We start from the raw sequence: 54951 nt of genomic DNA on the forward strand, positions 1-54951 counted from the left end.
CCGATCGCCGCCGCGCCGATGGCGGGTTCGGCATAGCGATCGTAAAGCTGGCGCACGAGGGCGCGGATCTCCGCCTCCACGCCCTGCTCGGCGATCACGTCGGGCAACCGCCCCTCGCCGCCATTGGCGATCTCGCTGGTGAGGTGCGCCTTGCTCGCCCAGCGGCGGTAGATGGAGACGCGGGAGATGCCGGTCGCCTGGGCCACTGCCTCGATGCTGAGCGCGTCGAAGCCGCGCGTGGCCAGGATGTGGCGCGCGGCCGCCAGGATCGCGGCATCCGTTTCCGGGTTGCGCGGACGGCCGCGGCGGGGCCGGCCGGGATCGGCGGCGGGGGAGGGCTGGCTCATCCGCCGCTCCCTATCGCCGCCGCCCGGCCGCCGCCACCTCGGCGCCGGTCCAGCCGGCGCTCAGGCCGCCTCGCCGGCGGTTTCGGCCGCATGCTGGGCGAACGCCTTCTGGTTTGCGGTCATGATTGTCTCGATGAAGTCGTCGCGCTTCTCGCGGCACCAGTCGAAGCTCCTGACCCGTGCCTGATTGTCGCCGTTGATTTCCGGCAGGACGTAGCGGGCGAACATCTCCAGCGACCGGCGGAGATGGTGCGGCGCGGACCAGTTCTTCTCCAGTAGCAGCAGGCAGCCGAAATCGGGCACCTTCTCCTCCAGCCGGCGGATCTGGGCGATGGCATCGTCCGGCGTGCCGACGACGATCTCCTGCCGCTCGATCAGGTCCTCCAGCGTCAGGTGCGCGGGCGAATCGGGAAGCTGCTCGGACTGGTTCTTGATATATTGCAGATAGCGTTCGTAACCGGCGCGGACCTGGTCCATCGCCTTGTCGCGGGTTTCGGCGATATGCATCTCCGTCGCGCAGCGGAGGCGCGAGGGGGACATGGTGCGGCCCAGCTTCGCCGAGCTTTCCTGCGCGATCTGCCAGTTGATCGATAGCGCGTCGAAGCCCTGATACATGGTGGAAGCGAGGCAGAGCATGCCCGCATCATATTTGGCGGCGAGCTTGCCGCCATTGGGCGAAAAGGTGCTCGCCACGCACAGCTCGAGGTCGCGATTATAGGGGAGAAGCTGGCAATGCGCGTCGCGCAGGTCATACCAGCTCGTCTTTTCCGTCACCCATTCGCCGGCCAGCAGGCGGGTGACGACGCTCAGCCCCTCGTCCAGCTTGCGGCGCGAGTCGGTGGCGTCGAGGCCCAGCATGTGCGCGTCCGACACCAGCAGGCCGGGGCCGGCGCCGAAGATCAGGCGGCCGAAGCTCAGATGATCGAGCTGGGCGATGCGGTTCGCCGTCATCAGCGGGTTGTGATAGGGCAGCGATATCACCCCGGTGCCCAGGCGGATGCGCTTGGTGCGCTGGGCCGCGGCGGCGATCATCAGCTCGGGCGAGGCCGAAAGCTCGTAGCCGCCGCTATGGTGCTCGCCATACCAGAATTCGTCGAAGCCGAGATTCTCGACATCCACCGCAAGCTGGAGGTCGCGTTCCAGCGCCAGCGTGGGATTTTCGTCCAGCGGATGGAAGGGCGCCAGGAAAATCCCCGCCCGCAGCTTCACCTTGCGCATCTCTCGTCCCCTCGATGATTCCTTTTGGTTCCTGTGGACGATATTAATTACGTTACACACTGTAAATATAATTTGCCGGCATGATCGGGATGTGAAAATCTGCCGGTCCGAGGAAGGCCGCCCGCAGAAGGCGGCGAGGGATGGAGAGAGCCCTTGAAGGCAGCCGATTTCACCGCGCCCGGCCATATCGGGATGCGGAGCGACGCGACCCCGCCCATGCCCGCGCCGGGCGAGGTGATCGTCGCGGTGGAGGCATGCGGCATCTGCGGATCGGATCTGCACATGTATCGCAACGACAGCTATCGCGACCGGCTGACCCGGCGGACGCCCGAAGGCTATACGGTGCCGGGCCACGAATTCGCCGGCCGCATCGCGGCGCTGGGCGAGGGCGTCGAGGGCTGGCAGCTCGGCCAGCGCGTGGTGGGCGTGACGGGGCTGGGCGGCGGCATGGCCGATCGGGTGGCGGTGCCGGCCAATCCCTATCAGCTCGTCGCCATGCCGGACGGCGTGAGCTTCGCCGAGGCCGCGACCACCGAGCCCATGGCCGATGGCCTGCAGATGGTGCGCAAGGCGGCGATCCGCGATGGCGAGAATGTCGCGGTGTTCGGCGTCGGCATCATCGGGCTGGGCGTGATCCAGGCGATCCGCGCGCGCGGCGTTCCGGTGGGGCGGATCGTCGCCATCGACGTGCAGCAGGCGCGGCTGGACAAGGCGCTGGAGATCGGCGCGACCGATATCGTCAACCCGCGCGACGGCGATGTCTTCGCCCAGGTCGCGGCGGTCTGCGGCACCGAGGAGGGGTATCGCGGCATTTCCGCCAATATCGGCGTGGTGTTCGACTGCGCCGGCTATATCGCCCACATGGCCGGCCCGCCGCCTCTGGAGACGGCGCTGCGCCTGATCGCGCTCCGGGACGGGCGGATCATCTGCTTCGGCGGATTCGAAGGGGCGATGACCATCGACATGGGGCCGATCATCCAGAAGGAGCCGGCGATCCTGGGATCGAACGGCTATGCGCCCGAGGAGCTGGTGGAGGCGCTGGAGCTGATGCGCAGCGGCGCCGTCGATCGCCGCACGCTGATATCGCACCGCCTGCCGCTGTCCGCGATCGGCGAGGCATTCGAAACGCAGTGCCGGCCGGATGCGGTGAAGGTGATGCTGGAGATCGGGCCGGAGGCGGCGGCGTGAGCGGGCCGGCCCCGCATTTTTCCGGCGGGCGGATGGTGGCGATCGCCTTCATCGCCCAGAATCTGGCGGTGGGGCCGACCTATGGCGCCTTCGGGCCGCTGCTCCACGAGTTCGAACGCACCTACGGCATGTCGCGGGCGATGGTCTCGCTGCCCTTGTCGCTGGTGGTGCTGGCGGGCGGGCTGATGGCGCCGATCATCGGCGCGCTGATCGGCCGGCTCACCATCCGCTACACGCTGATGCTGGGGGCGGTCCTGCTCGCCGCCGGCTATGTCGCGCTGGCGCTCGCGCCCTCGGGCATTGCCGTGCTGGCGATATACGGGCTGATGATCGGGCCGGGCATCGCCATGATGGGGATGCTGCCCAACGCCACCCTCGTCACCAACTGGTATGCCGAACGGCAGGGGGTGATGCTGGGCATCGTCAACATGCCGCTGATGGTGATGGCGGTGCCGCTCGCCACCGCCTGGGCGCTGCCTTATCTGGGCCTGAAGGGCGTGCTGATCGCGCTGGCGGCGCTGCACGCCGCGATCCTGCCGCTGCTGTGGCTGGTGATCGACCGGCCGGAAGCGATCGGCGAGCGCCCTTATGGCGCGGACGGGCCGATCGCCGCCGCGCAGGCCGCCGCCGCCCGGCCGGTGCCGATGCTGTCGCTGCTGGTGATGCCGGTATTCCTGCTGACGGTGGTGGGATCGGGCCTCGCGGTGGGCGCGGGCGTGACGAAGATGGTCCACCTCGTCCCCCTCGTCACCGAACGGGGTTGGACGCTGGAGCAGGCGGCGCTGCTTTCGGCCATATCCGGCGGCACGGGCATCGCCGGATCGCTGCTGTTCGGCTGGCTGGCGGATCGCTTCGGCGGCGGCGCGGCGCTGATCCTGAACTGCGTGGTGCAGGCGGCGGTGTGGATGATCCTGATCCTGCCGGTGGGCTATGGCGTGCTGATCCTCGACGCGGTCGTCATCGGCATGTGCGGCGGCGGCTTTATCACCGCCAAGTCGGTGCTGGTGAACCATCTGTTCGGCCGCGCCGCCTTCGCCCGCGTCATGGGCCTGTCCGGCCTGCTTACCGTGCCCTTCCTGTTCGGCATGGCGCCGCTGGCCGGCTGGCTGCGCGACGTGACGGGCAATTACGGCCTCGCCGTGGGCGCGCACATGGCTGGCTTCGCGATCGCCGCCGCCTGCTTCGCGCTCGCCGCCTTCGCCATCGGCCGCGAACGGCGCGGGGCGATGGCGGCGGAGGCCGTTTGAGGGGCGGGCAACGTCCCTTCGTCGGGCAGCCCCTCGCGCTGGTCGATGCGGAGGTTGCCCGTCCGGCGCGCCCTGGCCCCCAAAACCTCGTCATTCCCGCGAAGGCGGGAATGACGAAGAAGGGAACGAGGGGCCGCCGCCATCACCCCGCGCTTGCGCTTGCGGCCCCGGTTCCGCCCCTTACGCCTCCGCGATCATATAGCCGCCGCTGGCGACCAGGCATTCGCCGGTGATGAAGGCGGCGGCCGGGCTGGCGAGGAACAGGACCGGCCCCGCAATGTCCTGCGGATCGCCCCAGCGGCCAAGCGCCATGCGGGCGGCGGTGGCGGGGCCGTAGGCGGGGTCGTCCGCATAGCGTTCCGTCATCGGCGTGCGGACCGGGCCGGGGGCGACGGCGTTGATGCGGATGCGCCCGCCCCAGCCCTGCGCCAGCGATTTCGTCAGCAGCAGCAGTCCGGCCTTGGCGGCGCTGTAGCCGGGGAAGATCGAATTGCCGAACACCGCCATCATCGATGCGATCGACACCACCGCGCCGCCGCCGGGCATGTCGCTCGCCTCCAGCAGCGGGGCGAGGCCGGTGGTGAGGCGATGGACGCCGGTGAGGTTGGTCTGGACGGCGGCGGCGAAATCCTCGGGATGGCCGGTGACGCCGGCATTGTTGACGAGGATGTCGAGCCGGTCGATCGAGGCGATCAGCGCATCGGTGCTGGCGGCATCGCCCAGCAGGAAGCGGCGATATTCGCCGGGCGGCGGATCGGCATAATCGCCGGCCGAAGGGCGGGTGCCGGTGGCGATCACCTCGGCCCCCGCATCGGCGAAGGCCCGCGCGATCGCCGCGCCGATGCCGCTGGTGGCGCCGGTCACGAGCACGCGCCGGCAGGAAAAGTCGAAGCTGACGGCCGCCATCGCCCTTACCCCGCCGTCTGTCCGGCATCGACCGGCAGCGCGATGCCGGTGATCTTGCGCGCGTCGTCGGATGCGAGGAAGGCGACGGCCGCCGCCACGTCCTCCGGCTCGCACAGATCGCCCAGCTTGGGCGAATTGCGCATCACCAGCGCCATGTCGACGCCGTCGGGCAGGGCGACGCTGCCGTGCATCGCCGTCTTCACGCCGGTCGGGCAGATGGCGTTCACGCGCACGCCGGCGGCGGCGAATTCGATCGCCAGCGATTTGGTGAGCGCGACCACGCCGGCCTTCGCCGCGCAATAGGCCGTGGTGTAGGGGATGCCGACCAGGCCGGCGGCGGAGGACATGTTGACGATCGCCCCCCGGCTTTCGACCAGATGGGGCATGGCCGCGCGGCTCAGGTGCCACACGCCCGAAAGGTTGATGCGCAGCATCCGTTCCCAGCGATCGTCCTCGAAATCGGCCATCGGCCCCCAGTCCATGATGCCGGCGATGTTGGCGAGGATGTCGATCCGCCCGGCCGCCGCGATCGCCTGCGCCACGAGATCGCGGCAGGATTGCGCGTCGCCCGCGTCGAAGGCGATCGGGATGCCGCCGGTTTCGGCCGCCACCGGATCGAGCGCGGCGCGGTTGAGATCGGCGAGGATCAGGCTCGCGCCATCCTCCGCCAGCCGCACCGCCGTGGCCCGGCCGATCCCCGATGCCGCCCCGGTTACAAGCGCGACCTTGCCTGCAAGCCTTCCAGCCATGATCGATATCCTCCCTGTTCTTCAGATGTTGGCGGCGATTTCGGCGGCGTCCTGCATGGCGCCTTCGATATAGCCGATGCCGGTGCAGTCGCCGGCGGTGTGGACGGTGAAGCCGGTGGCGCGAAGATCGCCCGCCAGCGCGGTGTCCCCGGTGGCGCCCTTGGCGACGATCACCTGATCGGCGGCGATGGTGCGTTCCTGCCCGTTGGGATTGGCATAGCGCACGCGGCCTTCGAGGATGGCGATGTCATGCGCCTCGGGCAGCAGGGTGACGCCCAGCTCCTTCAGCTCGTCGAGCACGCGCCAGCGGCGGACGACCTGCAGGCCGGCGCCGAACTTGGCGGCGTCGTCCAGCACCGTCACCTTGCGGCCGCGCTTGGCGAGGAACTCCGCCAGCTCCAACCCGACAAGCTCGCCGCCGATGATGGCGATGCGTTCGCCGAACGGCATCCACCAGTTGCTGGCGGCGCGGATGAAGCCGGGCCGGGCGGTAAGGCCGGTCAGCGCGCCCAGCTTCATCGCGGTGCGCGTCGTCCGGTCGGTCTTGCCGGCCAGCGTGTCGAGGTCCTGCCCCAGCATCAGCCGCCGCATGTCGTCGCCGGAAAAGACGTGCGGCAGATCGGCGCCGGGGATGGCGGGCATGTCCCGCCGGGCGCCGGTGGCGACGATCACCTCCTCCACGCCCAGCGACCGCAGCAGCTCCGGCGTGGCGACGGTGTTGAGGCGGACCGTCACGGGCGATGCCGCCAGCTCATGCTTCAGCCAGGCGACGATGCGCTCGTTGGGGGCGTAGGCGATCGAGGCGAAGCGGGCGGTGCCGCCCAGCGTGGACGTCGCCTCGAACAGGGTCACGCGGTGGCCGCGCTTCGCCAGCCGGCGGGCGCTTTCCATGCCGGCCGGGCCGCCGCCGATCACGGCGATGTGGCGGGGGTTTTCCGCCGGCGTCAGCGCGCGTTCGCGTTCGAAGCCGGTTTCGGGGTTCACCGCGCACTTCACCGGGCGGCTGAAGAAGATCTGGCTGATGCAGGTGTAGCAATAGATGCAGGGGCGCACGCTCGCGGCCTTGCCGGCGGCCAGCTTGGCGGGGAGGTGCGGGTCCGCCAGCAGCTTGCGCCCCATGGTCACGAAATCGATCTTGCCTTCGACGATGAAGCGATCGGCGTCCGCGGGCTCGATCCGGCCGGGGCAGATCACCGGCACGCCGGCCGCGGCCCGGATGCGGGCGGCGGCGGGGACGAAGCCGTTGCGGATATCGGTGGCATGGCCGGTGGAATAAGTGGCGCCCCGGCCGGGATGGCCGTCGGCCGAAACATGGATCGCATCCGCGCCGGCGGCGGCGGCGAGGCGCGCGGTTTCGGCCGCGTCCTCCACGGTGATGCCGCCGTCGATCAGGAAATGCTGGCTGTCGATGCGCGGCCATACCGGCACGTCCGGCCCCACGGCGCGCTTCACGCCCCGGATGATATCGCAGAGCAGGCGGGCGCGGTTCTCGATCGATCCGCCATAATCATCGGTGCGGCGGTTGATCAGCGGGTTGAGGAAGGAGGAGATGAGATAGCCGTGGCCGGCATGCAGCTCGATCGCGTCCACGCCCGCCGATACCGCGCGAACGGCGGCGGCGGCGAACATCTGGACGAGTTCCTCGATATCCTGCGTGGTCATTACGCGATACCGTATCTCCCCCATCGCGGCCATCGGCGCGGTGAAGATGCGATATTCGTCCTCCAGGAAACCGTCCATCATGTCGCCGCTGTCCTTGCCGATCAGCGGCTCGGATGGCGTCCATAGCGGGCGGCCGTCGCGCATGTCGTTCATCGCGACGAGGCCGGCATGCTGCAGCTGCATGGCAAGCTTGGCGCCATGGGCGTGCAGCTCCTCCGCCAGCCTGGCCACGCCGGGGATGTGGCGATCGTGCGATATCGCCTCGTTGCGCCAGTTGCCCGAACCTTCGGGATAGCCGATCGATACCGATCCCATGGTGATCAGCGCCGCGCCGCCCTTGGCGCGCTCCACATAATAAGCGCGCAGGCGATCGCCGGTGATGCCGTCCTCGTCGGCCAGGTTGGAACCCATCGGCGTCATGAAGATGCGGTTGCGGAGCCGAAGCCCGCCGATCCGGCCGGGCTGGAGCAGATGGGGGAATGTTTGCGCCATAGCCGGCGATCCTCTCAGATTTTCTATTCTCTATTTTGTCGGGCGTCAGGCGGCGGGCGCGGCCTCGTCCCGCCATTGGGCGCCGGGGGCGAGCGTGCGGGCGATCACCTCCGGGTTCAGATATTCGCGCCAGCGGCTGATGCGCCCGCCCTCGAACCAGACGACCGCGACATAGGCGTTCTCATAAGGCCGGCCGGTCGGCAGATAGGTGCTGTGCGAGCTATACTCGGCGACGAGCCTGTCGGGATCGGCCATCTCGTGGATGGCGGCGATGCGATAGGCATAAGGCGCGAAATCGGCCCAGCTCGCCTCCAGATTCTCGCGGAACCAGCGGGCGCCGCGGGCCTCCGTCGGAAAACCGGCCATCGGCGGGAAGGGCCATTCCAGCAGCACGTCCTCGGCAAGGCAGGCCTGGAAGCCGTCGAAATCCTTGGTGCCGAGCGTTTCGAGCATCCGCACGAACAGCGCGCGGTTGGCGGGGCTTGTCATTCCTCTACTCCATCGGAAGGCGGGGGCGGGCCGAACAGGGCGGCCAGATGATCGTCGGCGGCGCGATCGGCCCAGTGGCGGCGCCCGGCCGGCGGCAGGCAGATGGCGCGCTCCACGATCGCGGCGGTGACGGCGACCCACAGGGCCGCATCGATCGCATCGACGCCATGGATGCCGCGCATCGCCAGCCAGCGTTCGGCCATGCCTTCGCGCAGGTGGCGGACGCTGTCGGCAAGGCCGCCGGGGCCGGCGCCGCCCAGGTCTGGATTGCGGACGAGCGCCGCGCCCACGGCGTGGATCAGCGCCAGCTCGGTGCGCAGGTCGCCCGAAGGGGTGAAGACGATCTCGCTCAGATAATGGCGGGGCGGGGCGGGGCCGAGGATCACCGCGTCGATGCCGCGCCAGCGCAGGTCGTCGAAGGCGTCGACGATCATCGCCTGCCTGTCGCCATAGGCGTTGCTCACGGTGCCCACAGCCACGCCCGCGCGCGCGGCGATGTTGCGATGGGTGAGGTTGCCGACGCCCGCCTCGCCGATCAGCGCGATCACCGCCTCGATGATGCGCTGGCGGCCGGGCGGATGATCGGGCCGGGCAGGCGGGGTGCGGGCGGGCGCGACGGCGGGGGCTGTGCGCAGCGGGCGGCGGGCGATCCTGTCGCCCGCGCGGGCGACGAGATCGACGATCAGCGCGTCGCGCACGATCGGGTCCACCTCCAGCGCGGCGATCGAGATCGCGCCCTCCAGGATCACGCTCCAGATCGGCCCCGTCTCGCCCGCGCCGTCGCCGGTGCCGGTCACGGCGGACCAGAAACGGACCACGCGGCTCCAGTCGGCCTCGCGGTCGCCCAGCGCCAGATCGCCGCGCAGTGCCGCGCGGTTCAGTTCCTGCAAGGCCACCAGCGCGGCGCGATGGTCGCGCAGGAAGGCGATGGCGATGGCGGCGGCCAGCGCTTCGGCCGAAAGGCCGTTGCCGCGCCCGTCGGCCGAAGCCGCGCGGGCATCCGCCATCCATTCCGCGATGGCCTCGGTCATCGCCGCATGGGCGGCGGCCAGCAGGCCCTCCCGATTGGCGAAATGGTAGATCACGGCGGAAGGGGCGACGCTGGCCGCCGCCGCCACGCCGCGCACGGTGACGCCGGCCGCGCCGGCCTCCGCGCAAAGGTTGGCGGCGGCGCGCGCGATGGCGCCGGCGGCATTGTGCCCCGCCGCCGTCATGGCCGGCCGGCCGGCCATCAGCGCAGGCCGGCCGTCGACAGGACCATGGCCGGCCGCGCGATCACCAGAAGGACCGCAGCGAGGCGATCCTGCCGCCCGGCGACGCCTTGTAGATGTTGATCGCGCGGGTGGCGTGGCGGCTGCCGTCCTTCATGGTGATGTGCAGGGTCAGCGACACCGCCGCCTCGTCGCCCCGCGCCACCAGGTGATGGATCTCGAAATCCAGCGATTCCTGCAGGCCCATGAACATGTCGTAGAAACGGGCGATCGCCTCGCGTCCCTTCTGTCCTTCGCCGGCCGGGTCCCAGTCGCAGGGGCCGACCGGGTCCTGCACCACGGCATCCTCCTCGAACAGGGCCAGCCAGCCCGCGCGATCCTGCGCCTTGACGGCCGAAAGCGATGCGATCGGCATATCCTCGACGTTCATGCTCTCTCTCCTACCATTGCGGCGCCCTCATTGCCCGGCCGGCGCCGACGCCGGCCGGGGGAACGGGAAGGATCAGGGCGCCATCCACTCGCCGCCGTTGATGTCGAGCACCGCGCCCGTCACCATGCGTGTATAGTCGGATACGAACATCAGCACCGAACGGGCGCATTCCTCCTCCGGCGGGATCACGCCCAGCGGGATGCGGGCGGCGACGCCCTTGACGATGTCCTCCTCCGAAATGCCCTGATGCTGGGCCATGCCCTTGATCGCGTTGCGCACCGGCTCGCCCCACAGCCAGCCCATGCGCGTGCTGTTCACCCGGATGTTGTGGCGGCCGTAATCCGCCGCGATCTGGCGGGTCAGCGTGGTGAGCGCGCCCTTGGCGACGGCGTAGGAGGGCGATCCGCCCGGCAGCGGCTTCAGGGACTGCATCGTCGCGACGTTGACGATCGCGCCGCCGCCCTGCGCCTTCATGTGCGGCAGCACCGCCTGCGCCATCCGCGCGCTGCCCATGCAGGCGACGTCGATCACCGACGCCCAGGATTCGAGGTCGCCGTCATCGAACAGGCCGTTCTCGCCCGCCGCATAGGCGCTGTTGACGAGGCCGTCGATCCTGCCGAAGGCGGCCGCCGCCGCATTGGCCAGCGCATCGCAATCGGCGCGCTTGGAAACGTCCGTCACCTGCGCCACGGCCTCGCCGCCGGCGGCGCGGATTTCCTTGGCGACCCCTTCCAGGAAGGCGCCGTTGCGCGCGCCGATCGCCACCTTCGCCCCTTCGGCGGCGGCGATGCGCGCCATCGCCTGGCCCATGCCCGGCCCCACGCCCGTGATGACGATCACCTTGTCCTTCAGCAGCATAGCCTCATCCTTTTTTCTGATCCTTGCGGAGCCGGTATGCCATCGCCCCGATTCCGCGATTAATTGAACATATGATCAGTCGATGGGCAAGCGGGCATGGCGGATGGAGCGGCGGTGCGGCCGCATGCGTGGCTCGATTTCGATAGTCCGCGCCAACGGCGCGCCGCGCGAGGTGAACGATTGATCGCTGCTCGCGGCCTGTGCCGGAGCGCGCGGCCTACGCGGGAAAGGTCAGAGCGCCTTCACCGGGATGATGCGCACGTCGCTCCACAGCGGAAGGCCCGAAAGGACATGCGCGCTCCGGCGGGCGGTGCCGAAATCGCCCGACCAGCGCAGCGCCTGCCACTTCCTGCGGCGCACCGTGCTCAGGTGGATCGGCGCCTCATCCACGTCGTTGGCGCAGCGCGGCAGGGCGCGCGCCGGCTTGCGATCCCCCGGCGAGGTGCCGTGCGGCATGGCGATGACGAGATAGGCATAGGAATGCCGCGTGCTGAACCGGCAGAATATCTGCTGATCGAACTTCGCGAGATTCGTATATGCCATTTCGCCTGTCACCATTTCCGTTTCGGTCGTGCGATGCACGATCCGGCGCCTCGCCTGGGCCTGCCCGAGCCTGCGGGAAGGCGGTGACCCGATGTCCCGTGCTTCCCGTCGCCGGAGCGAAAGCCGAAAAAGAGAGCGCCGCCGGGCGCTCCCAAGGGATCGCGTGTCCGATCGTGCCGGACGTGATCTCCTTAATCGATAAGGCGGATTTCGCTTAGTTAAATTGTGTAAAATCGATCGCGCGGAAGGTGATTTGAAAGGACATTATTCAGGAGAAGTGAAAAGCCTGTTTTATAGTTAACATGAAATCATGTGATTAATCCCGAAGTATCATCGCGATATGGTTCGCATTCGGGAAAATTCTATTTGCCGATCGTCAATCTTGGCAATGATCGGCCGCCTTCATCTTTATGTCCGGCCGGAAGTCAGCGGAGGCGCGCCCGCATCTGGCGGACGGTGCGGCCGTTAAGCGGGTGGCGCCAGCCGGGGGCCACCCGCAGCAGCGGATCGAGCACGAAGGCGCGGGCGGCGAAGGCGCGGTGCGGCACCGCCAGCCGGCCCGGTCCGGCCCGGCGCGGAAAGGGCGGCCAGCTGCCGCCAGACCAGAGGATGATGTCGAGGTCCAGCACGCGGGCGCCCCAGCGCCGGCCGGGGCGGCGGCCGAAGGCGCGCTCGATGCGCTTGAGCAGCGTCAGCAATGCGGGAGGGGCGAGGTCGCTCTCGACGATCGCGGCGGCATTGGCGAAGCCGCGCCCCGCCGGGCCGACCGCGGGGGTGGCGATGATGGGGGAGCGGGCGATCACGCGCACGCTGGCCTGCTCCAGCGCGTCGAGCGCGGCCGCGATCACGCGGGGCGGCGGCCCGTGGCGGCCGTGGCGGCGGTTCGATCCCAGGGCGATGGCATAGCTTGTGCGCGGCATCCGCCTGCGCCTATCGCAGCGCGATGACCAATCCCAGCCCAAACGAACCGCCGGCCGTGCCGGGGCATGATTGCCCGCTCTGCCCCCGCCTCGCCGCCTTCCGCGAAGCGCAGCGCGCCGAGCATCCCGACTGGTTCAACGCGCCGGTGCCGGATTTCGGCGACCGGGAAGGCCGGCTGGCCATCGTCGGGCTGGCGCCGGGCCTGTGGGGCGCCAACCGCACCGGCCGCCCCTTTACCGGCGATTATGCCGGCGGGCTGCTCTATGCGACGCTGGCGAAATATGGGCTGGCGGAGGGCGAGTTCGCCGGCCGCGCGGACGACGGGCTGGCGCTGAAGGGCGCCGTCATCGCCAACGCCGTGCGCTGCGTGCCGCCGGAAAACAAGCCGACGCCGGAGGAGATCAAGACCTGCCGGCGCTTCCTGGAACCGGACCTGAAGGCGCTACCCAACCTCCGGGTGGTGGTGGCGCTCGGCCAGATCGCCCACCAGTCCGCGATCAAGGCGCTGGGCGGCAAGCTGCCCAAATATCGTTTCGCCCACGGCGCGGAGCATCGCCTGCCGAGCGGCATGCTGCTGATCGATAGCTACCACTGCTCCCGCTACAACCAGAATACCGGGCGGCTGACGCCCGAGATGTTCGAGGCGGTGTTCGCGCGCGCGGTGGAACTGGCGGACGGCGGCGCACCGCAAACGCGCTGAAGGCGCATCCGCGGAACGCTCCAGGCCGCGCGGACGAATTCCGATGGTGATCGACTGTCGGGTTTCGGGAGGCGCCTAACGACCAGCGAATGGCAGAAAAGTCGGGGGAAGCGGACGTCAGCGCTTTTTCCTCCCCTCCCTGGAAGGGAGGGGTTGGGGGTGGGTTCCGCCGAGGCACTCGGCGGTTCTGGCGAGGATCGCCTCCACTACGCCGGCAGGATTGGCCAGCACCTCGCCATTCCAGAATCGCAGAACGACCCAGCCTTGATCCGCGAGAAACTGGTCACGTCGCGCGTCATAATCATGGGCGTCGAGATGCTGGCTGCCATCGCACTCGATCGCCAGCCCAGCCGACCGGCATGCAATATCCAGAATATAGGGTCCAACAACCAACTGCCGGGTGAAACGTGGGCGATAGCGCGACAGTCGCCGCCAGAGAAGGCGTTCAGGCTCCGTCTGGCTGTTGCGCAAGGCCCGTGCATTGGCCGTCATATGTTCGGGGACGCGCCGCATAACGCAACGTTATCGAGGCGCGCTGCGCGCGCCAACCCACCCCCAACCCCTCCCTTTCAGGGAGGGGAGGAAGGTCCGCAATGCCATCGCACCCTGACAGGCAGGATTTCGGCCGAATCCCCGGAAAGCTGCCGGTCAGGTATCGCAAGCTGAACGTGGGAAATGCGGCGGCTTTCAATGATGGCTCTGTCGAAGGAAACGGACGGCAATCAGAGCCCTCTCTCGCTTTCGCGAAAGGTTGGGCGAGGGGCTTTGCCGGCCTAATTCCCGCCAGTCCGAAATCGGGGTGTCGCCGCAGCCTAGGGAAGGACCGAAAAGTCGGGGGTTGCGGACGATATCTGGTGCGCGGCGCCGACATCATCTACCCTGCGGAAATGATCCAGAAGGCCCTCTCGGTTCGAGATGTAATCAGAGCCGCTTTTAAGGCGGGCGGAATTGGTGCAGCAATTGGAACGGCTTTGTTCACGGGCTACTTCGTGATCACCGGTTCCGGCGCCCTCCTGCTTATCGCGCCGCTGGTTTTTCTGATCGGTGCTGCTGTTACAGTGATGTGGTCAATCCTGATCACATTGCCGTCTTTGTGGATCGCGCGGAATGTTGAGCCACGCTATCCCGTCGCCACAGCATTGATAGTTGCAGTCTTCCTATACGCGGCTGGACACTTTTTCTTCACGAACCTATTTTTCGGCCCTGCGGACGGCGGTTTCGCGGGAAAGGGCATAGTCCCTATGTTCGGTCTTCCAACCGCAATCGCGTTGCCTTTTGCATTGTCGTGGGCACGTCAAACCGCTTAGTGCGGGACGTCGGCTTTGTCGGCGAGTCCCGACAGACAGCAATTGGATCGAAAACTCCAACAGCGGCCGTGATCCGAATCTGTCCGCGCCGCTTAGGCCGGGAATTCGAGCTTCAGGAACTGGTTGTGCGGGCTCGGCCGGTAATCGGCGAAGGCCTCGCAGGAAACGAAACCGGCGCTGCGGTAGAGCGCGACGGCGGGGGCGTGCAGGGGCGCCGTCCCGGTTTCCAGGCTGAGCCGGGTGTAGCCGCGTGCGCGCGCCTCGGCGATGATATGGTTCAGCATCGCGCGGCCGATGCCGGTGCCGCGCGCGGCAGGCGCGGCGCGCATCGACTTCACCTCGCCATGGGCGGCGTCGAGCTGCTTCAGTGCCCCGAAGCCGGCCAGCGCGTCGCCCCGCCAGGCGGTCCAGAAGGTGACGTCCGGCGCCGACAGGCCGGTCGCATCCAGCGCGAAGGCATGTTCGGCCATCACCCCGCGCAATTCCCGAAGATGGTGCGCCAGCAGGTCCGCGACGTGCGGCGCCGTCGGATCGTCCCGCCTGATCTCCATTGCGCCGCCGCCTGCCGCCTGCCGCCGCTCAGCGCGGGCGCTGGGTGGGGGGGCGGTGCCGTTCGGCGCGCTGGCGGATGACGCGCAGATAGGCGTCCACCAGATGCTGGTTCACCGCATCCCAGCCATAACGTTCGCTGGCGCCGCGCCCGGCGGCCCCGGCGGCCGCGCGGGCGGCGGCATCGGTGCAATAATGCTGGAGCGCATCGGCGAAGGCGGCGATCGCGCCGGGGCGGACGAGGCGGCCGGTCACGCCGTCCTCCACCAGGCTCTGGCTGCCGGTGGCGATGGCGGCGACGACCGGCAGGCCAGCGGCCATCGCCTCCAGCGTGACGTTGCCGAAGGTCTCGGTGACGGACGGGTTGAACAGCATGTCGCACGATGCCACCGCGCGGCCGAGGTCGGCGCCCTTCTGGAAGCCGACGAACACCGCCTGCGGCAGGCGCCGTTCGAACCATTCGCGCGCCGGGCCTTCGCCGATCACCAGCACGCGATGGCGCACGCCGCGCTGTTCCAGCGTGTCGATCGCATCGGAAAAGACGTCCAGCCCCTTTTCCATCACCAGCCGGCCGACGAAGCCGATCACGGGTTCGTCGTCGGCGATGCCCAGCGATCGGCGCCAGGCGGTATCGCGGACGTCGGGCGAGAAGATGTCGCGCTCCACCCCGCGCGACCATATGCCGACATCATAGTTCATCCGCTGGTCGCGCAGCAGTTGCGCCATCGATTCGGATGGCGCGAAGATCGCGTCGCAGCGGCGGTAGAAACGGCGCAGCGCGGCTTCGACCACCGGCTCCATGAAGGTGAGGCCGTAATAGCGCGGATAGGTTTCGAACCGGGTGTGCACCGATGCCACCACCGGCAGCCCCCGCCTGCGCGCCAGCGTCACGGCGCGGTGGCCGAGGATCTCGGGGCTGGCGACATGGAACAGGTTGGGCCGGAAATCGCGGATGTCGCGCTTCACGGACGGCGGGATCATGATCGGCGCGCGATATTCCGCGCGGCCGGGCAGCGGGATCGCCGGCACGCCGACCACCTTGCCCACCGACGGGAAGGCCGGGGTGTCGGTGCGCGGCGAATAGATGCGCACCGCGGCCCCCTGGCCCAGAAGATAGCCCACCAGCCGGTTGAGCGCCTGATTGGCCCCGTCGCGGACATAATTATAGTTGCCCGTGAACAGGGCGATGCGAAGATCGCTGGTTTGCATGGAGCGCGCCTTTAGTCGTTCGGCGGGCAAAGGCCAATGGCCGGCCGGCGCGGATCACGATAGGCGGACGAGTGTGGCCGCCGCGCCGCGCCCTGCCGGCGCGAAGGCGGGGGGGAGGGAGCTTGCGGCGCTTTTCCGGCCGCCGGTGATTCCACCCGGCCCGAAAATGCTCTAGCCCCCTTCCGCATCCCAGCCGGAGGCACATGATGGCGCGATCCGATTTCCGATTCTCCTACCCCAAGCGCGTCCGTTATTCGGAGATCGACGCCCAGGCGGTGGTCTTCAACGCGCGCTACCTGGATTATCTGGATATCGCGATGACCGAATATCTGCGCGCCGCCGGCGTGCCCGATCCGGGCGGGGCGGAGGGTCTGGCCCAGTTCGTGATCGCGCGCACCACGATCGACTACAAGGCGTCGATCCGGCTGGAGGAGGTGGTGGACCTGTGCGTGCGGCTGGTGCGCGCGGGGCGGACCTCGCTGACCTTCGCCTTCGAATTTCACGGCCATGGCAAGGGCGAGGACCTGCGCGCGCTGGGCGAGACGGTGCAGGTGCATATCGGCGCGGACCGGGCGCCCAGCCCGCTGCCCGACGATTATGTGGCGCTGTTCGAGCGCTACGAAGGCCGGTCGCTCCGCGCATGAGGATGGATCGGATAATCGGCCGCGCCCGCTGGCCCCGCTGGCTGGCGGCGCTGGCGCTGGGCGGGGTTTCGGCCACGGGCTTCGCGCCGCTGGGGCTGTGGCCGGTGACGTTGGCCGCCGTCGCCTTGTGGATGGCGCTGGTGCGGGCCGCGCCGGGCCTGCGCGCGGCGCTGGCGGTGGGCTGGTGGTTCGGCCTCGGCCATTTCATCATCGGCAATGACTGGATCGCCACCGCCTTCCATTATCAGGATGCGATGCCGGCCTGGCTGGGGTGGATCGCGGTCACGCTGCTCGCGCTCTATCTCGCTTTGTTTCCCGCGCTGGCGGCGGGGCTTGGCTGGGCGGGCGGGCGAAGGCGCGGCGATGCCTATCCGCTGATCCTCGCCGCCGCCTGGATATTCGCCGAATGGCTGCGGGCGACGCTGTTCACCGGCTTCGCCTGGAACCCGCTGGGGGTGATCTGGCTGGATGCGCTGGGCGTCGCCCGGCTGGCGCCCTTCATCGGCACCTACGGCCTTTCGGGCGTGGCGATCCTCGTCGCGGGCGGCCTGATGCTGCTGGGCGAGCGCCGCTGGAAGGCGGGCGCGGCGCTGGCGGCGGGGCCGATCGCGATCGGCGTCGCGCTGCTGCTGGCCGAAGGCGCGCCGGTGCCGGCCAGGGGCCATGCCGTCCGCATCGTCCAGCCCGATATCGGCCAGCAGGACAAGTGGCGCCAGGGCTTCGAGGACCGCAATTTCGCCCGTCTGGCGAGCCTGTCCGGCACGCCCGGCCCGGAACCGCGCCTGCTCCTCTGGCCCGAGGCGGCCGTGCCCGAATATCTGGAGGAAAGCCGGCCCGAGGATATCCGCGCCCGTGCGCGCATCGCCCGCCTGCTCGGCCCCAGGGATATCATGCTGACCGGCGGCACCGCGATCGAATGGGGCAAGGACAATTTCGCCGCCGGCGCGCGCAACAGCCTGTTCGCGATCGACGCGCGCGGCCGCATCCTCGCCCGCTACGACAAGGCGCATCTGGTGCCCTATGGCGAATATCTGCCGATGCGGCCGATATTGTCGGCGATCGGCCTGTCGCGGCTGGCGCCGGGCGATCTCGATTTCTGGCCGGGGCCGGGGCCGAGGAGCCTCGGCCTGCCGGGCTTCGGCAAGGTGGGCGTGCAGATCTGCTACGAGATGATCTTCTCCGGCCAGGTCGTCGATTCCGCGCACCGGCCCGATTTCATCTTCAACCCCTCCAACGATGCCTGGTTCGGCCCGTCCGGCCCGCCGCAGCATCTGGCGCAGGCGCGGCTCCGCGCGATCGAGGAAGGGCTGCCCGTCATCCGCGCGACGCCCACCGGCATCTCCGCCATCATCGATGCGCGCGGCAACCTCGCCGCCAGCCTGCCGTGGCGCACGGCGGGCGCGATCACCGGGCGGCTGCCGGCCGCCCTGCCGCCCACGCCCTTCGCCCGATACGGCAATATCCTGCCCATCCTGTTCGCGGGGCTGCTGGTGGCGCTGGCGATTGCGCACCGCCGCATCGCGCGCTAAGAGACATAAGGAATCCTTTATATCTGGCTTGCGACCGCGGGCCGGGAAACTCCGAAAGGGCATGTGTTCGATGCGCAGCGACTATCTCTTCACGTCCGAGTCGGTTTCCGAAGGCCATCCCGACAAGGTGGCGGACCAGATTTCGGACGCGGTGGTCGATCTGTTCCTTTCGCGCGATCCGGAAGCCCGCGTCGCCTGCGAAACGATGGTGACGACCCAGCGCATCGTGCTGGCGGGCGAGGTCCGCTGCCGCGAGGACGTGACGCCGAGCCAGGCGGAGATCGAGGAGGCGGTGCGCGCCACCGTGAAGCGCATCGGCTACGAACAGCATGGCTTCCACTGGCAATATGCCGATTTCGCCTGCCACCTGCACGGCCAGTCCGCCCATATCGCCATGGGCGTGGACGAAGCCGGCAACAAGGATGAGGGCGCGGGCGATCAGGGCATCATGTTCGGCTATGCGACGGATGAGACGCCCGATCTGCTGCCGGCGACCCTCTATTACTCGCACCGCATCCTGGAACGGCTGGCGCATGATCGCCACAACAACGTGGTCGATTTCCTCGAGCCCGACGCCAAGAGCCAGGTGACGCTGAAATATGAAGGCGGAAAGCCCGTGCGCGCCACCGCGCTGGTGGTCTCCACCCAGCATTCGCCGGCGCTCAGCAACGATGCCGGCCAGGCGAAGCTGCGCGATTATGTGAAGGGCGTGTTCAAGGATGTGCTGCCCGATGGCTGGATGCCGGGCGACGACGCCATCTACGTGAACCCGACCGGCCTGTTCGAGATCGGCGGCCCGGACGGCGACGCCGGCCTCACCGGCCGCAAGATCATCGTCGACACCTATGGCGGCGCGGCGCCCCATGGCGGCGGCGCGTTCAGCGGCAAGGACCCGACCAAGGTGGATCGCTCGGCCGCCTATGTCGCCCGCTACCTCGCCAAGAACGTGGTGGCGGCGGGCCTCGCCAAGCGCTGCACCATCCAGCTTTCCTACGCGATCGGCGTGGCCGAGCCGCTGTCCCTCTATGTCGACACGCACGGCACCGGCACGGTGGACGAGGCCCGGATCGAGGAGGTGCTGCCCACGCTGGTGCGCCTGACCCCCAAGGGCATCCGCACGCACCTGAAGCTGAACAAGCCGATCTACCAGCCGACCGCCGCCTACGGCCATTTCGGCCGCAAGCCGGAAGGCGATCTGTTCACCTGGGAAAAGACCGATCTGGTCGATCAGCTCAAGGCCGCCCTGGCCTGACCCCGAAAGGCCGGAACCTCGCTGGTCGGGCGAGGTTCCGGCGCGACGCCACGCGGAAGCTGGCGTCTTGCCGCCCTCCCCGGTAGAGGGCGGGCGCATGAACGACCCATCCACCATCCGCCGCCTCTATGGCCGCCGCCAGGGGCACAAGCTGCGCCAGGGCCAGGCCGCCCTTGTCGAGGATCTGCTGCCGCGCGTCGCGGTGCCGGAAGCCGGGCCGGTCGATGCCGCGACGCTGTTCGGCGATCCGGCGGGGCAGGGGCGCCCGCTGGAGCTGGAGATCGGCTTCGGCGCCGGCGAGCATCTGGCCGCGCAGGCGGCGATGCGGCCCGATCATGGCTTCATCGGCTGCGAGCCCTTCCTGAACGGCGTGGTCGGCGCGCTCGGCCATGTCGAGCGCGAGGGGCTGGAGAATGTGCGCATCCACATGGGCGATGCGCTGGACGTGCTGGAACGCCTGCCCGATGCCTCGCTGACGCGCGCCTGGCTGCTCCATCCCGATCCCTGGCCCAAGGCCCGCCATGCCAAGCGCCGTTTCATGAATCCCGGCCCGATCGCGCTGATCGCCCGCAAGATGAAGCCGGGCGGCGAATTCCGCTTCGGCACCGATCATCCCGTCTATTGCCGCTGGGGCATGATGGTGATGGGCCAGAGCCCCGATTTCGTCTGGCAGGCCGAAACCCCCCGCGATTTCCTGGAACGTCCCGCCGACTGGCCCGAAACCCGCTACGAGGCCAAGGCCCGCCGCATCGGCCACGAGGTCTGGTATTTCCGCTACATCCGCCGATAGGCGGCGGTCAGGACCCGGCTTCCGCCTGGGGCGGGGGGATGTCGGCGATCAGGCGCTTGCCCGTCGGGTCGATGCGGAAGGTCGTGCACAGAAGGTCCAGCGCCATCTCGGCCTCGCGTCCCTCGAGCGCGATCAGCGCATAGGCCGTTCCCTCGCCGGGCTGGGGGATCGGCACCGGCGCGGCGGAAATATTGTCGCGGTCGACGATCGACGCGGCGATGATGACGCCACGGGAATCGTGCACGGCATGCAGTTCCTTCGGCATTTCCGGTCTCCTGGGCCGATTTCGGGGCAGATGGCATCGTCATCCGGCCCCGGGATCGTGTTGAACAAGGGATCTGCCGGCCCTAGGCGCGCAGCGCGGCGAAGATGATCATCATGTCGTCCGACGCCCGCGTCTCCATCACCTCGGTCTGGCCGCTGCCGTCGACATAGGTGTAGAGCGTTTCCCAGCGGAGCGTGGCCGATCGCAGGACGACAGCGGGGCGCACCGTGAAGCCCCAATAGGCATCGCCGGTGCCGAGCTTCCAGAACCAGGCCACCTGGCTCGCGGCGCGCTGAAAGACCTGGGCGGTGATGAACGTAGCCATGTCTGGACTCCGTGCATGGGTGCGGGGAGAGCCTGGGCACGGCCGGGATTCATAGCACGGGCGCGCGCCATCCGATAGCGGTCGAGGCGCCCATGCCGCCACGGGGGAGGGCACCGAACCTGATCGCCGGCGATCGGCCGTGGCGAGCCATAGCTGCGACGGAAGGGCCGGCCGCGCCTTGCATCGGATCGCGAATTGCCATGCAATCCGGGGCATGAAGGCGGTTGCGCGGTTCCTCTGCATGGCGGCGCTGTTGCTCGCGCCGCTTGCCCCCGTCCCGGCGAGCGAGGGCGCGGCCCCGCCCGTCTACGAACTGCGCACCTATCGCATCCCGGCCGCCAACAAGGCGCATTTCCACGCCCGCTTCCGCGACCAGTGCATCCCGATCATGAAGAAATATGGGTTCGACATCGTCTTCACCGCCGATGGCGGAACCCCCGAAGCGCCCGAATTCGTCTATCTGCTGCGCTGGAAGGATGAAGGGACGAAGGCGGCAACATGGCGCGCCTTCCTCGCCGACCCCGACTGGATCAGGATCAAACGCGAAACGGCCGCCCGATACGGCACGCTGGTGGAGGATACCGCCAGCGAGGCGCTGGCGCTGACGGACTATTCGCCCCCGCTTCCCTGACGAACCGCACGACATGCCGGTCCGATGGCCTGTTCTCCGCATCGGCGCGCTCGACCGGACTCACGGAGCGGCGTGCCCGATGGGCCGGAATGCCAAGGAGAGCGGGCATTCCACCAGCCCCATCGTCATTCCTGCGAAGGTGGGAGCCGGAGGCCGACGCAGCTAATCCATTGTGCCGGGCGCCATCGACCCCATCGAGCCCGCCGCGCCCAAGGATGAGCCGCGCCGGCCTCCTGTGCCCCGCCTGTCGCGCGATGGACCTTGAAACAAGTCAGGGTGGCGGCCTCTCCGCCTGGCCGGAAACCCGTCGCCCTCGATGGTGATCCGTCCTAATCCCGCTCGGGCGGATCGATATGCACCCAGGCGGCGGGGTCGTCCGCGCGGCGGCCGTCGGGCAGGGGGACGTCGCCTTCCTCGTCCGGGCCTTGCCAGTCCTGTCCCGGCCGGCGGGGGCTTTCGCCGGGATAGGGCACGGCGCCGGTGCGGGCGCGCACGATCGGCAGGTGATCGCGGATCGCCGCCTCGCTCCGGCCCAGCCGGCGGGCGATCACGTCCGGCGCCATGCCGGCGGCGTCCATGCTTTGCATCAGATCGAGGTCGGTATCCGTCCATTCCAGATCGTCGCTGCCGGGCATGGCCGATCCCTCCATCCGCTTCATCGCAGGGTGCGATTGTGACGCCATGTTCCCATGACGCGCTTTGCGCTTCAACCGGGGACGATCAGGCTTTAAGGCAATGCCATGGGTCTCGCACGGGGAGACGGCCCGCGTCTTTTCGCGAGAGGCCGGCAATGATCATGCTCAGCCAGGGGGCGGCCGCGCTTGTCGCGGGGCTGGGCGCCGCCTGGCTGGCGGCGGCCGGCTGGGCCACCGTGGTCGGCCTGCGCCGCGCCGCGCGGGCGACGATCGCGGAGGCCGCGTGCGATCGCTATGCCGAGCTTGTCGCCGGGGCGCCCGCCGTTCCGGTGCTGGTGGAGCCCGATGGCCGGATCGATGCCGGCGAAAGGCTGGCCGACTGGCTGGGCCTTTCCGTGGTGCCGCGCACCGTGGAGGAATTTGGCGGCCCCGAAGGCGGGCTGGAGCCGGCCGATGCGGAGGCATTGGCGGAGGCGGTGCGGGCGACGCAGCGCAGCGGCGCGCCCTTCCACCGCACCTTCCGCGTCCGGGGATCGACCCGCGTGCTGGTGGCGCGCGGCCGGCCGGGCATGGCGGCCGGCCGGGTGGTGCTGTGGCTCTATGACAATACCGACAGCGAGGAGGAGATCGCCCGCCTGCGCGACGGCGCCGGCCGGCTGGCGCGCGCGCTGGAATCGCTTTCCGCGCTGATCGAGGCGGCGCCCTTCCCGATGTGGCATCGCGGGCCGGACCTCAGGCTGGCGCTGGTCAACGGCCGCTATGTGGAGGCGGTGGAGGGGCGCGACGCGGCCGAGGTGATATCGCGCGGGCTGGAGCTGGTGGAGGCGGCGAGCGACGGCATCGGCCCGATGGCGGCGGCGGCGGCGGCGCGCGACGGGGCCGAGCCCCGCGTGCGCACGGTGCCCGCCACCATCGCCGGCGAACGGCGGATGGTGCGCATCGTCGATGTGCCCCTGGGCGAGGCCGGGGTGGCCGGCTACGCCTTCGACGTGGGCGAGCTGGAGGAAGCGCGCGCGGACCTCGCCCGCTTCGCCCGCGCCCAGCGCGTGCTGCTGGATCATCTTTCCGCCGGTGTCGCCCGGTTCGGCGCGGACCGGCATCTGGCCTTCTGCAACCAGCCCTTCCAGCGCATGTTCGCGATGGAGCCGGAATGGCTGGCCGACCGGCCCGAATTCGATCGCGTGCTGGAACGGATGCGCGAGGCGAACCGCGCGCCGGAAAGCCGCGATTTCCCCGGCTGGAAGAAGGAACGGCGCGGCTGGTTCCAGGATGCGGGCGAGGCGGTGGAGGAAAGCTGGCTGCTGCCCGGCGGCGCCCATCTGCGCGTCGTCGCCCAGCCCATGCCCGATGGCGGCCTGCTGACCATCTTCGAGGACCGGACCGAGCAGATCCAGCTCGCCAGCGCGCGGGATACGCTGCTGCGGGTGCGCAGCGCGATGTTCGACAATCTGTTCGAGGCGATCGGCGTGTTCGCGGCGGACGGGCGGTTGCAGCTCTGGAACAACCGCTTCAAGGATGTGTGGCAGCTTTCGGAGGCGGAGCTGGCGCGCAACCCCAGGGTGGACGCGCTGGTGGAGGTCGTCGCCCGCCGGCTGGTCAACCCGGCGCGCGCCAGCCTGATCCGGGAACTGGTGCGCATCGCCACGGTGGAGCGCCAGCAGCGTTCCGGCAACGTCGCCTTCGCCGATGGCCGCAATTTCGAATTCGCCGCCGTGCCGCTGCCGGACGGCAATGCGCTGTTCACCATGCTGGACGTGACGGACAGCCGCCGCATCGAACGGATGCTGCGCGATCGCAACGAGGCGCTGGAGGAGGCGGACCGGCTGAAGAACGCCTTCGTCGCCAGCATGAGCTATGAGCTGCGCACGCCGCTGACGACGATCGGCGGCTTCGCCGAGATGCTGGCGGGCGGCTATGCCGGCGCGCTGGAGCCCGTGGCCCATGATTATGTGGCGGCGATCCTCGAATCGGTCGCGCGGCTGGGGGCGCTGATCGACGACGTGCTCGACCTCACCGATTTCGAGGCGGGCGGGCTGGAGATGGACGACGATCCCGTCGACCTCGAAGCCCTGCTGCGCGATGCCGCCGCCGCGATCGCCGATGCCGCGAAGGCGCGGCCGCTGGAATTTTCCGTGCAGGTCGATGCCGCCGTGGGCAGGGTGACGGGCGACAAGCGCCGGCTGCGGCAGGCGGTGGACCATCTGCTGCGCAACGCGGTGCTCTACACGCCGGCGGGCGGGCGCATCCTGCTGCAGGGCGGGGGCGACGCCACGAGCGCGCGGATCGTCGTTTCCGACAATGGCGAGGGGATCGCGGCCGAGGATCGCGACCGGATCTTCAGCCGCTTCCACCGCACGCCGGGCGAGCGGGCGGCGGAGGGGCGGCCGGCGGCTGGGCTGGGCCTGCCGCTCACCCGCCAGTTCGTGCAGTCCCATGGCGGCACGCTGGAGCTGGTGTCCGAACCCGGCGAGGGATCGACCTTCATCATCAACCTGCCGAGGGTGCAATGACGGGGCTGCCGCTTGCGGATGTCGCCGCCACCGAGGCGGCGGGCGCGGCGCTGGGCCGGCTGCTGCGCGCGGGCGACGTGGTGGCGCTGCACGGCGATCTCGGCGCGGGCAAGACCAGCCTCGCGCGCGGCGCGCTGGCGGCGCTGGGGCTGGCGGAGGAGGCGCCGTCGCCCAGCTTCGCGATCGTCCAGGCCTATGACCGGCCGGACGTCTCGCTGCCGGTGTGGCATGTCGATCTCTACCGGCTGGAGGATGCCGGGGAGGCGGCCGAGCTGGGGCTGGACGAGGCGCTGGAGGGCGGCGCGCTGCTGATCGAGTGGGCGGAGCGGCTGGGCGATCGCCTGTGGCCCGATACGCTCCACCTCACCCTGGAGACGACGCCGGACGGCGCGCGCCGCTTGACTTGGGCGGTGCCCGCGGCATGGGAGGGGCGTTGGCCCCCGAGCGAGTTTTCCGCCGCATGATCCCTCCCGCCGCCGCCCCCGATTTCCTCGCCCGCCATGGCTGGGGAGGGGCGGAAATCCTGCCGCTGGCCGGTGACGCCAGCTTCCGCCGCTATTTCCGCGTCGTGGCGCCGGGCCGCAGCGCGGTGCTGATGGACGCGCCGCCGGACAAGGAGGATATCGGCCCCTTCCTCGCGATCGCGACGGAGCTGGACGCGCGCGGCCTTTCCGCCCCCCAGGCGCTGGCGGTGGACCGCGATCGGGGCCTGCTGCTGCTGGAGGATTTCGGCGACCGGCTGGTCGGCCCCGTGCTCCGCGCCGATCCCGCGCCGGAGCGCGCCATCTATGCCGATGCGATCCGCGTGCTCGCGGCGCTGGCGGGGGATGCCGCGCCGGCTGGCCTGCCGGCCTATGACGCGGCGGTGATGACGCGCGAGGTGCGGCTGTTCACCGAATGGTATGCCCCCGCCGTGGGGCTGACGGTGGACGAGGCCGGCTTCGACGCCGCCTGGGAGGCGGCGTGGGGCGAGGTGCTGGTGGCGGTGGACGACGCCCCGGTGCTGGTGCTGCGCGATTATCATGCCGAAAATCTGCTGCTGCTCGATCGCCCCGGCCTGAAGCGGCTGGGCCTGCTCGATTTCCAGGACGCGCTGGCCGGCCACCCGGCCTATGATCTCGTCTCCCTCCTCCAGGATGCCCGGCGCGACGTTTCGCCCGCGCTGGAGGAGGCGATGCTGGCCGAATATCTCGCGGCCCGCCCCGGCATCGATCCCGAAGGTTTCCGCGCGCATTACGAGATATTGGGCGCGCAGCGGAACACCAAGATCCTCGGCATCTTCACCCGCCTGTGGCGGCGGGACGGCAAGGCCGGCTACCTGGCCTACCAGCCCCGCGTCTGGGGCTATCTGGAGCGCAACCTCGCCCATCCGGCGCTGGCGCCGGTGGCCCGCTGGTTCGATGCCAATGTGCCCGCGTCGGCGCGGGCGGCGCACTGGAAAGGCTGATCCATGGCCCTTTATGCCAAGCCCCTGTCGCTGCGCCCCAATGCGGGTGCCACGCATATCCGCACGGCGATGGTGATGGCCGCCGGCCTCGGCAAGCGGATGCGGCCGTTGACGGCCACCCGGCCGAAGCCGCTGGTGGAGGTGGCGGGCAAGCCGCTGCTGGATCATGTGCTGGATCATCTCCGCGCCGCCGGCATCCGGCGCGTGGTGGTGAACGTCCATTATCTCGCCGATGCGCTGGAGGCGCATCTCCGCCGCATGGCCGGCGACATGGAGATACTGATCTCCGACGAGCGGGGGCAGCTCCTCGAAACCGGCGGCGGCGTGGCAAAGGCGCTGCCCCTGATCGAGGACGATCATTTCCTGGTCGTCAACAGCGACAATCTCTGGGTGGATGGCCCGGTGGACGCGATCCGCCTGCTCGACCAGCGCTGGGATGACGCGGCGATGGACGCGCTGCTGCTGGTGGTGCCGCAGGCCCGCGCGCACTGCCATTCGGGGCTGGGCGATTTCCACATGGATGCGGCCGGGCGGCTGGCGCGGCGGCGGCCGGGCAAGGTGGCGCCCTTCGTGTTCACCGGCATCCAGCTCGTTTCCCGCCGCCTGTTCGCCGATGCGCCGGAAGGGCCTTTCTCCACCAACATCCTGTGGGATCGGGCGATCGCGGCCGGCCGCGCCTTCGGCGTCGTCCATCAGGGCCTGTGGTTCGATGTCGGCACGCCGGCCGCGATCGCGCGGACCGAAGCCCTGCTGGCGACGGGGTGAGCGGGGGCGCGATGAACGCGGGGCGGACGGGCATGGCGGCCGCGCCCGCCGTCTATACCATTCCGCCGCATCGCGCCTTCGCCGATGCGCTGGCGGCCGGGCTGATCGCCCGTTTCGGCGATAGCCCGCTGGGCCTGGCGCGCGGCATCGTGCTGCTGCCCAACAACCGCGCCGTCCGTGCCGTCACCGATGCTTTCGTGCGCCGTGCCGAAAAGGGGCTGCTGCTGCCCCGGCTGGTCGCCATCGGCGATCCGGAGCTGGACGAGCGGCTGGGCGGCCTGCTCGATCCCGCCGATGGCGATCCGCTGCCGCCGGCGGTCGATCCGCTCGATCGGCTGATGATCCTCGCCCGGCTGGTCGCCGATGCGCGCGCCGCCACGGGCGATCCCGCGCCGGCGGCCGAAGCGGTGCGGCTGGCGGCGGAGCTGGCCCGCACGCTGGATCAGCTTCTGGTCGAGGATAAGGAGCCGAAGCGGCTCGCCCGGCTGATCGATCCGGCGACCGAGCCCGATCTCGCCCACCACTGGCAGGCGGCGCTCGCCACGCTGGAGCTGGTGCTGGAACGCTGGCCGAGGGAGCTGGCCGCGCGCGGCCGGATCGACGCCGCCGATCGCCGCAACCGCCTGCTCGATCGCGCCGCGCGCCGCTGGGGGCAGGGGGTGCCGGCGGGCTTCGTCGTCGCGGCGGGCATCACCACCTCGGCTCCGGCGGTGGCGCGGCTGCTGCGCACGATCGCGCTGGCGCCCGAAGGCATGGTTGTGTTCCCCGGCCTCGATCTCGCCATGCCGGCGGACGCATGGGACATGCTCGGCCCGCACGATCCCGATCCCGAAACCGGGCGCCGGCGGCGCTCGATCGAAACCCATCCCCAATTCCATCTGAAGCTGCTGCTCGATCGCATGGGCGTGGGGCGCGGCGAGGTGCGGCTGTGGCGCCGGGGCGGCGGCCATGATGCGCCGGCCGCGCGCACCCGTGCCATCGGCCATGCGATGACGCCGGCGCCGCTCACCGGCGGATGGGCGACGCTGAAGCCCGCCGATCGCCGCCTGAGCGGGGTCCGCGCGCTGGAGCTGGACAGCCCGGCGGAGGAAGCGCAGGCCATCGCCATCGCGCTGCGCGAAGCGACCGAGACGGCGGGGCGGACGGCCGCGCTGGTGACGCCCGATCGCGATCTCGCCCGCCGCGTCTCCGCCCATCTGCGCCGCTGGGCCATCGAGGCGGACGATTCCGCCGGCCGGCCGCTCACCGCCACGCCGGCCGGCGGGCTGCTGCTCGCGCTGGCGGAGGCGGCGGCCGAACGGTTCGCGCCGGTGCCGCTGCTCGCATTGCTCAAGCATCCGCTGGTGCAGGCGGGCGACAAGCGGCTGGATTGGCTGGAAGGCGCGCGCCGGCTGGATCGCGCCCTGCGCGGGCCGCGCCCGGCGGCGGGGCTGGCCGGCATCACCCGCCACCTGGGCGAAGGCGACGCGCGCGAACGCAGGGTGCGCGCGCCCGCTTCGGATTGGTGGACGGCCGCCGCCGCCCTGCTCGCCCCGCTGGAGGCCGCCTTCGCCGATGCCGGGGCCGGCCCGCGCGCGCTGATCGCCGCGATCCGCGAGGCGGCGAGCGCGCTGGCCGGCGATGCGGCGTGGAGTGGGCCGGACGGGCGCGCCGCCGCCGATCTGGTCGCCGCGCTGGAAAGCGCGGCCGATCTCGGCCCCGCGCGCGCCGGGGCGGACGATATCCATCGCATCCTCCGTCAGCTCATGGATGGCACGGCGGTGCGGCCGCCGCAGGGCGGGCATCCGCGCATCTTCATCTGGGGCCTGCTGGAAGCGCGGCTGCAACAGGCGGATCTGATGATCCTGGGCGGGCTCAACGAAGGGGTATGGCCGGCCGCGCCCGCGCCGGACCCGTGGCTGGCGCCCGCCATGCGCGCCGCGCTGGGCCTGCCGGGGCTGGAACGGCGGATCGGCCTCGCCTCCCATGATTTCGCCTGCGCGCTCGGCGCCCGTCAGGTGCTGGTGACGCGCGCGCGGCGCGATGCCCGCGCGCCCGCCATCGCATCGCGGCTGTGGCTGCGGCTGGAAGCGATGACCGGCGGCATCACCCGCCACCCGCGCCTGAAGGGCTGGGCGCGCGCCATCGATCGGCCGGCGGGCGAACCCGCGCCCGCCGCGCGCCCCGCGCCATGCCCGCCGGTGGCGGATCGGCCGCGCCGCATCGCCGTCACCCGGCTCGATCGGCTGAAGGCCGATCCCTTCGCTTTCTATGCCGATGCCATGCTGGGCCTGTCGCGGCTGGATGCGGTGGATGCCGATCCCGGCCCGGCCTGGCGGGGCAGCGCCGTCCACCGCGTGTTCGATGCCTGGCTGAAGGAGGATGGCTGCGATCCCGCCAGGCTGATGCCCCGCGCCCGCGCGATGCTGGATGAAACCGCGGCCCATCCCGTGCTGCGCGCGCTCTGGACGCCCCGGCTGATGGAGGCGGTGGAATGGGTGGGCCGCACCGTCGCCGAAGGCCGCGCCGCCGGCCGCGTGCCGATCGCCTCGGAAATCTTCGGGGAGGCCGACGTGGCGGGCATCGCCCTTTACGGCACGGCCGACCGGATCGATCGCCTCGCCGACGGCGGCCTCGCCATCGTCGATTACAAGACCGGCCAGCCGCCCCGCACCGCGCAGGTGGCGGCGGGCTTCGCCATGCAGCTGGGCTTGCTCGGGCTGATCGCCGAAAAGGGCGGGTTCAAGGATGTGGAAGGCGTGCCGGCGGCGTTCGAATATTGGTCGCTCGCGGCCAAGGCGGGCGATCTCGGCCATGTCGCCAGCCCCAATAGCGGCCGTTCGGCGACGATCGCGGCGGAAGATTTCACCACGGTCGCCGCCAGCGTGTTCACGGAAGCCGCCGGCCGCTGGCTGACGGGGGAGGCGCCGTTCACCGCCAGGCTGCACCCCGAATATTCGCCTTATGCCGATTATGATCAGCTGATGCGGCTCGATGAATGGCTGGGCCGCGACGGCGGCGGCGCGGAAGGGGAGGCATAGGGGCATGGCCAATCGTCTCCGCCCTTTCGATCGGCTGCTCGGCGATCAGGCGATCGCGTCCGATCCCGAAAAGCTCGTCTGGCTGTCCGCATCGGCCGGCACCGGCAAGACGCATGTGCTGAGCGCGCGGGTGCTGCGCCTGCTGCTGGGCGGCGCGCGGCCGGAAACCATCCTCTGCCTCACCTTCACCAAGGCGGGTGCCGCGGAAATGGCGGAGCGCATCCACGCCCGCCTCGCCTGGTGGGTGCGGCTCGACGAGGCGAAGCTGCGCAAGGAATTGTTCGCGCTGGGCGCCGCGCATGATGACGATGCGGTGGCCCGCGCCCGCGCGCTCTTCGCCGGCGTGCTCGATGCGCCGGGCGGGGGCCTGCGCATCCAGACGATCCACGCCTTCTGCCAGACCTTGCTGGCGGGCTTTCCCGACGAGGCCGGGCTGGCCCCCGGCTTCCGCCCGCTGGAGGGGCGGGAGGAATCCGCGCTCGCCCGGCGCGTGCTGGGCGAGATGCTGGAACGGGCCGAGGCCGGCGGCGAGCTTGGGCTGATCGCCGATGTGCAGGCGCTCAGCCGGCGGCTGGGGGAAAGCGAGGCCGAATCCTATCTGATGGCCTGCGCCCGCGCGCCAGAGGCGATGGAGGCGCTGGGGCCGGGCGTCGCCGCGCGGGTGCGCATGGCGCTGGATGTGCCGCTGGGCGACGTGGAGGAAGCGATCGCCGCGGCCTGCGCCGATGCCGCCTTCGATGTCGCGGCGGTTCATGCCGTCTCCCGCGCCAATGCCGCCTGGGGCACGGCGACGGGGCTGAAGGCGGCGGATGCCTGCGCGGCCTTCCTCGCCGCCTCCGCCGGCGCGCGCGCGGCGATGCTCGACGATCTCGCCGCCGTGGTGCTCACCAGGACGGGGGAGCCGCGCAAGGCCAGCGCCAGGCTGCTCGCGGAGGAGCCGGCCTATGCCGATCTCGCGCAGCGGGTGGGCGATGCCTGCGCGGCGCTGATCGGCCTGCGCCTGCGCGCGCAGCTCGCCGATCTGCTGGCGGCCGGCCTGCGCGCGGGCCAGGCCTATGCGCGGGCCTATGCCGATGCCAAGCGGGTGGCCGGCGTCGTCGATTTCGATGATCTGATCCGCTCGGCCGTGCGCCTGCTCCAGACGGAGGGGATGGGCGATTGGGTGCGCTACAAGCTCGATCAGGCGATCGATCATATCCTGGTGGACGAGGCGCAGGATACCAATGTCCGCCAATGGATGATCGTCGCCGCGCTCGCGGGTGAATTTTTCGCGGGCGCGGGCGCGCGGCATCCGGCGCATCGCACCATCTTCACGGTCGGCGATTTCAAGCAGGCGATCTTCGGTTTCCAGGGCACCGATCCCGCCGCCTTCCTCGCCGCCAGCCGCGTGTTCGATCATCGCGCGCGGGAGGCGGACCGGCAGTTCCACCAGCTCTCGCTCGATCGCTCCTTCCGCTCGACCCCGCCGGTGCTGGATGTGGTCGATCGGCTGATCGCGGATCTCGGGCATGAGGCGATGGGCCTCGATCGGCCGCCGCCCCGCCATCTCAGCGCGCGCGAGGGGCGGCCCGGCGTCGTCACCCTGTGGCCGCCGGTCGCCGCCGGATCGGCGGAGGAGGAGGATGCCGAGGAAGGCTGGATCGACGATGCCGCCCGCGCCTTCGCCGCCCGGCTCGCCCGGCAGGTGCGGCAGTGGATGGACGATCCCTTCTGGGTGGACGGGCGCGGTCGCCCGTTCCGGCCGGAAGACCTGCTGATCCTCGTCCGCAAGCGGGGGGAGCTCGCCTCGCTGATCGTCGCCCGCCTCCATGCCGAAGGCGTGCCCGTGGCCGGCGTCGATCGCCTGCGGCTCACCGCTCCGCTCGCCGTGCGCGATCTGCTGGCCGCCGTCCGCTTCGTCCTCCAGCCGGAAGACGATCTGAACCTGGCGGGCCTCATGGTCTCCCCGCTGGTCGGCCTTTCGCAGGACGATCTCTACGCCGTCGCCTTCCGCCGCAAGGGCAGCCTGTGGCAGGCGCTCCGCGCCGCCGATCGCTTCGCCCCCGCGCGCGATGCGCTTTCCAACTTGTTGGGAATCGCGGACCTGACCACTCCTTACCGGTTCCTTGAGCATATCCTTTCCGGCCCCCTCGACGGCCGCCGCCGCCTGATCGCCCGCCTCGGCCACGAGGCCCGCGACCCGATCGAGGAGCTGCTGAACGCCGCCCTCCAGTTCGAAAGCGACGCCACCCCCTCCCTCCAGCGCTTCATCGACTGGTTCGATCGCGGCGATGTCGAAATCAAGCGCGATCCCTCCGCGCCGATGGATGCCGTCCGCGTGATGACCGTCCACGGCTCCAAGGGCCTCCAGGCGCCGGTGGTCGTGCTGGCGGACGCCACGGGCGATCCCTCCGCCTCGCCGGTCCGCGGGCTGGACTGGACGATGGAGGAGGGGCTTTCCGTCCCCGTCTTCCGCCCGCGCAAGGCGGAACTGGCCGGCGGCGGCATGGCCGCGGATGTCGAGCGCGCCCGGCGGCGCGACATGGAGGAACATTGGCGGCTGCTCTACGTGGCGGCGACGCGGGCCGAGGAACGGCTGGTGATCGGCGGCGCGCTGGGGCCGAAGGCGAAGGGCGCGCCGCCGCCGGCAAGCTGGTATCGCGCGCTGGCGGACGCGATGGAAGCGCTGGGCGCCGTTGCCGAGCCCGATCCCGAATGGGGCGAGGCGCGCCACCATCGCGGCGGCGCCGCGCGCGGCGGGCGGGCACGCGCGCCGCGCGCCGCCATCCCCTTCGCCCAGCCCGAATGGCTGCGCCGTCCCGCGCCGCGCGAGGCGCAGCCGCCCCGGCCGCTCGCGCCATCCTCGCTGGGGCTGGATGCGGTGGCCGATCCGCCGCCGACGCCGACGATGCAGGAAGCCGCCCGGCGCGGCACCTGGCTCCATGCCCTGTTCGAACGGCTGCCGGCCTTGCCGGCCGACCGGCGGCACGTGGCGGCGCTCGCCTGGCTGGAACATTCGGCCGGCGTAACGGACGCGGCGTTGCGCGAGCGGCTGGCAGCCGATGCCTGCGGCGTGATCGCCGATCCCGCCTTCGCCGACGTGTTCGGCCCGGATTCGCTGGCCGAGGCGCCGATCGCCGCCGTGGTGGAGGGCCGGGTGGTGGCCGGCACGGTCGATCGGCTGCTGGTGCGGGACGGGGCCGTGCGCATCGTCGATTTCAAGACGGGCCGGCGCGTGCCCGCCGGCCTGGAAGCGGTGCCGGACCACCATCTGCGGCAGATGGCGGGCTATGCCGCCGCGCTCGCCGTGGTATTCCCCCGCCACCGGATCGATGCCGCGCTCCTCTACACCGGCGGTCCGCGCATGATCGTGCTGCCGCCCGACCTGCTGGCGCGTCACAAGCCGAGCTTGACCCCCGAGGAGCAAAACCTGCCCCTTGCCCGTTGAGGAAGGCGGCGGCGCTGCCTACATCGTTCCGGAACACCAAGGAGTCTGCCAGCATGGCCACCAAGACCGTTACCGACGCTTCGTTCCACAGCGATGTCCTGAATGCCGACGGCCCCGTGCTCGTCGATTTCTGGGCGGAGTGGTGCGGGCCGTGCAAGATGATCGGCCCGGCGCTGGAGGAAATCTCCGACGAACTCGGCGAGAAGGTGACGATCGCCAAGCTCAACATCGACGACAATCCCGATGCGCCCAGCAAATATGGCGTGCGCGGCATCCCGACGATGATCCTCTTCAAGAACGGCGCCCCTGCCGCCACCAAGGTCGGCGCGGCACCCAAGAGCCACCTCAAGGGCTGGCTGGAGGGCGAGCTTTAAGATCGGGCCACCCGATCGAGCCTGCCGTAAAGACATCGACTTGCAAGCGGGGCGGAGCTGTGGCCAAAGACGGCCATGCTTCGCCCCTTGCTTTTCAGCCTTCTGATGATCCTCCCTGCGGCCGCGCCGGCGGAGGTGATCCGTCCCGTCAGCGAGAAGAGCAGCTTCCAGATCGCCCTGGAAGGGGAGCGGCCGGTGCTGGTGCTGTTCCAGGGCAAGAATTGCGCCGCCTGCCGCGCGGTCGAGCAGTGGATCGACCAGCTTTCCGGCGAACTCGACGGCAAGGTCGACATCGTAAGCCTCGATATCGACGAGAATCCCTACACCAAGGAAGCCTTCGGGGTTGAGGGCACGCCGACCCTGCTGATGTTCAAGGATGGCGAGCAGGTGGGCGGCATGGTCGGCGCCACCGCGCGGGAAGACCTGCGCGCCTTCATCGCCAAAAGCGCGCACATCCCGCTCTGACGCGGGCGGCCGTTCAGTCCGCCGCTTCAGGAGGCATTAGCGGCAGTTCGATCGTGAAGGTCGTGCCTTCGCCCGGCCGGCTTTCGCAGCGAATGGTGCCGCCGTGGCGCGCCATCACCGTGCGGACGAAGGCGAGGCCCAGGCCCACCCCGTCGATATGGGCGGCGTCCGCGCCGGGCGCGCGCTGGAAGGGTTCGAACAGCAGGGCGATCTGGTCCGGTGCGATGCCAATGCCCTGATCGCGGATGGCGCACAGGCCCACCGGCCCCGAATCGCGCTCCGCCCGATCGAGCCGGCAGAGGATGCGGCCGCCATCCGGGCTGTATTTGATGGCATTGTCGATCAGGTTGATAAGCGCGCGGGTGAGGAGCGATCGGTCCCCGGCGACGATCAGGTCGTTCCGTTCGCCCTCGATCGCGATCGCGATCGCCCGGCCGGAGGATTGCGGCCAGAGATCGTCCACCGCGTCGATCAATATCTCGGCAAGGTCGATCTCCTCCTTCACGAAGGCGAGCGTCTGCGCGCGGGCGAGCTGGACGAAGCCGTCGGCTAGATCGAGCGTGCGCTGGGCATAGCCCCTGATCCGGCGACCGATTTCTTCGCTGACTTCCCCAGGCTTGCTGTTGTCGATCACCGCCAGGATCGATGCCTGGGGCGACCGCATGTCGTGGGTGAGGAGCTGGCGGAGATCGTCCTGCTGGCGCTGCGCGGCCTTGGCGGCGCTTATGTCGATGAAGCGGGCGATCCAGCCGGCGGCAGTGCCGTCGCCCGAATATTGGCGGGCGAAGCGGATGTCGAACCAGCGTCCGTCGGGCGCGATGGCTTCCACCGGCGCATCGTCGGCCTGGGTAGCATCGGCCGGGGCGGTGGAAGGGAGCGATGGCGTCGCGCCTTCCGGCTCGCCCGCCAGACGCAGTTTCGCGAGCAGGCCGGCGATGCCCATGCCGGCGCCGCCGGGCAGGGCGAGGCTGCGCAACAGCCGTTCGGCATCGCCGTTCATCAGCAGCACGGCGCCGGTGGGATCGAGGACGAACACGGCATCGGGCATCTGGTGCAGGCGATCGGTGGCGAAGCGGCGCAGATCGCGCACGTCCGCGATCGCCCCTTCCAGAAGCTGCACCTGCCGGTCGACCACGTCCGTGGCGCGGGGCCGCGCGCGGGCATAAGGCAGGATGGCAGGCTCCCCGCCCAGCCGCTCCAGCTCGCGCACCATATAGGCGCTCACCGCCGCCAGCCGCCGCCAGCCCCAGAGCGGATAGATGATGGCCAGCGCGATCAGCGCCGAAGCCGGGGCGAACCATATCCCGCCCAAAAGCAGCCCCGCCACGACGGCGGTGACCAGCGCGACGATGCCAGCCAGCAGCAGCACGGTGCGCCGGGGGCTGAGCATGCGGAAACCCGCCAGCAGCAGCCAGAGCGGCAGCAGCGACCCGATCAGCAGGGGGATGCCTTCCACCGGTCGGATCGTCCGCCCCGCCTCCATCGAATCGAGCACGTTGGCGACGATTTCGACACCGGACATCACGCCCTTACGGCCGGCGAAGGGCGTGGGATATTGATCCCCCAGCCCATCGGCGGTGGCGCCCACCAATATGGTGCGGCCGGCGATGAAGTCCGCCGGCACCTCGCCCCGCAGCACCGCGCTGGCCGATATGGTGGGGAAATGGCCCGGCGGCCCGGCGAAGGCGATCATCTGGGGGCCATCCTCCGGCAAGGCGGGATTCCGGCCGGGTTCCGCCACGGCGGGATCGCGCCGATGGGCCAGCACCGCCAGATGCGGCCAGACATGCCGCGCGTCGCCCACCGCCGGCCAGAAACGGCGGACCAGCCCGTCCGCATCGAAGGCAAGGCTGGCATGGCCGATGCCGGCGGCGGCCGCGCGGACGGGGGCGATGGGCTGGATGTCGTCGAAGGCGGCGCCGTTGCTGCCGGGCGCGCTCAGCAGCAGCGGCACGATCACCGGCGCGGCGACGCTGGCCATCGCCCGGCCCAACGCGGCATCGTCGGCGGGTGCGCCGGGTTCCACGAACAACACGTCATAGAGGATGGCGCGGGGGCGGGCGGCGTCGATCCGCTGGAGCAGCGCAGCGTGGCGCGCGCGGGGCCAGGGCCAGGGGCCGACTTCCTTCAGGCTGCGATTGTCGATGGTGACGAGGAGGATATCGGGCTGCGGCGCCCGGCGGGTGAGGCGCAGCAGATTGTCATAGATCAGATTGTCCAGCCGGATCGCCGTCCGGTCGGCCGTCAGCAGGATCGTCAGCAGCGTGGATATCAGCGCCACCAGCCACCATTCGGCGCGGAGCCGCGAAGCGCCGGCCGGCCGGATCATCGCGCCGATGCGATGTGGAAGCGTTCCATCGCGGACCAGTCGCCCGCCGCCTTGCCGTCGCCGATCCTGAGCGACATCACCCGCCAGCAATAGGTGCCGGCGGGCAGGTTGCGCAGGGTGACGCTCTGGCTGTCGAGGCCGATCTCGTCCACCAGCGGCGGCGCATCGCCCTCGCACTGGCCGAGCTGGAAGCGGAAGCGGTGCGCGCCTTCGCCCAGCACCTGCCAGCCGAACTGGTAGTAGCGGTCGCGGCCCGCGCGCTTCTCCGTCATTGCGGTGCGCACCATGTTCAGCCGCCGTTCGAAGGCATAGGTTTCGGCAAGGCCGGCGAGGCCGTGGCCGTCGATCGCGGCGATGCGGACGAAATAGGTGCCGTCCGCCACCGGCGGCAGGATTGCATCCGGCGTCGCGCTTTCCTTCTCGCGGACGATATCGAGGAAGCCGGCATCGCGGGCGAGGGCGATGCGATAGGCGGCGGCATCCGCCTGCGGCACGATGCGGAAGGTGAGGTCGCTCTCATTCTGCACCCGGCCGGGATCGGCGAGCGCGGGCGCGGGCAGCAGCGCGATCGGCGCCGATATCCCGTCGGCTTCGGTGATGGCGCCGAAACCCGCGCCCACCAGCGTCGCGGCGGGATTGCCGGGGGCGGAAAAGCCCACCGTGCCCTCCGTCACCTCGGTCGCGGCGCGGGCGCCATCGGCGTCATAGGCCACGCGGAAGGCGGTGCCCCGCACGGCCGACACCGCGACCGGCGTGGAGATGTGGAAGCTGCTGCCGGGGTCCTTCATGGGCGCGACCACGGCATCCGCCCGGCCGCGCCGGATTTCGAAGCTCCGCGTCACCGTGCCGGTCAGCGCGGTGCGCCGCAGCCTTTCTATGCGCACCCGGCTCTGCGACGGGATGGCGACGGTCGATCCGTCCGCAAGCCGGAGGCTGAGGAAGGCATCGGCCCCGGTCTCGATCTCGGCGCCCTCGTTCACCGGCAGGCCGGGGGTGATCTTCACCGGCCGGCCGGCGACCGCGATCGTCACCGGGCCGCTGAAGGCGCGCACGCTGGCGGACACCAGCTCCTCGCGCAGCAGGGCCACGGGGATGCGGATCGTCCGGCCGATCGGGATGCGATAGGGATCGGCGATCCGGTTCAGGCGCTGCACCACGGCAAAGTCCCGCTGCCGGGTCAGATAGCGTTCGGCGATGACGTAGAGATTGTCGCCCTTCACGGCGACATAGCTGGCCGTGGCGGCCTGCGCCGGGGCGGACGGGGAGGAAGGCGGCGCGGCCTGCGCCGTCGGGCTCCACAGCATTGCGGCGGGCCACAGCAGGGCCGCGGGGCCGATCGCCCGCCTCAGTGCATTCATCCCGATATCTCTCGCAACAGCTTTTCCAGCCGATAGCCATAGGCATAGACCGGGGCCAGCCGGTAACCATTTTCGGGGCGGAGATTCAACTTGCTGCGGATCTTGGAGACATGGGCGTCCAGCGTCCGCGTTGGCAGGTCCGGGCTGCGGCCCCACAGGGCCTCGAAGATATAGGCCCGCGAAAGCGCGCGGTGCATGTTGCGGAACAGCAGCAGCGCCAGCAGGAATTCCTTGGCCGTCATCGCCACCGGCCGGCCGGCATGCGTCACCCGTTCCTGCCCCAGATCGAAGACATAATCGTCGAACGTCTCGATATTGGCGGGCGGCGGCGCGGGATAAGCGCGGCGCAGCGCCGCCTCCACCCTGGCGACGAGGATCGCGGCCTGCACCGGCTTCACGATATAATCGTCCGCGCCGGCCCGCAGCCCGTCGACGATATCCTCCTCGGTCGATCGGCTGGTGAGCAGGATCACCGGGGGATATTTCTCGATATGCTCCTTCATCCAGCCCAGGATGTTGAGGCCGGAGAAATCGGGCACGTTCCAGTCGAGGATCAGAAGGTCGAAAGTCTCGTGGTGAAGGACGTTCAGCAGCCGGCGGCCGCTGTTGAAGATCATGCAGCTATGGCCGGCCGCCGTGAGGATTGCCTCCACATGCGATGCCAGCGTGGGTTCATCGTCCAATATCCCGATTCTCATGTCGATCCGCCACGCCCCTCCATGAAACCCGAACCCCCTCTAGGGCCGCATGAGGCGTAAAGAAGGCGTTAGCCAACGATTTTACAATCTTTCACAAGCTTGGCGCCCACCGCCATGGCATTGGCGCCGCGTGGGCGGCACCGCCCGGCGGGCGCGGACTGGCGAAAGACGATGCGGAAAAGGGGCGTCCGCCGGACGCTGGCGGCGATCTGGCCGCAACAGGATCGAGGCTTCAGGCACAGGGCCGCGCTGGTCGCGGGGCTTTACCTGCTGGTGCTGCTGATATTGATGGGGGTGGCGTGAAGGCCACCCCGCCGTCCGCTAGAATCTGCGCTGGCCGGGATCGACCTTCTCGCAGGTGCCCGAAAAGTCCTGGCCGGTGCCCTTGATGTTGATCTCGCCCGTCTCACGATCGATGCGTATCTTGGGCTTGTTCAGGCCGTTCAGCCGGTAGCTGGCCCTGATTTCGTTCTGGCCGACGATAAGATCGTCGAGCTGCCACCAATGGCGATGGTCTCCGCCGGAATTGATCGGCGGGATCAGCTTCTCGGGCAGCCGGATGCGCCCGTCATTCCCGTAAATCTGCAGCGTGACGGCAGATTCAAAGCCCCGCATGCTCGTTTCATAGCCGCTGCGCGTCCGGTATTTGTGATCGTAGCGATCCCATTCCAGGCTGCTGGTATAGCCGCTCGCCAGCTTCTCTCCCCGCCCCGTGCAGATCAGGTTGATGGCCTCGCTATCCCCGTTCCCGTCGTCGGCCGGTTGGGCAAGGGCTGGCGCGCAGATGATGAGTGCGGCGCCAAACGCCTTCAAGGCCGATCGCAAGTGCATGGATATTCCCCCTTTTTGTGACGAGACGTTAGATGATGCTGCCTCAGCGGCGATCCTTCAGCCAGAAGGCGACGGATATCGCCGCGCCGATCGCGGCGCCGGCCAGCAGGCCGGCGGAAGGCTGGCCCAGGATGCTGCCCACCGCCGCGCCGGCGAGGATGGCGAAGGCGAGGATCGATCCGGTGGCGCGTGGCGCGCGGCTATTAGGGGACTGCGACATGGCGGCTCCTTTGCCATCACTCGCCGCCGGATTCCAGCCCATGGGGATGGAAGATGCCATGGCGCGGGGCCGCGTTGCCCGTCTCGCTTTGGCTTTCGCGGTCACGAATGCTATTAGCCGCGCTTCGCGTTTGGCGCGGGAGGGGGAATGCGGCGGCGATCGGGCGGAGACAGGCCGGTGGATGACGGCACGCCGTTGGCCGATCGCGCCATGCGGCCGGCCGGCACGCCCGCGCGCTTCGCCGGGGCGGGCGAGCTGCTGCTCGCCGAGGATGATCCGCCCGAAATCGGCCCGCCGGCTGCCAATGGCGGCCTCGTCTACAGTTATTCGCGGGTCGAGGAGCAGTGGGATATCCGGCTCCGCCCCGATGGATCGGCGCGGGCTTCGGTGGTGGTGCGCCGCGAACGGCAGGTCAGCAGCGATCGGCGCTGGCGATTCGTGGCGCGGCGCGAGCTGCCGCAGCAGGCGGATATCCGCCGTTCGCGCCTCGCGATCGGCCTGTCCTGCGCGGCGGCGCTGATGGCCGGCATCGCCGCCGTCGGCGCCTGGTGGGCGGCGAACCGGCCGGTGCCGCGCGACACGCTGGTGCTGAGCCTGCCCCCCGCCCCGCCGCAGGCGCCGCCCGTTGCCATCATGCCCCCTCGGGGCGAAGCATCCTCCGCAAGGCCGATCGTCGCCGCTCCGCCGCCCCGCCGGGATGCGCAGACGGATGCCGGGCCTGCCGCGCCGCGCGCGCCGAAGCCGCTGCTATATCCCGCTGCGCCTGCGCCGGCCCGAACCGACGCGAGCAAGCCCTTCGCGCCCGATATTCCGCTGGAGCGGCGGCCGGCGGTGCGCGCGGCGATGGCCCGTGCCTTTGCGTCGGGGGAGGCGGAGGCATGGCGCGAGGACGGTCTCAGCGGCTTTGTGGTGGTCGGGCCGGCCGAGATGGAAGGCGCGGCCGCGTGCCGCAACACCGTGATCCTCGCGCGCGGCGGCGAGGATGGCGACCGCACCGTCAGCCGGCGGCGCTGCAGCCCCGATTGAAATTCCGGAGTTCAGGGGTCAGGCGGCGTCGGGCGCGGCCGTGCTGCGGGCCAGTGCCCCTGCCACGGCGCTTTCCAGCGCGCTGACCGTGAAGGGCTTGCGCAGCACGTCGCGGCCGGTGAGCTGGCCGGCCTCTCCCGCCTCGCCGACGAAGCCGGTGACGAACAGCAGCCCCAGCGCCGGATGGCGGCGGGCGATCTCCTCGGCCAGCTCCGGTCCGGTCATGCCCGGCATCACCACGTCGGTGATGACGAGCCGGATTTCCGGGTGGCCGGCCAGCAGCCCCAGCGCTTCCTCGCCGCTGCCGCAGGGAAGGGGGCGGTAGCCCAGTTCCACCAGCGCGCCGACCGTGGCGGTGCGCACGCGCGGATCGTCCTCCACGACGAGGATGGTCGCGCCGGCGGCATCGGCCGGTGCCACGGCGACGACATTGTCGCGCGTCCGATCGCGGTCGACGCCCGTGGCGCCGATGTGGCGCGGCAGATAGAGAGTGACGGTAGTGCCTTCGCCGGGGGCGGACCGGATCGCGATCTCGCCTTCGGACTGGCGGATGAAGCCGAATATCTGGCTGAGGCCCAGCCCGGTGCCCTTGCCGACGGGCTTGGTGGTGAAGAAGGGTTCGAACGCGCGGTCGCGCACTTCGGGGGACATGCCGATGCCCGTGTCCGTCACCGCGATGCGCACATAATCGCCGGCCGGCGCGTGGCCCACCTCGCCGGCGCCGAGCGTGACGTTGTCGGCCTCTATCGTTAGGTCGCCCTCGCCGTCCATCGCGTCGCGGCCATTGACTGCGAGGTTCAGGATCGCATTTTCGAACTGGCTGGGATCGCACCAGACCGGCCATACGTTCTCGGCCGGGATCAGCCGCACGCGGATGCGCTCGCCCAATGCGCGATCGAGCAGGTCGGACATGCCGGCGATCAGCCCGGCCGGGTCCAGCCCCTCGGGCAGCAGCGGCTCGGCGCGTGCGAAGGCCAGCAGCCGCTTGGTGAGCGCGGCGGCGCGATTGGCGCCTTCCATCGCATTGTCGAGATGGCGGCCGACTTCCTGCGCCTCATGATCCAGCCGGCGCCGCGCGAGATCCAGCCCGCCGACGACGACCGCCAGCATATTGTTGAAATCATGCGCGATCCCGCCGGTGAGCTGGCCCACGGCCTCCATCTTCTGCACCTGGCGGAGCTGGGCCTCGGCGGCCGCGCGTTCCATCCCTTCGCGGCGGAGCGATTCATTGGCCTCGCGCAGTTCGCGCGTGCGCTCGGCGACGGCCTGTTCCAGCGTCTCGGCGCGCTCCGCCTCGGCCAGCGCGTCGCGCCGGGCGAGCCGCCGTTCGGTGAAGGCGCCCACCGTCGCCCAGCCGAGGCCCATCGCCGCCAGCACCAGCAGCACGCCCAGCCCGGACAGCAGGGCCGCGAGATAGTTGGAGCGTTCCGCCGACATCGCCGCCAGCTGCGATCGCTGGCGCAGCACGGCGCGTTCATGATCGCTGATCTTGGTGAGGATGGCGGTGATGCGCGTGAGGCTGGCCGCCTGGCCGGCCTGGTAGAACAGGCCCACCGCTTCCCAGCCGCGCCGGTAATTGGATCGCGAGGCCGGCGCCGCCAGCTCCCGCCCACGCGCTTCGTAGAGCTGGGCCAGCTCGGTCGCCAGCGCCGCCTGTTCGGCATTGTCGCGGGTCAGCTCGCGCAGGCGGTTGAGCAGGCGCCCGGCCCGGCGCCATTCGTCATAATAGAGCGCGCCGGTCTGCTTGTCGGAGCTGACCACGTAGCGGCCGAGCGCGGCCTCCGACCGGGCGAGCGCGGCATCGAGCGCGCGGCTGACGATCACCAGTTCGTAGCTGTGCCGTTCGCGCTGCAGCGCCGCATCGCGTTCCCGATTGGAGGAGGCGACGAGAAAGACGAGCGCGATCAGCGCCGCCGCCGCGGCCAGCGCCGTGACGCTGGCCAGGCCGCGACGCCAAGCATCCCGCAGCGCCCCTTCGTCCGTGGCTTCGATGCCCTCTCTCCCCATGTCCAGGCGAGACTAGCCAGCACCCCGAAGCTTGGCAACGGCCGGTTAAGGCGGAGTTTACGAAATGCAGCCCACCGCCTGGCCGGCCGCGCGGAAGCGATCGAGAATGTCGCCCACCTGATCGTCCGAATGTTCGGCGCAGAGCGAGCAGCGCAGCAGGAAGGTGCCGGCGGGCGTGGCCGGCGGGCGCGCCATGTTCACATAGACGCCCAGTTCCAGCAGGGCCTGCCACATGCGCACGGTGGTTTCCTGATCGGGCAGCATCACCGCGATGATCGCCGATTGCGCGGTCTCGGTGCCGAGGGTGAAGCCCATTTCCCGCAGGCCGGCGTGGAGCCGCTTGGAATTCTTCCACAGATGCGCGCGCTTGTCGCCGGCATGCATCAGCTTGCGGATCGAGGTCGCGGCCGTCGCCACCACGGATGGCGGCAGCGAGGCGGTGAACACATAGGGCCGGCAGACGAGGCGCAGCACCTCGAACTTCGGATGGTTGGACACGCAGAAGCCGCCCACCGTGCCGACCGACTTGGAGAAGGTGCCGACGACGAAATCGATATCCTTCTCGACCCCCAGCTCCTCATAGACGCCGCGGCCGTTGGGGCCGAAGAAGCCCATGCCGTGGGCCTCGTCCACCAGGATCATGCAATTGGGATGCTTGCGGATCGCGGCGACCATCTCCGGCAGCGGCGCGATATCGCCGAGCATGGAATAGACGCCTTCCAGCACCACCAGCTTCTGCGCGTCGGCGGGCAGGCGGCCGAGGCGCTTGTCCAGATCCTCCACCGAATTGTGGCGGAAGCGGACGACCTCCGCATTGCCGAGGCCGCAGCCGTCGTAGATCGAAGCGTGGCTGTCGGCATCCAGCACCACATAATCGCCCTTGCCGGCGATGGTGGAGATCATGCCGAGATTGGCCTGATAGCCGGTGGAGAACACCATGGCGTGCGCGGTGCCGTAAAACTCCTTCAGCGCATCCTCGCACGCCTTGTGGCCCTGATAGGTGCCGTTCAGCACGCGGCTGCCGGTTGTGCCCGCGCCGAAATCGTCGAGCGCCTTCTTGCCGGCGGCGATCACGTCCGGGTCGAAGGTCATGCCCATATAATTGTAGGTGCCGAGCAGGATGGTCGGCCTGCCCTGGATGATCGCCAGCGTCGGCGATTTCACCTCGTCCATGACGATGGCGAAGGGATCGCGCACGCCGGTGTCGAGCAGGGCCTGTCGCTCGGCGATGAGCGCGTCGAACTTGGAGAAGAGGTCGGTCATCGCTCTATCCGATCAGCCGCGCAGCTTCTCGACCGCGTCGACAAGCTGGCCGACGGTTTCGATTTCCGCCTGCATGTTCATGGTGATGATGATGTCGAACTCGTCCTCGATCGCGGCGACGAAATCCATCACCGTCAGGCTGTCCCATTCGAGATCACCGGCGAAGCTGGTGGATTCCGCAAGGTCGATGCCCTTCTTGTTGAAGGGTTCGATGGCCTCGGCCACCTTGGCGAAGGTTTCGTCGCGATTGCTCATGGAAAGCGTCCTTAATGCTGTGCCCGGCCGCTTGCCAAGCGAATGCGGCGGCAAAGGGGCGGCAGCCGGGCAAAGCGCGAATTTTCGAACCGGCGGAAATGCACCGATCGCAGGAGAAGGGTGGCCCCGGATCAGGGCTGGCATCAATCGCAATATCCGTCGCGGCTATCCGATTGCGCGTTTGTGGCCGCAAGCCTGGGCATGATAGCAGCCCGCCAGGACCAGTCGGCCCGAACCTTTGGGGAAGGGGATGAAGCATGGGGGCCTTCGTTAAAGCCGCGATCCTGGCCGGAGCGGGTCTTTCGCTGACAAGCTTCTCCATGGAGCCGCGCCTGTCGCCTGCGATCCTTGCGGCGCTCGACCCCAGCCGTATCGCCGGCACGCTTTGCGGCGCGCAGCGCGCCGGATCGGTGCTGGCCGCCAGGCTGCTCGTCGCCGCGGCGTTCGCGGCGCCGGCAAGCGCGGCCCTGCCGATCCCGCTTTATGACGATCTGGCCGGATCGCCCTTTCCGGTGACGACGGCCAGCCTGCAGGCGCGACGCTATTTCAGCCAGGGCCTGCTGCTTTCCTATGGCTTCAACCATGCGGGCGCGGTCCGGTCCTTCCGCGAGGCCCAGCGGCTCGATCCCGATTGCGCGATGTGCTGGTGGGGGGAGGCCGTGGCGCTCGGGCCGAACATCAACGCGCCCATGGACGACCGCGACCGGGCGGCGGCGCTCGATGCGATGGACCGAGCCATGGCGCTGCGCGACCGGGCATCGCCGATGGAAAAGGCGCTGATCGAGGCGGTGGCGCTGCGCTATTCGCGTGATCCGGCGGCGGATCGCGCCGCGCTGGATGCCGCCTATGCCGATGCCATGCTGGCGGCGGCGCGGCGCTTTCCGGGCGACGACGATGTGGCGGTGCTGGCGGCCGAGGCGGCCATGGACACGACGCCGTGGAACTATTGGGAAGCCGACAAGACAACGCCGATCGGCCGGACCGGCGAGGCCGTGCGCCTCGTCGAGGCGGTGCTCGCCCGCAATCCCGCCCACCCGCAGGCCGCGCACCTCTATATCCATCTGGTCGAAGCCAGCGACGCGAAGCGGGCGGAAGCCGCCGCCGATCGCCTTTCCAGCCCGGTCGCGCCCAGCGCCGCGCATCTCGTCCACATGCCGGGCCATATCTACTACGTGCTCGGCCGCTATTCCGATTCCATCCGGGTCAACATCGCCGCCGTGCGTTCGGACGAAGCGTTCATCCGCGCGACGGACGATCGCAGCCTGGTGCGCTACGGCTATTATCCGCACAATATCCATTTCATCGTGACGTCGGCGCAGATGGCGGGCGACATGGATACGGCGATCCGCGAGGCGGCGCGGCTGAGGACCGTGCTCGATCCCGAGACATCGGCGAAGATAGCCTGGATACAGGCGATCGACGCCGCGCCTTACCAGGCGATGGCGCAGTTCGCCGCGCCGGACGAAATTCTCGCCATGCCCGCGCCGGATGCGCGGCTGCCTTATGCCGCGGCGATGCGCCATTATGCGCGCGCCGTCGCGCATGCCGGGCGCAAGGATCGCGCGGCTTTCGATGGCGAGATCAAGGCGATGGATGCGCTCCTCGCGTCGGATGCCTTTGCCGATATGGTCGCGCAGGGCATGCCGGCGCCGGACCTGATCGCGCTTGCCAAGGCGGTGGCGCAGGGGCGGCTGGCGACGGCGCAGGGGCGGTATGACGAGGCGGCCGGTTTCTATCGCGCGGCGATAACCATCGAAGGCACGCTGCCTTATATGGAACCGCCTTACTGGTATTATCCCGTCCACCAGTCCCTGGGCGCCGCGCTGTTCCTTGCCGGCCGCTATGACGAAGCCAGCCAGGCCTTCCGCACGGCGCTGGCGCGCGCGCCGCGCAACGGCTGGGTGCTCTACGGCCTGTCGCGGAGCGAGGCGGCGCAGGGACGCAAATCGGAAGCCGCGGCGGCGCGGCAGGCTTTCTCCAGGGCGTGGGCCGGGAAGGACGAATGGCTCCGGATGGAGCGGCTCTGACCGCGGCTTCGTGAAGCCAGCGGCGGTCGAAGCAAAAAGGGGAGGGACGGCCTTTTCCCGCCATCCCTCCCATGCGCTCAGGCCGGTGCCAGCATGCCGGCGATGCGGCCCTTCGCGCCATGCGCCTCGACAATGGCTCCCCCGGCGCGGCGGCGCTGGAACCATTCGGCCAGCATCTCCGCGCAGGTATGGTCGACCGAACGCAGATTCTCGCAGTTCACCCGCACCGGCTTGCCGGTGGGCACCGCATCCAGCGCGGCGGAGAGCTTGGGCAGCGAGACGAAGCTCGCCACGCCGTCCAGCCGGATCTCGCACGCATCCTCGGCTTCACGCTGGTCCACGTTCAGCTTCAGGCGCTTGAGGTTCGGCACGATCTCGATCAGCGAGAGGCCAAGGCCCACCAGCACGCCGGTCAACAGATCGGTCGCCACCACCATCACCAGCGTCGCCGCCCAGATCACGGCGGGTAGGGGCCCGTGATTGTGGAACAGGTGGCGGACATGCTGGAGGCTGACGAGGCGCCAGCCGGTGACGACGAGGATGCCGCCCAGCGCCGCCATCGGGATCTCGCGCAGCAGCCAGGGGAGGGCCGCCACGAAACCGAGGATCCAGACGCCGTGCAGCACCGCCGACATGCGCGTCACGGCGCCGGCCTGCACGTTGGCGGAGCTGCGGACGATCACGCCCGTCATCGGCAGCGCGCCGGCAAAGCCGCAGAGCAGGTTGCCCACGCCCTGGGCGCGCAGTTCCTTGTTGTAATCGGTGCGCACGCCATCGTGCATGCGATCGACGGCGGCCGCCGACAGCAACGTCTCGGCGCTGGCGATGAAGGCGATGGCGAAGGCCGTCGCCAGCAGCGCGGGCGAGAAGACGCCGAGCAGGTCGCCCGACGACGGCACCGCCACGGCGGCGACGATCGATTCCGGCACGTCGACGCGGGCGACGTCCAGCGCCAGGAAGAAGGCCGTCAAGGTCGCGATCACCACGCCGACCAGCGCGCCCGGCACCAGCCGCATCGAGGCGGGGCGCACCTTTTCCCAGATCAGGGTGGCACCGATCGACAGCAGGCCGATGGCGAGCGCCGGCACCGCCGGGTGCCCGTCCGCCGGCCACAGGCCCAGCACGCGGCCGGGGATGGCGATCAGGTTCTCAAGCCCGTTGGGCAGCGGCTTGGCATCGAACAGCACATGGAACTGGCCCACCACGATCAGCAGGCCGATGCCGGCCAGCATGCCGTGGACGACGGCGGGCGAGATTGCGCGGAACCAGCCGCCCAGGCGGAAGATGCCGGCCACGACCTGGATGGCGCCGGCCAGCACCAGGATCGGCCCCAGCGCCGAAAGACCCTGCTGCTGGACGATTTCGAACACGATCACCGCAAGGCCGGCGGCCGGGCCGCTCACCTGCAGCGGCGAACCCGCCAGCAGGCCCACGACGATGCCGCCGATGATGCCGGTGATCAGGCCCTTTTCCGGCGGCACGCCGGATGCGACGGCGATGCCCATGCAGAGCGGCATCGCCACCAGGAACACGACGATCGATGCGGTGAAATCCCGCGCGATCCAGCCGCTCTTCTTCTCAGACGCAACCATGTTGCTCACTCCGCAGCCTCAAGCTGCACCACATCGGCCGCAAGGCGGCGGGCGGCGGGCAGCGCCACGGGCAGGGGGCGGTCGTCGCGCAGCGGCATGAAGCGGCCGGTCACGCCGTCCAGCCCCAGGATGGCGCCGGCATGGATGTCGACGAACCAGCCGTGCAGCGAGATTTCGCCGCGCGCGATGCCGGCCGCGACGGACGGGTGGGTGCGCAGATGGGCGAGCTGGGCGACGATATTCTCCAGCGCCATGATCCGCACGCGGGTATTGTCATCCCCGCCTTCCGGGTAGCTTTCCGCCGCGACGCGCTGGGCGGCGGAGGAATGGCGCAGCCAGGCGGCGACGTTGGGCATGGTTTCCAGGCTGGCCGGATTGACCAGCGCCTTCATCGCGCCGCAATCCGAATGGCCGCAGACGATGATGTCGCGCACGCCCAAGGCCACCACGGCATATTCGACCGTGGAGGATACGCCGCCATTGGCGGTGGCGAAGGGCGGGACGATGTTTCCCGCATTGCGGCAGACGAACAGGTCGCCCGGCTGCGCCTGCATGATATGTTCCGGCACGACGCGGGAGTCCGCGCAGGATATCATCAGCGCCTTGGGGAATTGCCCGTCGGCGGCCAGCTTCGAATAAAGGTCGATCTGGCTTGGGAAAACCTGCTTCTCGAAATGGAAGACACGCCCGATAAGCTCGTTCATGGCGATTTCCTCGATGAATGGGGGCAGCGGGCGCGCCGCCGCCTTCATCTTCGGAAATTAAGGATCGGCTATTGCTGCGGAGCAGCGTTGGCGTAAGGAATCATTGCTGCCCGGCAGAGCGTTTCGGCAGCACGATTTCCGCCCGCAATCCCCCTTGCGCGCGGTTGGAGAGGGTGAGCGATCCCTTCTCCCGCGCCACCATCTGCTGGACGATGGCGAGGCCGAGGCCGAGCCCCTTGGTGTTGCGGCTGCGCGCGGGATCGAGCCGGGCAAAGGGCTGGAGCACCTCGGCCATCCGTTCGGGCGGGATGCCGGGGCCGTTATCCTCGACGCGGAGCACGATGGCGTCCGGCCATTCGGCCAGGCTCACCACCACGTCGTCGCCATGGTGGTGGGCATTGTCGATCAGGTTGTAGGCCGCGCGCTTGATGCCGTTGGGGCGCAGCTCCACCTCCAGATGGTCCGGCCCTTCATAGCGGGTCGCTGCGCCGGCATCGCCGAAATCGTCGACCAGCGTCGCCAGTAGCACGGCAAGGTCGGTGCGGGTGGCGGGCTCGGGATCGTTCTCGCCGCCCAGATAGGCGAGCAGCGATCCGATCATCGCCTCCATCTCGGCCACGTCCTCCTCCGCCGCATGGCGCAGATCGCGGTCGGCGGCGCCTTCGAGGCGGAGCTGGAGCCGGGCGAGCGGGGTGCGTAGGTCATGGCCCACGGCGGCCAGCGCCTGGGTGCGATCGGCGAACATCCGTTGGATCTGTTCCTGCATGCGGTTGAAGGCGCGGATCAGGTTGCGCACCTCGCGCGGGCCTTGTTCGCGCACGATCGCGCTTTCGCCGCGCCCGATCCGTTCCGCCGCCTGGCCGAGCATGTTGAGCGGGCGGAGCGTCCGCCGGACGAGCAGCCCGCCCAGCACCGCGAGCGCGATCGCCGGCACCAGCGCCAGCACGATGCGGTTGAGCTGGAGGCTCCAGCCCGAGACCAGATCGTGCATCTTGAAGTGTATCCACGTCCCGTCCTCCAGCGTGAGGGTGCCGACGACGATGTCGTGCCGGCCGGGCGAGGCGAGCTGGAGGCGCAGGTCGCTGCGGGCGAGCGCGGGTTCCCACTCCACCACCTGATCGCGCATCACGCGAAGCTCGGGCGCGAGCGGGCGGGGTTCGGGCGAGGAGCGCTGCCAGTGGACGCTGTAGCGATCGGTGGAAAGATAGCTGGCGATCGCGGGCCGCTCGGCGGGCGGGCGCTCCCCGATCAGCCGGTGGACGATCACGAGATGCTCGGCCAGCCGCCGGGCCTCATCTTCCTTGATCGAGAATTCGCTGGCGCGTTCGTAGAGCAGGGTGCTGGCGGCGAACTCGATCGTCACCGTCAGCAGGATGATCGCGACAATCCGCCCGAGCAGGCCGAGCGAGGGGCGCCCCAGCACGGCCGGTCAGTCGCGGGTGACGGGCGTGTTCAGCATGTAGCCGACGCCGCGCACCGTGATGATCGGCGCGGGCCTGCTGCCGGTGGAAAGTTTCCGGCGCAGGCGGCTGACCAGCACGTCGATGCTGCGATCGGAGGAATCGCCGATCCGGGCGCGGGACAGCTCGATCAGCCGTTCGCGCGCGATCACCCGCTGCGGATGGCTGAGGAAGCTCGCCAGCAGATCGAACTCCGCGCCGGTGAGCGAGATCAGCGCGCCGCTTTCCGAATAAAGCTCCCGCCGGGAGAAATCGACCGTCCAGCCATCGAACCGCGCCTTCTGCGAGGGCACGCCGTTGCCGCGCTGCTCCAGCCCGCCGCGGCGGAGCACGGCGCGGATGCGGGCCACCAGCTCGCGCGTGCTGAACGGCTTGGCGAGATAATCGTCGGCGCCAAGCTCCAGCCCGACCACCCGGTCGGTCTCGCTGCCCTTGGCGCTGATGAAGATGATCGGCACGTCGCTCTTGCGGCGGATCATCTGGCAGAGGTCGATGCCGCTGGTGCCGGGCAACATGATGTCCAGCAGCACCAGATCGACGGGGCCGGCATCGAAGGTCGCCCACATTTCGGCCGCTGTCGCCGCCGGGCGGACGACATAGCCGTTCTCCTGCAGCGCCCGCGTGGTCAGCGTGCGCAGCGGCGGATCATCCTCGACGAGCAGGATCGACGGCGCGGTCATGGATGCGGGACGGTCAATGGATTCATCTCGGCAAGGAAATAGGTGGCCAAATCCCCGCGTCAACGATCGCGCGGCGCTTATGCCCTTGAATTTGCCGGTGCTGGCGCATGGGCAACATTTCCTCACAAGGAAAATGCAAGCCGGAAACGATCCGGCCGTCCCGATATCGGACGATGGGGCGATTCCGGCAAGATTTTCCGTGTCAGGCACCGCCGGCCGGGCCTATCCTTTATATGCCGTTGACCATGTTCGGCGGCCTGACGATGGAGGTTGCGATGCGCGTGTCCGTTCCGGTCCTGGCTGTTCTGGCGGCTGCGCTGGCCACGGGGCCGGCGGTGGCGGGCGGCGTTTCCCCACCGGACGCGGCCGCCTTCCGCACCGCGATCACCGTCGCGGCGGACGATCTGGAACCCGACACCCTTCTTTCCACCCGCACGGCCCATGCCCGGCAGGTCCGGCTCGACGGTGGCACCTGGGGGGATGGCTATCTCGTCGCCCGGATCGACCGGCGGAGCGGTTCTACGCGCTATGAGGTGCATCAGCAGGTGCGCTATATCGGCCAGCGGCGCGATTATGCCGCCGTCCATTACCGGCTGGCGGACGGCACGCTCGCCATCCGCCCGATCGCTGGCGACAGGCGCGGCGAGGATGTCTGCTCCACCGGCGAGTTCAACGGCGCCTGCCCGCTGACGAGCGAGCTGGTCTTCCCGATCGAGGAGGGCGTGCTGGCCGCCATCGTCGACGGAGGGGCGCAGGGCTGGGACGTGAAGTTCAAGGAAGCGGACGGCGATGCCGGTGTCCGCGCCACGGTGCCGATGGCCGAGATTCGCGGGCTGATGCTGGCGGTCGCGGACTATCGCGCCGGCCGGCTTTCGCCGCGCGGCTGATCCCGCGCTGGCCTGTCCGGTTCAGCGGAAGGCCATCCTGATGGGGCCGACCTGGAAGATGCGGCGCCACCAGGCCCTGTTCGGGGGCGTTCCCCAAATCGAGCTTCGTCTGCGTCGATGGATGGATGCTGAAACGGGTTCAGCATGACGAAGGCGGGGAGGGCTTGCTTATCCTCCGCGCCCATCTCTCCAACGCCATGCCAGCGCAGGCTGGCATCGTCGGCGGCGACGATCATGCCGGAGGAGGCTCGACAGGGGCAACGCGATGCCAGCCCGCGCCGGCACGGCGTCATCATGGGGCATCATATTTGGGGATGCCCATCGGCTTTCGGGGCTCCAGGGCGGGTGGGCGCCCTGGAGGTCCGTGTCAGCCGACGAAGGCCCGCTCGATCACATAATGGCCGGGCTTGGCGTTCGATCCTTCCTCGAAGCCGATGCCGTCGAACTGGGCGGCGAGATCGCGGATCATGTCCATGCTGCCGCACAGCATGATGCGATCGGTTTCGGGATCGAGGTGGCGCGGCCCGTTCAGCCCGTCGAACAGGCGGCCGCTTTCGATCAGCGCCGGGATGCGGCCGCTGGTGTGGAACGGCTCGCGCGTCACCGTCGGCAGGTAGCTGAACTGGACCAGCGCCTGATCCTGCACCAGCGGATCATCGGCAAGCTGGGCCTCCAGCACGTCGCGGAAGGCGAGGTCGCTGACATGGCGCACGCAATGGACGAGCACGATCTGCTCGTAATATTCATACACGTCCGGATCGCGCACCAGGCTGAGGAAGGGGGCAAGGCCCGTGCCGGTGGAAAGCAGGAACAGCCGCTTGCCGGGCAGCAGCGCATCCGTCACCAGCGTGCCGGTGGGCTTGCGGCCGAGGAAGAGCTGGTCGCCCGGCTGGATCTTCTGCAGGCGCGAGGTGAGCGGACCGTCCGGCACCTTGATCGACAGGAATTCCAGCTCGTCCGAATAAGCCGGGCTCGCGATCGAATAAGCGCGCAGCAGCGGGCGGTTGTCGCCGGGCAGGCCGATCATCACGAATTCGCCCGAACGGAAGCGGAAGCTGGCCGGGCGGGTGATCGAGAAGCTGAACAGATGCTCGTTCCAGTGGCGCACGGAACGAACCTCCTCCACCGAAAGCGCGGTGGAAGGCGCGAGCGCGGGCTGCATCTCGCTCACGGCCTTGCGTTCCGCTGGGCGGCGTAAGCCCGGATGGCCAGGCGATCGGTGAACAGGTACATGATTGTCCTCAGCTTGCGGTGACGGTGGCGGTGAATGCGCGAGATCGCGTGCCTGTCCGGTCGTCCATCCTCGCCAGTTGCTCCGATACACGGGCGGCATCCGGCCCAGCCAGGCCGCCCGCCGCCCCTATGATATGCGTGTCGCGATTTTCGAAGCGCGGATTTGTTTAGCCCCGCTCACAATCGCTTTAATGCGAAAGATTCGCAATAGTGCGTATTATTGTCTTCCGCCTGACCGGTCAAGCCGGCGCGGGCGCGCCATAAGGCCCGGCGCGGCCGCCTGCAAGCCTTTCCCGCAGGCGGTCGCCATCTCCCTTATTCCATGACCGACCAGCGCTCGCTGAAGCGGCCGTGGCGGGCATCGGCACACAGGCGGGCGAACTCGCCGCCGTCCATGTGGATCAGCGAGGCATGGTCGCCGGCCTCGAAATAGATGTCGGGCTGGTCCTCCAGGCTGTCGTCGACGATGGTGACGACGCCGTAGCGCGTGCCGAAGGGCGGCACCGCGCCGATCGCGCAATCGTCGAAGATCAGGCCCACCTCGTCCTCGCCGGCCAGCCGGGGCTTCTGCCCCAGCTCGGCCCGCAGGTCGCCCAGCTGCACCTTGCAGTCCGATGGCAGCACGGCCAGCAGATAATCCCCTTCCGTATCCAGCAGCACCGCCTTGGCCAGCCGATCGGGCGGGATGTGGGCGAGGCTGGCGGTCTGCATCGCCGATTTGGTCGGCGGGTGGACCACGAGGTCGTAATCGGCATGCTCGTCGTCCAGGAACTGGCGGAGCTTGGGTGCGATGCTCATCTCATCTCTCCCCTGGCAATGGCGCCCGGAAGGCCGGGCCGGGGGCCGCGCGCGAACGATCGCCCGTGGCGGCGATCATCCCAGAACGTCCGGCCAACCCGTTCGATCCTGCGGCCCCAGGACGCCGCCCCGGCGATCCGGCGGAACCTCCGCCCTCCTCCCGGATTGAGGGGTGGGAAGGGCGCTCATGGAGGGACCGCGATGGCGGCACGGCCCAGTTGGCGCGGCCAGATCAGGCTCGCATTGGTATCGATCCCGGTGGAGATATTCCCCGCGACGAAGAGCGGCGCGACCATCGCCTTCCACCAGATCCACGAGCCTTCGGGCAAGCGCATCCGCTATGAGAAGGTCGTGCCCGGCATCGGCCCGGTGGATACGGACGAGATCATCAAGGGCTTCGAATATGAGAAGGGAGAATATGTCCTCCTCGACGAGAAGGAGATCGAAGGCGTCAAGCTGGAAAGCCGCAAGACGCTGGAGCTGACCCAGTTCGTCGACAGCGACGATATCGATCCGATCTATTTCGAAAAGCCCTATTATGTCGTCCCGGCGGACGATCTGGCCGAGGAAGCCTTCATCGTGCTGCGGGAGGCGCTGCGCCGCACCCGCAAGATTGGGCTGGGCCAGCTTGCCATGCGCGGGCGCGAATATGTCGTCAGCCTCAAGCCCTGCGGGCGCGGCATGGTGCTGGAAACGCTGCGCTATGCGGACGAGGTGAACAAGGCCGCCAGCTATTTCCGGGGCATCGGGGATGCCAGGCCCGATCCCGAACTGCTCGACATGGCCGAAACCCTGATCGACAAGAAGGCCGGCAGGTTCGACGCCGCCGAGTTCCACGATCGCTATGTCGACGCGCTGAAGGCGCTGATCGAACGCAAGAAGAAGGGCCGGGCGATCAGCATCGAGGCGGACGAGGCCCCCGCGCCGCGCGGCGGCAACGTGATCGATCTGATGGCGGCGCTCAAGCGGTCGCTGGACAATCCCCCCGGCCGGGGCGCCGCCGGCAAATCCGCCTCGACCAAGAAACCCGCCGCCAAGCCGGCCGCGCGCAAGGCGCCGGCGGCGAAGGCCAAGCCCGGCCGCGCCGCCAGCCGCAAGCGGGCCTGACCGGCCATGGCGCGCGCGAAATCCGCCGTGTCCCGCGCCGCGGGCAAACCCCGGCCGAAACCCAAAGTGAGGGCGGCGGCGAAGGGCGAGGCGGCGCTCGATCGCTATCGCGCGATGCGCGATTTCAGCCGCACGGCCGAACCTTCCGGTGCGACGCGGCCGGCATCGGGGCACGGCTTCGTCGTCCAGAAGCATGATGCCACCCGGCTCCATTATGATTTCCGGCTGGAAATGGACGGCGTGCTGAAAAGCTGGGCGGTCACGCGCGGCCCCAGCCCCGATCCGGCGGACAAGCGGCTGGCGGTGCGGACGGAGGATCATCCGCTCGATTACGCCCATTTCGAAGGCACCATCCCCAAGGGCCAATATGG

54 protein-coding genes (2 of these 54 running past the window's edge) are annotated in these 54951 nt (G+C 69.6%); 23 read left to right on the plus strand and 31 right to left on the minus strand.

All coding sequences use genetic code 11. The features are described from left to right. Both CV103_RS12470 and CV103_RS12475 read right to left on the minus strand, forming a co-directional pair. Positions 1 to 347: the 5' portion of a TetR/AcrR family transcriptional regulator gene (locus tag CV103_RS12470; RefSeq protein WP_015457674.1), read on the minus strand. Its footprint begins 271 nt before the window's first position; 347 of the gene's 618 nt are visible here — the first part of the coding sequence; its start codon is at positions 345 to 347; its stop codon lies beyond the left edge, outside the window. A gap of 60 nt (positions 348 to 407) precedes the next feature. After that, positions 408 to 1565: an LLM class flavin-dependent oxidoreductase gene (locus CV103_RS12475; RefSeq protein WP_107395107.1), complete on the minus strand. Its 1158-nt coding sequence runs from the start codon at positions 1563 to 1565 to the stop codon at positions 408 to 410. A 153-nt stretch (positions 1566 to 1718) separates the two neighbouring features. On the opposite strand from CV103_RS12475, the gene CV103_RS12480 reads away from it, so the two are divergent. Next, the gene (locus tag CV103_RS12480) at positions 1719 to 2753 is read left to right on the plus strand and encodes a zinc-dependent alcohol dehydrogenase (RefSeq protein WP_015457672.1); all 1035 of its coding nucleotides are present in this window, start codon (positions 1719 to 1721) and stop codon (positions 2751 to 2753) included. Further along, entirely contained in the window at positions 2750 to 4000 is a 1251-nt protein-coding gene (locus tag CV103_RS12485; protein WP_107395108.1) for an MFS transporter, read from the plus strand. The genes CV103_RS12480 and CV103_RS12485 overlap by 4 nt, the downstream gene beginning before the upstream one ends. 180 nt (positions 4001 to 4180) lie before the next feature. On the opposite strand, the gene CV103_RS12490 is transcribed toward CV103_RS12485, so the two are convergent. The 9 genes from CV103_RS12490 to folK all read right to left on the minus strand — a co-directional run bounded on the left by CV103_RS12490 (position 4181) and on the right by folK (position 12260). Beyond that, positions 4181 to 4906: an SDR family NAD(P)-dependent oxidoreductase gene (locus CV103_RS12490; protein ID WP_107395109.1), complete on the minus strand. Its 726-nt coding sequence runs from the start codon at positions 4904 to 4906 to the stop codon at positions 4181 to 4183. 5 nt (positions 4907 to 4911) lie between these two features. Then, complete coding sequence (locus CV103_RS12495; RefSeq protein WP_107395110.1) at positions 4912 to 5655, minus strand: SDR family NAD(P)-dependent oxidoreductase; 744 nt, start codon at positions 5653 to 5655, stop codon at positions 4912 to 4914. Positions 5656 to 5676: 21 nt separating this feature from the next. After that, positions 5677 to 7809: an FAD-dependent oxidoreductase gene (locus CV103_RS12500; RefSeq protein WP_107395111.1), complete on the minus strand. Its 2133-nt coding sequence runs from the start codon at positions 7807 to 7809 to the stop codon at positions 5677 to 5679. Between the two features lie 45 nt (positions 7810 to 7854). Then, positions 7855 to 8298 carry a nuclear transport factor 2 family protein gene (locus CV103_RS12505; protein WP_107395112.1) on the minus strand — a complete coding sequence of 148 codons (444 nt, stop codon included), beginning with the start codon at positions 8296 to 8298 and terminating at the stop codon, positions 7855 to 7857. Beyond that, positions 8295 to 9530 carry a TetR/AcrR family transcriptional regulator gene (locus CV103_RS12510; protein WP_107395113.1) on the minus strand — a complete coding sequence of 412 codons (1236 nt, stop codon included), beginning with the start codon at positions 9528 to 9530 and terminating at the stop codon, positions 8295 to 8297. The genes CV103_RS12505 and CV103_RS12510 overlap by 4 nt, the downstream gene beginning before the upstream one ends. Before the next feature lie 43 nt (positions 9531 to 9573). After that, positions 9574 to 9939, minus strand: coding sequence for a nuclear transport factor 2 family protein (locus CV103_RS12515; protein ID WP_015457665.1), 366 nt, complete (start codon positions 9937 to 9939; stop codon positions 9574 to 9576). Between the two features lie 72 nt (positions 9940 to 10011). Beyond that, on the minus strand, positions 10012 to 10797 hold the full coding sequence (locus tag CV103_RS12520) for an SDR family oxidoreductase (protein ID WP_070934392.1): 786 nt from the start codon (positions 10795 to 10797) through the stop codon (positions 10012 to 10014). A 231-nt stretch (positions 10798 to 11028) separates the two neighbouring features. Continuing rightward, positions 11029 to 11340, minus strand: a complete 312-nt coding sequence (locus CV103_RS12525) for a hypothetical protein (RefSeq protein ID WP_139181741.1) — start codon at positions 11338 to 11340, stop codon at positions 11029 to 11031. Positions 11341 to 11765: 425 nt separating this feature from the next. Beyond that, positions 11766 to 12260 (minus strand): 2-amino-4-hydroxy-6-hydroxymethyldihydropteridine diphosphokinase, encoded by a 495-nt coding sequence (gene folK / locus CV103_RS12530; RefSeq protein WP_107395115.1) that lies wholly within the window; start codon positions 12258 to 12260, stop codon positions 11766 to 11768. Positions 12261 to 12283: 23 nt separating this feature from the next. Between folK and CV103_RS12535 the strand changes: the two genes are divergently transcribed. Continuing rightward, positions 12284 to 12961: a uracil-DNA glycosylase gene (locus CV103_RS12535; RefSeq protein ID WP_107395116.1), complete on the plus strand. Its 678-nt coding sequence runs from the start codon at positions 12284 to 12286 to the stop codon at positions 12959 to 12961. A 117-nt stretch (positions 12962 to 13078) separates the two neighbouring features. Here CV103_RS12535 and CV103_RS12540 read toward each other — a convergent pair whose 3' ends face one another. Then, complete coding sequence (locus tag CV103_RS12540; protein WP_107395117.1) at positions 13079 to 13474, minus strand: endonuclease domain-containing protein; 396 nt, start codon at positions 13472 to 13474, stop codon at positions 13079 to 13081. Between the two features lie 341 nt (positions 13475 to 13815). Here CV103_RS12540 and CV103_RS12545 point away from each other — a divergent pair, with 341 nt between their 5' ends. Then, on the plus strand, positions 13816 to 14268 hold the full coding sequence (locus CV103_RS12545; RefSeq protein WP_107395118.1) for a hypothetical protein: 453 nt from the start codon (positions 13816 to 13818) through the stop codon (positions 14266 to 14268). A 92-nt stretch (positions 14269 to 14360) separates the two neighbouring features. Here CV103_RS12545 and CV103_RS12550 read toward each other — a convergent pair whose 3' ends face one another. After that, the gene (locus CV103_RS12550; RefSeq protein ID WP_107395119.1) at positions 14361 to 14819 is read right to left on the minus strand and encodes a GNAT family N-acetyltransferase; all 459 of its coding nucleotides are present in this window, start codon (positions 14817 to 14819) and stop codon (positions 14361 to 14363) included. Positions 14820 to 14847: 28 nt separating this feature from the next. Then, positions 14848 to 16026 carry a glycosyltransferase family 4 protein gene (locus CV103_RS12555; RefSeq protein WP_015457657.1) on the minus strand — a complete coding sequence of 393 codons (1179 nt, stop codon included), beginning with the start codon at positions 16024 to 16026 and terminating at the stop codon, positions 14848 to 14850. Positions 16027 to 16232: 206 nt separating this feature from the next. Between CV103_RS12555 and CV103_RS12560 the strand changes: the two genes are divergently transcribed. From CV103_RS12560 to trmB, 4 genes are all read left to right on the plus strand, one after another. Further along, positions 16233 to 16670, plus strand: a complete 438-nt coding sequence (locus tag CV103_RS12560) for an acyl-CoA thioesterase (protein ID WP_041865152.1) — start codon at positions 16233 to 16235, stop codon at positions 16668 to 16670. 2 nt (positions 16671 to 16672) lie between these two features. Next, complete coding sequence (gene lnt, locus CV103_RS12565; protein WP_107395120.1) at positions 16673 to 18199, plus strand: apolipoprotein N-acyltransferase; 1527 nt, start codon at positions 16673 to 16675, stop codon at positions 18197 to 18199. Between the two features lie 70 nt (positions 18200 to 18269). Next, complete coding sequence (gene metK / locus CV103_RS12570; protein ID WP_015457654.1) at positions 18270 to 19451, plus strand: methionine adenosyltransferase; 1182 nt, start codon at positions 18270 to 18272, stop codon at positions 19449 to 19451. 97 nt (positions 19452 to 19548) lie between these two features. After that, complete coding sequence (trmB, locus tag CV103_RS12575; RefSeq protein ID WP_107395121.1) at positions 19549 to 20241, plus strand: tRNA (guanine(46)-N(7))-methyltransferase TrmB; 693 nt, start codon at positions 19549 to 19551, stop codon at positions 20239 to 20241. A 7-nt stretch (positions 20242 to 20248) separates the two neighbouring features. On the opposite strand, the gene CV103_RS12580 is transcribed toward trmB, so the two are convergent. Next, the gene (locus CV103_RS12580; RefSeq protein ID WP_015457652.1) at positions 20249 to 20506 is read right to left on the minus strand and encodes a hypothetical protein; all 258 of its coding nucleotides are present in this window, start codon (positions 20504 to 20506) and stop codon (positions 20249 to 20251) included. Between the two features lie 82 nt (positions 20507 to 20588). After that, on the minus strand, positions 20589 to 20831 hold the full coding sequence (locus CV103_RS12585) for a hypothetical protein (RefSeq protein ID WP_015457651.1): 243 nt from the start codon (positions 20829 to 20831) through the stop codon (positions 20589 to 20591). A gap of 214 nt (positions 20832 to 21045) precedes the next feature. On the opposite strand from CV103_RS12585, the gene CV103_RS12590 reads away from it, so the two are divergent. Next, positions 21046 to 21462 carry an NIPSNAP family protein gene (locus tag CV103_RS12590; protein WP_211314392.1) on the plus strand — a complete coding sequence of 139 codons (417 nt, stop codon included), beginning with the start codon at positions 21046 to 21048 and terminating at the stop codon, positions 21460 to 21462. Positions 21463 to 21791: 329 nt separating this feature from the next. On the opposite strand, the gene CV103_RS12595 is transcribed toward CV103_RS12590, so the two are convergent. After that, on the minus strand, positions 21792 to 22097 hold the full coding sequence (locus tag CV103_RS12595) for a hypothetical protein (protein WP_139181737.1): 306 nt from the start codon (positions 22095 to 22097) through the stop codon (positions 21792 to 21794). 161 nt (positions 22098 to 22258) lie between these two features. On the opposite strand from CV103_RS12595, the gene CV103_RS12600 reads away from it, so the two are divergent. From CV103_RS12600 to CV103_RS12635, 8 genes are all read left to right on the plus strand, one after another. Beyond that, a complete protein-coding gene (locus CV103_RS12600) occupies positions 22259 to 24607 on the plus strand; it encodes a sensor histidine kinase (RefSeq protein ID WP_107395144.1) in 2349 nt (782 codons plus the stop codon). Next, positions 24604 to 25071 (plus strand): tRNA (adenosine(37)-N6)-threonylcarbamoyltransferase complex ATPase subunit type 1 TsaE, encoded by a 468-nt coding sequence (gene tsaE / locus CV103_RS12605; RefSeq protein ID WP_107395122.1) that lies wholly within the window; start codon positions 24604 to 24606, stop codon positions 25069 to 25071. The genes CV103_RS12600 and tsaE overlap by 4 nt, the downstream gene beginning before the upstream one ends. Further along, positions 25068 to 26054 carry an aminoglycoside phosphotransferase family protein gene (locus CV103_RS12610; RefSeq protein ID WP_015457646.1) on the plus strand — a complete coding sequence of 329 codons (987 nt, stop codon included), beginning with the start codon at positions 25068 to 25070 and terminating at the stop codon, positions 26052 to 26054. The genes tsaE and CV103_RS12610 overlap by 4 nt, the downstream gene beginning before the upstream one ends. 3 nt (positions 26055 to 26057) lie before the next feature. Continuing rightward, complete coding sequence (locus CV103_RS12615) at positions 26058 to 26819, plus strand: nucleotidyltransferase family protein (RefSeq protein WP_015457645.1); 762 nt, start codon at positions 26058 to 26060, stop codon at positions 26817 to 26819. Positions 26820 to 26851: 32 nt separating this feature from the next. Then, positions 26852 to 29839, plus strand: a complete 2988-nt coding sequence (gene addB / locus CV103_RS12620) for a double-strand break repair protein AddB (RefSeq protein ID WP_107395145.1) — start codon at positions 26852 to 26854, stop codon at positions 29837 to 29839. 4 nt (positions 29840 to 29843) lie between these two features. Continuing rightward, the gene (addA, locus tag CV103_RS12625) at positions 29844 to 33266 is read left to right on the plus strand and encodes a double-strand break repair helicase AddA (protein ID WP_107395146.1); all 3423 of its coding nucleotides are present in this window, start codon (positions 29844 to 29846) and stop codon (positions 33264 to 33266) included. 53 nt (positions 33267 to 33319) lie between these two features. Then, complete coding sequence (gene trxA / locus CV103_RS12630) at positions 33320 to 33640, plus strand: thioredoxin TrxA (protein ID WP_015457642.1); 321 nt, start codon at positions 33320 to 33322, stop codon at positions 33638 to 33640. A 105-nt stretch (positions 33641 to 33745) separates the two neighbouring features. Then, positions 33746 to 34105, plus strand: coding sequence for a thioredoxin family protein (locus tag CV103_RS12635; protein ID WP_236626850.1), 360 nt, complete (start codon positions 33746 to 33748; stop codon positions 34103 to 34105). A gap of 13 nt (positions 34106 to 34118) precedes the next feature. Here CV103_RS12635 and CV103_RS12640 read toward each other — a convergent pair whose 3' ends face one another. The 3 genes from CV103_RS12640 to CV103_RS12650 are packed head-to-tail and all read right to left on the minus strand — an operon-like array spanning position 34119 to position 38490. Further along, on the minus strand, positions 34119 to 36434 hold the full coding sequence (locus tag CV103_RS12640; RefSeq protein ID WP_107395123.1) for a CHASE2 domain-containing protein: 2316 nt from the start codon (positions 36432 to 36434) through the stop codon (positions 34119 to 34121). Beyond that, positions 36431 to 37792, minus strand: a complete 1362-nt coding sequence (locus CV103_RS12645) for a FecR domain-containing protein (RefSeq protein WP_107395124.1) — start codon at positions 37790 to 37792, stop codon at positions 36431 to 36433. Before CV103_RS12645 ends, CV103_RS12640 begins: the two co-directional genes overlap by 4 nt. Continuing rightward, the gene (locus CV103_RS12650) at positions 37789 to 38490 is read right to left on the minus strand and encodes a response regulator transcription factor (protein ID WP_041864788.1); all 702 of its coding nucleotides are present in this window, start codon (positions 38488 to 38490) and stop codon (positions 37789 to 37791) included. The genes CV103_RS12645 and CV103_RS12650 overlap by 4 nt, the downstream gene beginning before the upstream one ends. 171 nt (positions 38491 to 38661) lie before the next feature. Here CV103_RS12650 and CV103_RS23080 point away from each other — a divergent pair, with 171 nt between their 5' ends. Next, positions 38662 to 38793, plus strand: coding sequence for a hypothetical protein (locus CV103_RS23080; protein ID WP_269078700.1), 132 nt, complete (start codon positions 38662 to 38664; stop codon positions 38791 to 38793). Positions 38794 to 38811: 18 nt separating this feature from the next. On the opposite strand, the gene CV103_RS12660 is transcribed toward CV103_RS23080, so the two are convergent. Both CV103_RS12660 and CV103_RS22460 read right to left on the minus strand, forming a co-directional pair. Then, positions 38812 to 39321 (minus strand): hypothetical protein, encoded by a 510-nt coding sequence (locus CV103_RS12660; protein ID WP_146163426.1) that lies wholly within the window; start codon positions 39319 to 39321, stop codon positions 38812 to 38814. A gap of 43 nt (positions 39322 to 39364) precedes the next feature. After that, positions 39365 to 39541: a hypothetical protein gene (locus CV103_RS22460; protein WP_015457636.1), complete on the minus strand. Its 177-nt coding sequence runs from the start codon at positions 39539 to 39541 to the stop codon at positions 39365 to 39367. A 147-nt stretch (positions 39542 to 39688) separates the two neighbouring features. Between CV103_RS22460 and CV103_RS12670 the strand changes: the two genes are divergently transcribed. Further along, on the plus strand, positions 39689 to 40567 hold the full coding sequence (locus tag CV103_RS12670) for a hypothetical protein (RefSeq protein ID WP_146163427.1): 879 nt from the start codon (positions 39689 to 39691) through the stop codon (positions 40565 to 40567). Positions 40568 to 40585: 18 nt separating this feature from the next. On the opposite strand, the gene CV103_RS12675 is transcribed toward CV103_RS12670, so the two are convergent. From CV103_RS12675 to CV103_RS12685, 3 genes are read right to left on the minus strand one after another with little or no spacing between them, the layout of a single operon-like run. Continuing rightward, entirely contained in the window at positions 40586 to 42574 is a 1989-nt protein-coding gene (locus CV103_RS12675) for an ATP-binding protein (protein WP_015457634.1), read from the minus strand. Between the two features lie 57 nt (positions 42575 to 42631). Continuing rightward, positions 42632 to 43837 carry a serine palmitoyltransferase gene (spt, locus tag CV103_RS12680; protein ID WP_015457633.1) on the minus strand — a complete coding sequence of 402 codons (1206 nt, stop codon included), beginning with the start codon at positions 43835 to 43837 and terminating at the stop codon, positions 42632 to 42634. 12 nt (positions 43838 to 43849) lie between these two features. Next, positions 43850 to 44092 carry an acyl carrier protein gene (locus CV103_RS12685; RefSeq protein ID WP_015457632.1) on the minus strand — a complete coding sequence of 81 codons (243 nt, stop codon included), beginning with the start codon at positions 44090 to 44092 and terminating at the stop codon, positions 43850 to 43852. Between the two features lie 257 nt (positions 44093 to 44349). Here CV103_RS12685 and CV103_RS12690 point away from each other — a divergent pair, with 257 nt between their 5' ends. Further along, positions 44350 to 46119, plus strand: coding sequence for a tetratricopeptide repeat protein (locus CV103_RS12690; protein ID WP_107395127.1), 1770 nt, complete (start codon positions 44350 to 44352; stop codon positions 46117 to 46119). Positions 46120 to 46196: 77 nt separating this feature from the next. Here CV103_RS12690 and CV103_RS12695 read toward each other — a convergent pair whose 3' ends face one another. The 4 genes from CV103_RS12695 to CV103_RS12710 all read right to left on the minus strand — a co-directional run bounded on the left by CV103_RS12695 (position 46197) and on the right by CV103_RS12710 (position 50555). After that, complete coding sequence (locus CV103_RS12695) at positions 46197 to 47711, minus strand: SulP family inorganic anion transporter (RefSeq protein WP_015457630.1); 1515 nt, start codon at positions 47709 to 47711, stop codon at positions 46197 to 46199. 5 nt (positions 47712 to 47716) lie between these two features. Next, positions 47717 to 48415, minus strand: coding sequence for a carbonic anhydrase (locus CV103_RS12700; RefSeq protein ID WP_070934366.1), 699 nt, complete (start codon positions 48413 to 48415; stop codon positions 47717 to 47719). Positions 48416 to 48515: 100 nt separating this feature from the next. After that, complete coding sequence (locus CV103_RS12705) at positions 48516 to 49838, minus strand: ATP-binding protein (protein ID WP_015457628.1); 1323 nt, start codon at positions 49836 to 49838, stop codon at positions 48516 to 48518. Between the two features lie 6 nt (positions 49839 to 49844). Beyond that, positions 49845 to 50555, minus strand: a complete 711-nt coding sequence (locus CV103_RS12710; protein WP_015457627.1) for a response regulator transcription factor — start codon at positions 50553 to 50555, stop codon at positions 49845 to 49847. Positions 50556 to 50830: 275 nt separating this feature from the next. Here CV103_RS12710 and CV103_RS12715 point away from each other — a divergent pair, with 275 nt between their 5' ends. Next, positions 50831 to 51442 carry a hypothetical protein gene (locus CV103_RS12715; RefSeq protein ID WP_146163428.1) on the plus strand — a complete coding sequence of 204 codons (612 nt, stop codon included), beginning with the start codon at positions 50831 to 50833 and terminating at the stop codon, positions 51440 to 51442. A 367-nt stretch (positions 51443 to 51809) separates the two neighbouring features. On the opposite strand, the gene CV103_RS12720 is transcribed toward CV103_RS12715, so the two are convergent. Both CV103_RS12720 and CV103_RS12725 read right to left on the minus strand, forming a co-directional pair. After that, the gene (locus CV103_RS12720; RefSeq protein ID WP_015457625.1) at positions 51810 to 52604 is read right to left on the minus strand and encodes a ferredoxin--NADP reductase; all 795 of its coding nucleotides are present in this window, start codon (positions 52602 to 52604) and stop codon (positions 51810 to 51812) included. 386 nt (positions 52605 to 52990) lie between these two features. Beyond that, entirely contained in the window at positions 52991 to 53473 is a 483-nt protein-coding gene (locus tag CV103_RS12725) for an aminoacyl-tRNA deacylase (RefSeq protein ID WP_107395129.1), read from the minus strand. Between the two features lie 201 nt (positions 53474 to 53674). On the opposite strand from CV103_RS12725, the gene ku reads away from it, so the two are divergent. After that, a complete protein-coding gene (gene ku, locus CV103_RS12730) occupies positions 53675 to 54580 on the plus strand; it encodes a non-homologous end joining protein Ku (protein ID WP_015457623.1) in 906 nt (301 codons plus the stop codon). Between the two features lie 6 nt (positions 54581 to 54586). Further along, positions 54587 to 54951, plus strand: the 5' end (the start) of a protein-coding gene (gene ligD, locus CV103_RS12735; RefSeq protein WP_107395130.1) for a DNA ligase D. The gene runs 2179 nt beyond the window's last position; 365 of the gene's 2544 nt are visible here — the first part of the coding sequence; its start codon is at positions 54587 to 54589; the stop codon falls past the right edge of the window.

Origin of the sequence: Edaphosphingomonas fennica, assembly GCF_003034225.1 — a bacterium.
GTDB lineage: Bacteria > Pseudomonadota > Alphaproteobacteria > Sphingomonadales > Sphingomonadaceae > Sphingomonas_E > Sphingomonas_E fennica.

What these genes read in the sequence shown, in the direction of transcription:
- CV103_RS12475 (WP_107395107.1), bottom strand. Translation starts at nt 1,565, where the DNA reads ATGCGCAAGGTGAAGCTGCGGGCGGGGATTTTCCTGGCGCCCTTCCAT.
- CV103_RS12490 (WP_107395109.1), bottom strand. Translation starts at nt 4,906, where the DNA reads ATGGCGGCCGTCAGCTTCGACTTTTCCTGCCGGCGCGTGCTCGTGACC.
- CV103_RS12495 (WP_107395110.1), bottom strand. Translation starts at nt 5,655, where the DNA reads ATGGCTGGAAGGCTTGCAGGCAAGGTCGCGCTTGTAACCGGGGCGGCA.
- CV103_RS12500 (WP_107395111.1), bottom strand. Translation starts at nt 7,809, where the DNA reads ATGGCGCAAACATTCCCCCATCTGCTCCAGCCCGGCCGGATCGGCGGG.
- CV103_RS12505 (WP_107395112.1), bottom strand. Translation starts at nt 8,298, where the DNA reads ATGACAAGCCCCGCCAACCGCGCGCTGTTCGTGCGGATGCTCGAAACG.
- CV103_RS12510 (WP_107395113.1), bottom strand. Translation starts at nt 9,530, where the DNA reads ATGGCCGGCCGGCCGGCCATGACGGCGGCGGGGCACAATGCCGCCGGC.
- CV103_RS12515 (WP_015457665.1), bottom strand. Translation starts at nt 9,939, where the DNA reads ATGAACGTCGAGGATATGCCGATCGCATCGCTTTCGGCCGTCAAGGCG.
- CV103_RS12520 (WP_070934392.1), bottom strand. Translation starts at nt 10,797, where the DNA reads ATGCTGCTGAAGGACAAGGTGATCGTCATCACGGGCGTGGGGCCGGGC.
- CV103_RS12525 (WP_139181741.1), bottom strand. Translation starts at nt 11,340, where the DNA reads ATGGCATATACGAATCTCGCGAAGTTCGATCAGCAGATATTCTGCCGG.
- folK (WP_107395115.1), bottom strand. Translation starts at nt 12,260, where the DNA reads ATGCCGCGCACAAGCTATGCCATCGCCCTGGGATCGAACCGCCGCCAC.
- CV103_RS12535 (WP_107395116.1), top strand. Translation starts at nt 12,284, where the DNA reads ATGACCAATCCCAGCCCAAACGAACCGCCGGCCGTGCCGGGGCATGAT.
- CV103_RS12540 (WP_107395117.1), bottom strand. Translation starts at nt 13,474, where the DNA reads ATGCGGCGCGTCCCCGAACATATGACGGCCAATGCACGGGCCTTGCGC.
- CV103_RS12550 (WP_107395119.1), bottom strand. Translation starts at nt 14,819, where the DNA reads ATGGAGATCAGGCGGGACGATCCGACGGCGCCGCACGTCGCGGACCTG.
- CV103_RS12555 (WP_015457657.1), bottom strand. Translation starts at nt 16,026, where the DNA reads ATGCAAACCAGCGATCTTCGCATCGCCCTGTTCACGGGCAACTATAAT.
- CV103_RS12560 (WP_041865152.1), top strand. Translation starts at nt 16,233, where the DNA reads ATGGCGCGATCCGATTTCCGATTCTCCTACCCCAAGCGCGTCCGTTAT.
- lnt (WP_107395120.1), top strand. Translation starts at nt 16,673, where the DNA reads ATGGATCGGATAATCGGCCGCGCCCGCTGGCCCCGCTGGCTGGCGGCG.
- metK (WP_015457654.1), top strand. Translation starts at nt 18,270, where the DNA reads ATGCGCAGCGACTATCTCTTCACGTCCGAGTCGGTTTCCGAAGGCCAT.
- trmB (WP_107395121.1), top strand. Translation starts at nt 19,549, where the DNA reads ATGAACGACCCATCCACCATCCGCCGCCTCTATGGCCGCCGCCAGGGG.
- CV103_RS12580 (WP_015457652.1), bottom strand. Translation starts at nt 20,506, where the DNA reads ATGCCGAAGGAACTGCATGCCGTGCACGATTCCCGTGGCGTCATCATC.
- CV103_RS12585 (WP_015457651.1), bottom strand. Translation starts at nt 20,831, where the DNA reads ATGGCTACGTTCATCACCGCCCAGGTCTTTCAGCGCGCCGCGAGCCAG.
- CV103_RS12590 (WP_211314392.1), top strand. Translation starts at nt 21,046, where the DNA reads ATGAAGGCGGTTGCGCGGTTCCTCTGCATGGCGGCGCTGTTGCTCGCG.
- CV103_RS12595 (WP_139181737.1), bottom strand. Translation starts at nt 22,097, where the DNA reads ATGCCCGGCAGCGACGATCTGGAATGGACGGATACCGACCTCGATCTG.
- CV103_RS12600 (WP_107395144.1), top strand. Translation starts at nt 22,259, where the DNA reads ATGCTCAGCCAGGGGGCGGCCGCGCTTGTCGCGGGGCTGGGCGCCGCC.
- tsaE (WP_107395122.1), top strand. Translation starts at nt 24,604, where the DNA reads ATGACGGGGCTGCCGCTTGCGGATGTCGCCGCCACCGAGGCGGCGGGC.
- CV103_RS12610 (WP_015457646.1), top strand. Translation starts at nt 25,068, where the DNA reads ATGATCCCTCCCGCCGCCGCCCCCGATTTCCTCGCCCGCCATGGCTGG.
- CV103_RS12615 (WP_015457645.1), top strand. Translation starts at nt 26,058, where the DNA reads ATGGCCCTTTATGCCAAGCCCCTGTCGCTGCGCCCCAATGCGGGTGCC.
- addB (WP_107395145.1), top strand. Translation starts at nt 26,852, where the DNA reads ATGGCGGCCGCGCCCGCCGTCTATACCATTCCGCCGCATCGCGCCTTC.
- addA (WP_107395146.1), top strand. Translation starts at nt 29,844, where the DNA reads ATGGCCAATCGTCTCCGCCCTTTCGATCGGCTGCTCGGCGATCAGGCG.
- trxA (WP_015457642.1), top strand. Translation starts at nt 33,320, where the DNA reads ATGGCCACCAAGACCGTTACCGACGCTTCGTTCCACAGCGATGTCCTG.
- CV103_RS12635 (WP_236626850.1), top strand. Translation starts at nt 33,746, where the DNA reads ATGATCCTCCCTGCGGCCGCGCCGGCGGAGGTGATCCGTCCCGTCAGC.
- CV103_RS12640 (WP_107395123.1), bottom strand. Translation starts at nt 36,434, where the DNA reads ATGATCCGGCCGGCCGGCGCTTCGCGGCTCCGCGCCGAATGGTGGCTG.
- CV103_RS12645 (WP_107395124.1), bottom strand. Translation starts at nt 37,792, where the DNA reads ATGAATGCACTGAGGCGGGCGATCGGCCCCGCGGCCCTGCTGTGGCCC.
- CV103_RS12650 (WP_041864788.1), bottom strand. Translation starts at nt 38,490, where the DNA reads ATGAGAATCGGGATATTGGACGATGAACCCACGCTGGCATCGCATGTG.
- CV103_RS23080 (WP_269078700.1), top strand. Translation starts at nt 38,662, where the DNA reads ATGCGGAAAAGGGGCGTCCGCCGGACGCTGGCGGCGATCTGGCCGCAA.
- CV103_RS12660 (WP_146163426.1), bottom strand. Translation starts at nt 39,321, where the DNA reads ATGCACTTGCGATCGGCCTTGAAGGCGTTTGGCGCCGCACTCATCATC.
- CV103_RS22460 (WP_015457636.1), bottom strand. Translation starts at nt 39,541, where the DNA reads ATGTCGCAGTCCCCTAATAGCCGCGCGCCACGCGCCACCGGATCGATC.
- CV103_RS12670 (WP_146163427.1), top strand. Translation starts at nt 39,689, where the DNA reads ATGCGGCGGCGATCGGGCGGAGACAGGCCGGTGGATGACGGCACGCCG.
- CV103_RS12675 (WP_015457634.1), bottom strand. Translation starts at nt 42,574, where the DNA reads ATGGGGAGAGAGGGCATCGAAGCCACGGACGAAGGGGCGCTGCGGGAT.
- spt (WP_015457633.1), bottom strand. Translation starts at nt 43,837, where the DNA reads ATGACCGACCTCTTCTCCAAGTTCGACGCGCTCATCGCCGAGCGACAG.
- CV103_RS12685 (WP_015457632.1), bottom strand. Translation starts at nt 44,092, where the DNA reads ATGAGCAATCGCGACGAAACCTTCGCCAAGGTGGCCGAGGCCATCGAA.
- CV103_RS12690 (WP_107395127.1), top strand. Translation starts at nt 44,350, where the DNA reads ATGGGGGCCTTCGTTAAAGCCGCGATCCTGGCCGGAGCGGGTCTTTCG.
- CV103_RS12695 (WP_015457630.1), bottom strand. Translation starts at nt 47,711, where the DNA reads ATGGTTGCGTCTGAGAAGAAGAGCGGCTGGATCGCGCGGGATTTCACC.
- CV103_RS12700 (WP_070934366.1), bottom strand. Translation starts at nt 48,415, where the DNA reads ATGAACGAGCTTATCGGGCGTGTCTTCCATTTCGAGAAGCAGGTTTTC.
- CV103_RS12710 (WP_015457627.1), bottom strand. Translation starts at nt 50,555, where the DNA reads ATGACCGCGCCGTCGATCCTGCTCGTCGAGGATGATCCGCCGCTGCGC.
- CV103_RS12715 (WP_146163428.1), top strand. Translation starts at nt 50,831, where the DNA reads ATGCGCGTGTCCGTTCCGGTCCTGGCTGTTCTGGCGGCTGCGCTGGCC.
- CV103_RS12720 (WP_015457625.1), bottom strand. Translation starts at nt 52,604, where the DNA reads ATGCAGCCCGCGCTCGCGCCTTCCACCGCGCTTTCGGTGGAGGAGGTT.
- CV103_RS12725 (WP_107395129.1), bottom strand. Translation starts at nt 53,473, where the DNA reads ATGAGCATCGCACCCAAGCTCCGCCAGTTCCTGGACGACGAGCATGCC.
- ku (WP_015457623.1), top strand. Translation starts at nt 53,675, where the DNA reads ATGGCGGCACGGCCCAGTTGGCGCGGCCAGATCAGGCTCGCATTGGTA.